This is a genomic window from Mycobacterium sp. E1386 (genome assembly GCF_001672745.1).
Classification (GTDB): domain Bacteria; phylum Actinomycetota; class Actinomycetes; order Mycobacteriales; family Mycobacteriaceae; genus Mycobacterium.
This window is the reverse complement of sequence record NZ_LZKH01000075.1, coordinates 1-56,650: the sequence shown is the minus strand read 5'-3', so window position 1 is coordinate 56,650 and position 56,650 is coordinate 1. Positions and strand designations below refer to the sequence as shown.

53 protein-coding genes and 1 tRNA gene (1 of these 54 cut by a window edge) are annotated in these 56,650 nt (G+C 66.7%); 30 read left to right on the top strand and 24 right to left on the bottom strand.

Features of this window, described 5'->3' with window-relative positions:
- Positions 1-402: part of an alpha-glucan family phosphorylase coding region (glgP, locus tag A5709_RS08030; RefSeq protein ID WP_231986937.1), annotated on the top strand (this coding region is incomplete at its 5' end). Its footprint begins 773 nt before the window's first position; the window shows 402 of its 1,175 annotated nt.
- Between the two features lie 2 nt (positions 403-404).
- On the opposite strand, the gene A5709_RS08025 is transcribed toward glgP, so the two are convergent.
- Both A5709_RS08025 and A5709_RS08020 read right to left on the bottom strand, forming a co-directional pair.
- The gene (locus A5709_RS08025) at positions 405-2,411 is read right to left on the bottom strand and encodes an ATP-dependent DNA helicase (RefSeq protein WP_068119265.1); all 2,007 of its coding nucleotides are present in this window, start codon (positions 2,409-2,411) and stop codon (positions 405-407) included.
- Between the two features lie 14 nt (positions 2,412-2,425).
- Positions 2,426-3,739 carry a nicotinate phosphoribosyltransferase gene (locus tag A5709_RS08020; RefSeq protein ID WP_068119263.1) on the bottom strand — a complete coding sequence of 438 codons (1,314 nt, stop codon included), beginning with the start codon at positions 3,737-3,739 and terminating at the stop codon, positions 2,426-2,428.
- Positions 3,740-3,806: 67 nt separating this feature from the next.
- Between A5709_RS08020 and clpS the strand changes: the two genes are divergently transcribed.
- From clpS to rph, 7 genes are all read left to right on the top strand, one after another.
- Positions 3,807-4,112, top strand: coding sequence for an ATP-dependent Clp protease adapter ClpS (gene clpS / locus A5709_RS08015; RefSeq protein WP_067950984.1), 306 nt, complete (start codon positions 3,807-3,809; stop codon positions 4,110-4,112).
- 24 nt (positions 4,113-4,136) lie between these two features.
- Complete coding sequence (locus A5709_RS08010) at positions 4,137-4,718, top strand: DUF2017 domain-containing protein (RefSeq protein ID WP_067950983.1); 582 nt, start codon at positions 4,137-4,139, stop codon at positions 4,716-4,718.
- Positions 4,715-5,776 carry a P1 family peptidase gene (locus tag A5709_RS08005; protein WP_067950982.1) on the top strand — a complete coding sequence of 354 codons (1,062 nt, stop codon included), beginning with the start codon at positions 4,715-4,717 and terminating at the stop codon, positions 5,774-5,776. Before A5709_RS08010 ends, A5709_RS08005 begins: the two co-directional genes overlap by 4 nt.
- A 36-nt stretch (positions 5,777-5,812) precedes the next feature.
- Positions 5,813-6,487, top strand: coding sequence for a rhomboid family intramembrane serine protease (locus A5709_RS08000; protein ID WP_067950981.1), 675 nt, complete (start codon positions 5,813-5,815; stop codon positions 6,485-6,487).
- On the top strand, positions 6,484-7,311 hold the full coding sequence (gene murI, locus A5709_RS07995) for a glutamate racemase (RefSeq protein ID WP_067950980.1): 828 nt from the start codon (positions 6,484-6,486) through the stop codon (positions 7,309-7,311). Before A5709_RS08000 ends, murI begins: the two co-directional genes overlap by 4 nt.
- Positions 7,312-7,438: 127 nt before the next feature.
- Positions 7,439-8,221: a cyclic nucleotide-degrading phosphodiesterase gene (locus A5709_RS07990; RefSeq protein WP_067950979.1), complete on the top strand. Its 783-nt coding sequence runs from the start codon at positions 7,439-7,441 to the stop codon at positions 8,219-8,221.
- A 34-nt stretch (positions 8,222-8,255) separates the two neighbouring features.
- Complete coding sequence (rph, locus tag A5709_RS07985) at positions 8,256-9,035, top strand: ribonuclease PH (protein ID WP_067950978.1); 780 nt, start codon at positions 8,256-8,258, stop codon at positions 9,033-9,035.
- Between the two features lie 37 nt (positions 9,036-9,072).
- Here the strand turns inward: rph and A5709_RS07980 are convergent, their stop codons facing one another.
- Positions 9,073-10,173 (bottom strand): ferritin-like domain-containing protein, encoded by a 1,101-nt coding sequence (locus tag A5709_RS07980; RefSeq protein WP_068012662.1) that lies wholly within the window; start codon positions 10,171-10,173, stop codon positions 9,073-9,075.
- Positions 10,174-10,382: 209 nt separating this feature from the next.
- On the opposite strand from A5709_RS07980, the gene rdgB reads away from it, so the two are divergent.
- Positions 10,383-10,982 (top strand): RdgB/HAM1 family non-canonical purine NTP pyrophosphatase, encoded by a 600-nt coding sequence (gene rdgB, locus A5709_RS07975; RefSeq protein ID WP_068119261.1) that lies wholly within the window; start codon positions 10,383-10,385, stop codon positions 10,980-10,982.
- A gap of 67 nt (positions 10,983-11,049) precedes the next feature.
- Here the strand turns inward: rdgB and A5709_RS07970 are convergent, their stop codons facing one another.
- Positions 11,050-11,391, bottom strand: coding sequence for a DUF3817 domain-containing protein (locus A5709_RS07970; protein ID WP_068119259.1), 342 nt, complete (start codon positions 11,389-11,391; stop codon positions 11,050-11,052).
- A complete protein-coding gene (locus A5709_RS07965; RefSeq protein WP_068119257.1) occupies positions 11,388-11,768 on the bottom strand; it encodes a hypothetical protein in 381 nt (126 codons plus the stop codon). The genes A5709_RS07970 and A5709_RS07965 overlap by 4 nt, the downstream gene beginning before the upstream one ends.
- Before the next feature lie 97 nt (positions 11,769-11,865).
- On the opposite strand from A5709_RS07965, the gene A5709_RS07960 reads away from it, so the two are divergent.
- Both A5709_RS07960 and A5709_RS07955 read left to right on the top strand, forming a co-directional pair.
- Positions 11,866-11,948, top strand: a tRNA-Leu gene (locus A5709_RS07960).
- Positions 11,949-12,022: 74 nt separating this feature from the next.
- On the top strand, positions 12,023-12,331 hold the full coding sequence (locus tag A5709_RS07955; protein ID WP_067950973.1) for a hypothetical protein: 309 nt from the start codon (positions 12,023-12,025) through the stop codon (positions 12,329-12,331).
- Here the strand turns inward: A5709_RS07955 and A5709_RS07950 are convergent.
- Positions 12,328-12,753 carry a thiol-disulfide oxidoreductase DCC family protein gene (locus tag A5709_RS07950; RefSeq protein ID WP_067950972.1) on the bottom strand — a complete coding sequence of 142 codons (426 nt, stop codon included), beginning with the start codon at positions 12,751-12,753 and terminating at the stop codon, positions 12,328-12,330. The genes A5709_RS07955 and A5709_RS07950 overlap by 4 nt on opposite strands.
- A 156-nt stretch (positions 12,754-12,909) precedes the next feature.
- On the opposite strand from A5709_RS07950, the gene A5709_RS07945 reads away from it, so the two are divergent.
- The 3 genes from A5709_RS07945 to A5709_RS07935 all read left to right on the top strand — a co-directional run bounded on the left by A5709_RS07945 (position 12,910) and on the right by A5709_RS07935 (position 18,395).
- On the top strand, positions 12,910-15,495 hold the full coding sequence (locus tag A5709_RS07945) for an ABC transporter ATP-binding protein/permease (protein ID WP_068119255.1): 2,586 nt from the start codon (positions 12,910-12,912) through the stop codon (positions 15,493-15,495).
- Complete coding sequence (locus A5709_RS07940) at positions 15,492-17,228, top strand: ABC transporter ATP-binding protein (protein WP_068119252.1); 1,737 nt, start codon at positions 15,492-15,494, stop codon at positions 17,226-17,228. The genes A5709_RS07945 and A5709_RS07940 overlap by 4 nt, the downstream gene beginning before the upstream one ends.
- An 87-nt stretch (positions 17,229-17,315) precedes the next feature.
- On the top strand, positions 17,316-18,395 hold the full coding sequence (locus A5709_RS07935; RefSeq protein WP_068119278.1) for a phosphotransferase family protein: 1,080 nt from the start codon (positions 17,316-17,318) through the stop codon (positions 18,393-18,395).
- On the opposite strand, the gene A5709_RS07930 is transcribed toward A5709_RS07935, so the two are convergent.
- The 4 genes from A5709_RS07930 to A5709_RS07915 all read right to left on the bottom strand — a co-directional run bounded on the left by A5709_RS07930 (position 18,381) and on the right by A5709_RS07915 (position 24,306).
- Entirely contained in the window at positions 18,381-21,698 is a 3,318-nt protein-coding gene (locus A5709_RS07930; RefSeq protein ID WP_231986936.1) for a LuxR C-terminal-related transcriptional regulator, read from the bottom strand. The two genes, A5709_RS07935 and A5709_RS07930, sit on opposite strands and share 15 nt — an antisense overlap.
- Before the next feature lie 101 nt (positions 21,699-21,799).
- Positions 21,800-22,228 (bottom strand): pyridoxamine 5'-phosphate oxidase family protein, encoded by a 429-nt coding sequence (locus A5709_RS07925; RefSeq protein WP_068119250.1) that lies wholly within the window; start codon positions 22,226-22,228, stop codon positions 21,800-21,802.
- Between the two features lie 54 nt (positions 22,229-22,282).
- Complete coding sequence (locus tag A5709_RS07920; RefSeq protein WP_068119246.1) at positions 22,283-23,104, bottom strand: mycofactocin-coupled SDR family oxidoreductase; 822 nt, start codon at positions 23,102-23,104, stop codon at positions 22,283-22,285.
- A gap of 29 nt (positions 23,105-23,133) precedes the next feature.
- Positions 23,134-24,306 (bottom strand): acyl-CoA dehydrogenase family protein, encoded by a 1,173-nt coding sequence (locus tag A5709_RS07915; RefSeq protein WP_068119275.1) that lies wholly within the window; start codon positions 24,304-24,306, stop codon positions 23,134-23,136.
- A 61-nt stretch (positions 24,307-24,367) separates the two neighbouring features.
- Between A5709_RS07915 and fabG the strand changes: the two genes are divergently transcribed.
- The 6 genes from fabG to A5709_RS07885 all read left to right on the top strand — a co-directional run bounded on the left by fabG (position 24,368) and on the right by A5709_RS07885 (position 29,922).
- Positions 24,368-25,165, top strand: coding sequence for a 3-oxoacyl-ACP reductase FabG (fabG, locus tag A5709_RS07910; protein ID WP_068119243.1), 798 nt, complete (start codon positions 24,368-24,370; stop codon positions 25,163-25,165).
- On the top strand, positions 25,162-26,388 hold the full coding sequence (locus tag A5709_RS07905) for an acetyl-CoA C-acetyltransferase (RefSeq protein ID WP_067950966.1): 1,227 nt from the start codon (positions 25,162-25,164) through the stop codon (positions 26,386-26,388). The genes fabG and A5709_RS07905 overlap by 4 nt, the downstream gene beginning before the upstream one ends.
- A 65-nt stretch (positions 26,389-26,453) precedes the next feature.
- The gene (locus tag A5709_RS07900) at positions 26,454-27,578 is read left to right on the top strand and encodes a CoA transferase (protein ID WP_231986938.1); all 1,125 of its coding nucleotides are present in this window, start codon (positions 26,454-26,456) and stop codon (positions 27,576-27,578) included.
- Positions 27,579-27,603: 25 nt separating this feature from the next.
- On the top strand, positions 27,604-28,803 hold the full coding sequence (locus A5709_RS07895; protein ID WP_067950964.1) for an acyl-CoA dehydrogenase family protein: 1,200 nt from the start codon (positions 27,604-27,606) through the stop codon (positions 28,801-28,803).
- Entirely contained in the window at positions 28,800-29,492 is a 693-nt protein-coding gene (locus A5709_RS07890; protein ID WP_067950963.1) for a GntR family transcriptional regulator, read from the top strand. Before A5709_RS07895 ends, A5709_RS07890 begins: the two co-directional genes overlap by 4 nt.
- A 67-nt stretch (positions 29,493-29,559) precedes the next feature.
- Complete coding sequence (locus A5709_RS07885) at positions 29,560-29,922, top strand: hypothetical protein (protein WP_067950962.1); 363 nt, start codon at positions 29,560-29,562, stop codon at positions 29,920-29,922.
- Here A5709_RS07885 and A5709_RS07880 read toward each other — a convergent pair.
- From A5709_RS07880 to A5709_RS07855, 6 genes are read right to left on the bottom strand one after another with little or no spacing between them, the layout of a single operon-like run.
- Complete coding sequence (locus A5709_RS07880; protein WP_067950961.1) at positions 29,919-31,445, bottom strand: class I adenylate-forming enzyme family protein; 1,527 nt, start codon at positions 31,443-31,445, stop codon at positions 29,919-29,921. The two genes, A5709_RS07885 and A5709_RS07880, sit on opposite strands and share 4 nt — an antisense overlap.
- Positions 31,438-33,042: a class I adenylate-forming enzyme family protein gene (locus tag A5709_RS07875; RefSeq protein ID WP_068119241.1), complete on the bottom strand. Its 1,605-nt coding sequence runs from the start codon at positions 33,040-33,042 to the stop codon at positions 31,438-31,440. Before A5709_RS07875 ends, A5709_RS07880 begins: the two co-directional genes overlap by 8 nt.
- Positions 33,032-34,513: an AMP-binding protein gene (locus A5709_RS07870; protein ID WP_067950959.1), complete on the bottom strand. Its 1,482-nt coding sequence runs from the start codon at positions 34,511-34,513 to the stop codon at positions 33,032-33,034. The genes A5709_RS07875 and A5709_RS07870 overlap by 11 nt, the downstream gene beginning before the upstream one ends.
- On the bottom strand, positions 34,513-35,310 hold the full coding sequence (locus tag A5709_RS07865; protein ID WP_067950958.1) for an enoyl-CoA hydratase/isomerase family protein: 798 nt from the start codon (positions 35,308-35,310) through the stop codon (positions 34,513-34,515). The genes A5709_RS07870 and A5709_RS07865 overlap by 1 nt, the downstream gene beginning before the upstream one ends.
- On the bottom strand, positions 35,301-36,113 hold the full coding sequence (locus A5709_RS07860) for an enoyl-CoA hydratase/isomerase family protein (RefSeq protein ID WP_068119238.1): 813 nt from the start codon (positions 36,111-36,113) through the stop codon (positions 35,301-35,303). The genes A5709_RS07865 and A5709_RS07860 overlap by 10 nt, the downstream gene beginning before the upstream one ends.
- A 9-nt stretch (positions 36,114-36,122) precedes the next feature.
- Positions 36,123-36,935, bottom strand: a complete 813-nt coding sequence (locus A5709_RS07855) for an enoyl-CoA hydratase/isomerase family protein (RefSeq protein ID WP_068119235.1) — start codon at positions 36,933-36,935, stop codon at positions 36,123-36,125.
- A gap of 131 nt (positions 36,936-37,066) precedes the next feature.
- Between A5709_RS07855 and A5709_RS07850 the strand changes: the two genes are divergently transcribed.
- Positions 37,067-37,774, top strand: a complete 708-nt coding sequence (locus A5709_RS07850) for a hypothetical protein (RefSeq protein ID WP_068119232.1) — start codon at positions 37,067-37,069, stop codon at positions 37,772-37,774.
- Positions 37,771-38,667: an enoyl-CoA hydratase/isomerase family protein gene (locus A5709_RS07845; protein ID WP_068119229.1), complete on the top strand. Its 897-nt coding sequence runs from the start codon at positions 37,771-37,773 to the stop codon at positions 38,665-38,667. The genes A5709_RS07850 and A5709_RS07845 overlap by 4 nt, the downstream gene beginning before the upstream one ends.
- Positions 38,668-38,686: 19 nt before the next feature.
- Here the strand turns inward: A5709_RS07845 and A5709_RS07840 are convergent, their stop codons facing one another.
- On the bottom strand, positions 38,687-39,499 hold the full coding sequence (locus A5709_RS07840) for a TetR/AcrR family transcriptional regulator (protein ID WP_067950953.1): 813 nt from the start codon (positions 39,497-39,499) through the stop codon (positions 38,687-38,689).
- A 222-nt stretch (positions 39,500-39,721) separates the two neighbouring features.
- Between A5709_RS07840 and A5709_RS07835 the strand changes: the two genes are divergently transcribed.
- Positions 39,722-40,519, top strand: a complete 798-nt coding sequence (locus A5709_RS07835) for an SDR family NAD(P)-dependent oxidoreductase (protein ID WP_068119227.1) — start codon at positions 39,722-39,724, stop codon at positions 40,517-40,519.
- A gap of 44 nt (positions 40,520-40,563) precedes the next feature.
- Positions 40,564-41,571 carry a dihydrodipicolinate synthase family protein gene (locus A5709_RS07830; RefSeq protein WP_067951085.1) on the top strand — a complete coding sequence of 336 codons (1,008 nt, stop codon included), beginning with the start codon at positions 40,564-40,566 and terminating at the stop codon, positions 41,569-41,571.
- 90 nt (positions 41,572-41,661) lie between these two features.
- Here A5709_RS07830 and A5709_RS07825 read toward each other — a convergent pair whose 3' ends face one another.
- Entirely contained in the window at positions 41,662-41,901 is a 240-nt protein-coding gene (locus tag A5709_RS07825) for a general stress protein CsbD (RefSeq protein ID WP_068012632.1), read from the bottom strand.
- Positions 41,902-42,186: 285 nt separating this feature from the next.
- Here A5709_RS07825 and A5709_RS07820 point away from each other — a divergent pair, with 285 nt between their 5' ends.
- Genes A5709_RS07820 through A5709_RS07795 form a run of 6 tightly spaced genes read left to right on the top strand, consistent with a single transcriptional unit; the run spans position 42,187 to position 49,021 of the window.
- Entirely contained in the window at positions 42,187-43,029 is an 843-nt protein-coding gene (locus A5709_RS07820) for an enoyl-CoA hydratase (RefSeq protein WP_067950950.1), read from the top strand.
- A 30-nt stretch (positions 43,030-43,059) separates the two neighbouring features.
- On the top strand, positions 43,060-44,262 hold the full coding sequence (locus A5709_RS07815; protein WP_067950949.1) for an amidohydrolase family protein: 1,203 nt from the start codon (positions 43,060-43,062) through the stop codon (positions 44,260-44,262).
- A gap of 11 nt (positions 44,263-44,273) precedes the next feature.
- Positions 44,274-45,941, top strand: coding sequence for an acyl-CoA synthetase (locus A5709_RS07810; protein WP_068119225.1), 1,668 nt, complete (start codon positions 44,274-44,276; stop codon positions 45,939-45,941).
- On the top strand, positions 45,922-46,752 hold the full coding sequence (locus A5709_RS07805) for an amidohydrolase family protein (RefSeq protein ID WP_068119222.1): 831 nt from the start codon (positions 45,922-45,924) through the stop codon (positions 46,750-46,752). The genes A5709_RS07810 and A5709_RS07805 overlap by 20 nt, the downstream gene beginning before the upstream one ends.
- A 2-nt stretch (positions 46,753-46,754) precedes the next feature.
- The gene (locus A5709_RS07800; RefSeq protein ID WP_067950946.1) at positions 46,755-47,813 is read left to right on the top strand and encodes an acyl-CoA dehydrogenase family protein; all 1,059 of its coding nucleotides are present in this window, start codon (positions 46,755-46,757) and stop codon (positions 47,811-47,813) included.
- A gap of 14 nt (positions 47,814-47,827) precedes the next feature.
- Positions 47,828-49,021, top strand: a complete 1,194-nt coding sequence (locus A5709_RS07795) for an acyl-CoA dehydrogenase family protein (protein WP_068119216.1) — start codon at positions 47,828-47,830, stop codon at positions 49,019-49,021.
- 107 nt (positions 49,022-49,128) lie between these two features.
- Here A5709_RS07795 and A5709_RS07790 read toward each other — a convergent pair whose 3' ends face one another.
- From A5709_RS07790 to A5709_RS07765, 6 genes are all read right to left on the bottom strand, one after another.
- Positions 49,129-50,346, bottom strand: a complete 1,218-nt coding sequence (locus tag A5709_RS07790; protein ID WP_068119214.1) for a CaiB/BaiF CoA-transferase family protein — start codon at positions 50,344-50,346, stop codon at positions 49,129-49,131.
- A 21-nt stretch (positions 50,347-50,367) separates the two neighbouring features.
- Complete coding sequence (locus tag A5709_RS07785; protein WP_369806154.1) at positions 50,368-51,564, bottom strand: cytochrome P450; 1,197 nt, start codon at positions 51,562-51,564, stop codon at positions 50,368-50,370.
- A 143-nt stretch (positions 51,565-51,707) separates the two neighbouring features.
- Entirely contained in the window at positions 51,708-52,757 is a 1,050-nt protein-coding gene (locus A5709_RS07780) for a 2-hydroxy-3-oxopropionate reductase (RefSeq protein ID WP_082953603.1), read from the bottom strand.
- Positions 52,652-53,611 (bottom strand): alpha/beta fold hydrolase, encoded by a 960-nt coding sequence (locus tag A5709_RS07775; RefSeq protein ID WP_082973814.1) that lies wholly within the window; start codon positions 53,609-53,611, stop codon positions 52,652-52,654. The genes A5709_RS07780 and A5709_RS07775 overlap by 106 nt, the downstream gene beginning before the upstream one ends.
- Positions 53,612-53,710: 99 nt before the next feature.
- The gene (locus A5709_RS07770; RefSeq protein WP_082973813.1) at positions 53,711-54,574 is read right to left on the bottom strand and encodes an alpha/beta fold hydrolase; all 864 of its coding nucleotides are present in this window, start codon (positions 54,572-54,574) and stop codon (positions 53,711-53,713) included.
- Positions 54,575-54,816: 242 nt separating this feature from the next.
- A complete protein-coding gene (locus tag A5709_RS07765; RefSeq protein ID WP_197520100.1) occupies positions 54,817-55,785 on the bottom strand; it encodes a GlxA family transcriptional regulator in 969 nt (322 codons plus the stop codon).
- Positions 55,786-56,650: the final 865 nt, after the last annotated feature.

Sequence of the window (56,650 nt, the reverse complement as noted above, 5' to 3'; positions counted from 1 at the left end):
GCTGAGTTCGGCGCGGCACGCGAGGTGGCCGACTACCGTCGGCGCGCCGAGGAGGCCTGGCCCAAGATCATCATCACCGATGTGGACAGCACCGGGCTGCCGGATACGCCGGTGCTCGGCTCCAAGCTGACCCTGACCGCCACCGTGGCGTTGGACGGGCTCGCGCCGGACGAAGTCACGGTCCAAGCGGTGGTGGGTAGGGTCGACGGCAGCGACGCGCTGCTGGATCCGGTCACCGTTGAGATGTCGTATACCGGGACCGCCGAGGGCGGCAATCAGGTGTTCTCGACGACGCTGTCGTTACCGCTGGCCGGGGCGGTCGGGTACACCGTTCGCGTGCTGCCCCGCCACCCGATGCTTTCCTCCAGCACCGAGCTGGGTCTGGTCACCCTGGCCCGCTGACATCACGCGGGAAGGCCCTCCGACGCGGTGCGCAGCCGCTCGAGCGCGGCGCGGACCTGCGCCGGATTGGTGGTCTGCCAGAACGGCGGCAGCGAGGCACTCAGGTAGCCGCCGTAGCCGGCGGTGACCATCCGCGAGTCCAGCAACGCGACCACACCGCGGTCGGTGATGCGGCGCAACAGCCGACCCGAGCCTTGCGCCAGCAGCAACGCGGCGTGGCTGGCGGCGACCGCCATGAAGCCATTGCCGCCACGCGCGGCCACCGCTCGCTGGCGGGCGCCCAGCAGCGGGTCGTCCGGCCGCGGAAACGGGATGCGATCGATGAGCACCAGGGACAGGGACGGCCCCGGAACGTCGACGCCCTGCCACAGCGACAGCGTGCCGAACAACGAGGTCCGTTCGTCGGCGCTGAACTGTTCCACCAGCGCGGAGGTGCTGTCGTCACCCTGACACAGCACCGGCGTCGATAACCGTTGGCGCATGGCCTCGGCGGCGGCCCGCGCGGCGCGCATCGATGAGAACAACCCCAGGGTCCGCCCGCCGACCGCGGTGATGAGCTCTTCGATTTCGGTGAGCTGCTCGGCCGACCCGGTGCCGTCCCGGCCAGGAGGCGGCAGGTGGGCGGCGACGTAGAGGATTCCTGCCTTGGCGTGCTCGAACGGTGAGCCGACGTCGACGCCCCGCCAGGGCACCTCGGCATCGGCGCCGGTCAGCCCCCACGCCGCGGCCATCGCGTCGAACGACCCGCCGATTGTCAGGGTCGCCGAGGTCAACACGGTAGTGGAACGGGAGAACACCCGGTCGCGCAGCAGGCCCGCGACCGACAGGGGTGCCACCCGCAACACCGGGCGCAACGCCCCCCTGTTGTCCTCGTGATCCAGCCACACCACCTCGGTGCGATCCGGAATGGCGGGGGCGAACGACGACAGGACCCGTGAGGCGGTATCGGATATCTCGCTCAGGGCGGCTATCGCTTCGGCGCGCGCGGCGGCCGCCTTCGCGTCGCTCGTGGTGTCGATCGCCGAGCGTGCCGCGCCGGCCGCGTCGCGCAGGGCGGTCACGTACGTCGCCAGCTCCTCGTCGAGGCGATCGATGCGGCCCGGCGTGCCCTCGTGGATCGCCGCGGCGAAGTTGGCGGTCGCCGCCTCCAGCCGCTGCGTCAGCTCGGGATTCACCAACCGGGCGATCCGTCGCGCCGCGACGCCGAGGGCGGCCGGCGTCAGCTCCGCGGTCGCCACCGACGTCACCCGGTCGACCAACTCGTGGGCCTCGTCGACAACCAGCAGCGCGTGTTCGGGCAGTACCGCGGATTCGGCGACGGCGTCGATGGCGAGCAGCGCATGGTTGGTGACCACGATGTCGGCGGCGCCGGCCCGGCCGCGCGCCCGTTCGGAGAAGCATTCGGAGCCAAACGGACAACGGGCCACACCCAGGCATTCCCGCGCCGAAACGCTGACCTGGGACCAGGATCGATCGGGCACACCGGGTTTCAGGTCGTCGCGGTCGCCAGACTCGGTCGTCGACGCCCAGGTGGTGAGCCGCTGGACGTCACGCCCCAGGGCGGTGGCCGCGATGGGATCGAAAAGCTCCTCCTGCGGCCGGTCACCGGGGTCTTCCTCGGCCTCGGCGCCGCCATTGTGAATCTTGTTTAGGCACAGATAGTTTCGGCGCCCCTTGAGCAGCGCGAACTGCGGGCGGCGCGGAAGGGCGTCGGCGATCGAATCGATCAGCCTGGGCAAGTCCCGATCGACGAGCTGTCGCTGCAGCGCGATGGTGGCCGTGGACACGACGACGGGCGAGTCGTCGTCGATGGCGCGGACGATTGCGGGCACCAGGTACGCCAGCGACTTTCCGGTGCCGGTACCGGCCTGCACGACGAGATGCTCGCCGGTGGCGAACGCCCGCGCGACGGCGTCGGCCATCTGGAGCTGGCCGCTACGCTCACTGCCGCCGAGCGCGGCCACGGCGACGGCCAGCAACTCGGGCACGGACACTTCGGACGTAGTCAGCCCCTTTTGCTCTGCTACCGGCGGCCGGCGGGGATCAGCGTGGTCGGGATCGCGGGTTCGCCGTGGGAGAGGTTCAGCCCTTCCCAGGGCAGACTGCGCAGCCCGGAAGCTACCAGTTCACGCGCCGCGGCCACATTCGGTTTGGACACCACGTCGCCACCGCGGACCAGGGGGACGGTCAACACCCGGGACGGCTCGGTTACCGGGGGCCGGCGGCCAGCCGGATACACCAGCTCCTCGGTGGCGGTCCCGGATGTGCGCGTCAGGCGCAGCGCCTCCTTGCGGCCGCCGCGGGATTCCTTGTGGCTGCTGCGCTTTTGCACCGGCATTCCGTCGACCTCGACCAGTTTGTAGACCATGTTCGCCGTCGGCGCGCCCGAACCCGTCACGAGCGACGTGCCGACGCCGTAACTGTCCACCGGTTCGGCGCCCAGTGCGGCAATCGAGAATTCGTCGAGGTCGCCGGACACCACGATGCGGGTCCCGGTGGCTCCCAGGCCGTCGAGCTGCTCGCGGACCTGGCGGGCCAGCACGCCCAATTCTCCGGAGTCGATGCGGACCGCGCCGAGCGACTTCCCGGCGGCGGCCACGGCGTTGGCCACGCCGGTCGTCACGTCGTAGGTGTCCACCAGCAGCGTGGTGTCGACACCCAGCGCGTCGACCTGCGCGCGGAAGGCGGCCAGTTCGGTCACTTCGGCGGGCTCTTCGGTCGCGTGCAGCATGGTGAACGCGTGCGCCGACGTGCCCTGCGCGGGAATTCCGTACCGGCGCTGAGCCTCGAGATTGGAGGACGCGGCGAAGCCGGCGATATAGGCCGCACGCGCCGCGGCGACCGCGGCGTGCTCATGCGTTCGCCGCGACCCCATCTCGATCAGCGGACGATCCCTGGCCGCGCTCACCATTCGCGCCGCTGCCGACGCGACCGCCGTGTCGTGATTGAAGATCGACAACGCCAGCGTCTCCAGCACGACACACTCGGCGAACGTGCCGGTCACCGACAACACAGGAGAGCCGGGGAAGTACAGCTCACCTTCGGCGTAGCCGTCGATATCGCCGCGGAACCGGAAATCGCGCAAGTAGCGCAAAGCATCTGGATCCAGGAATTGCGCCAGCAACTGACACGCCTCATCGTCGAAGCTGAACTGCGGCAACGCTTCGAGCAGGCGTCCGGTCCCGCACACCACGCCGTAGCGACGCCCCTCCGGGAGTCGGCGCGCGAACAATTCGAAGGTCGTCGGGCGATCGGCGGTACCATCTCGCAGCGCCGCCGCCAGCATCGTCAACTCGTACTTGTCGGTAAGCAGCCCAGTTACGACCGGGTCGTTCATTCCATAACGGTATCGGCTGGCATCGGGGGCTCGGAAACCTCACCGGTCCCTCGGTATCCTGGGGGCCATGGTTGTTATGTCAGCGCCCACTAAGCCGGGCACTACAGGACAACGCGAGTCCGCTCCGGTAGACGTCACGGCGAGTCCGTGGGTCACGATCGTGTGGGATGACCCGGTCAACCTGATGACCTACGTGACGTATGTGTTCCAGAAGTTGTTCGGCTACAGCGAGCCGCACGCCACCAAGCTGATGCTGCAGGTGCACAACGAAGGCAGGGCGGTGGTGTCGGCCGGCAGCCGGGAGTCCATGGAAGTCGACGTGTCCAAGCTGCATGCCGCCGGGCTGTGGGCGACGCTGCAGCAGGACCGCTGACACTCGGGGCTGCGGCGATTACCTGTGCGCAAATGGAAGCGCGTCGAGACCGCGGACGGTCCCCGTTTTCGGTCCGCCCTGGCGTCGCACGAGGCCGCCCTGCTGAAGAACCTGGCAACCGCCATGCTCGGGTTGCTCGACGAGCGTGAATCATCCTCGCCCGCAGACGAACTCGAGCAGATCACCGGCATAAAGACCGGAAACAGCGATCCGCCGAAGGACCCGACCCTGCGCCGGCTGTTGCCCGACTTTTTCCATCCCGACGACGATGACCCGTCGGCTTCCGACGCCGCCGATAGCCTCAACGCCGCGCTGCGCAGCCTGCACGAGCCCGAGATCATCGGCGCCAAACGTCTTGCGGCGCAGCGGATGTTGGACACCGTTCCGCAAGACGGCGGCCGATTCGATCTGACCGAGGAGGATGCCAACGCCTGGGTGGCGGCGGTCAACGACATTCGGCTGACGCTGGGGGTGATGCTCGAGGTCGGGCCGGAGGGGCCGGAGCGGCTGCCCGCCGACCACCCGCTGGCCGTGCACTTCGACGTGTACCAGTGGTTGACCGTCTTGCAGGAATACCTCGTCCTGGTGCTCATGGGGTCCCGATGAGCATCGACGGCGGCCGGGCGAACGCCATCACCGACGTCGGAGGCATCCGCGTCGGTCACCATCATCGACTCGACCCCGACGCGTCCATGGGCGCCGGATGGGCGCGCGGCGTCACCGTCGTGCTGACGCCGCCCGGGACCGTCGGGGCCGTCGACTGCCGCGGCGGCGCGCCCGGTACCCGGGAGACCGACCTGCTGGATCCCGCCAACACCGTCCGCTACGTCGACGCGGTGTTGCTCGCCGGCGGCAGCGCCTACGGTCTGGCCGCCGCCGACGGCGTGATGCGCTGGCTGGAAGAACGCGAACGCGGCGTGGCGATGGATGGCGGGGTGGTGCCCATCGTGCCCGGCGCCGTGATCTTCGATCTGCCGGTCGGTGGCTGGGATCGCCGCCCGACGGCGGAGTTCGGCTACCTGGCCTGCGAAGCCGCCGCGAGCGGGGGTGCGCCGGCCGTCGGGAACGTCGGCGCCGGCGTCGGGGCGCGGGCCGGGGTATTCAAGGGCGGGGTCGGGACGGCTGCTACGACGCTGCCGTGCGGGGCGACCGTTGGCGCGGTGGTCGTGGTGAACTCGGCCGGCGACGTCGCCGACCGGACCACCGGCCTGCCGTGGATGGCGGACCTGATCGAGGAATTCGCGTTGCGGCCACCGCCGGCGGAGGAGATCGACGCCTTCGCGCAGTTGCCGACCGCGGCGACCCCGCTGGAGACCCCGCTCAACACCGTCATCGGCGTCGTGGCGACCGACGCAGCGCTGAGCGCGGCCGCGTGCCGGCGCGTCGCCGTCGCCGCGCAGGACGGCCTGGCCCGTACGGTCCGGCCGGCGCACACCCCGTACGACGGCGACACCGTGTTCGCGCTGGCCACCGGGGCGGTAGAGGTGCCGCCCCCGCCGGACGCGCCCGCCTCGTTTTCGCCGGAGATGCGGCTGGCGGCGGAGGTCGGTGCCGCGGCGGCCGATTGTCTGGCGCGCGCGGTGCTGGTCGGCGTGTTCGCCGCGGATTCGGTGGCCGGGATACCGACCTATCGCGACGTGTTGCCCGGGGCGTTTGCCCGATGAGAAGTTCTCCTCAGTTCGCGCCGGTAACCTGCAGCTATGGGTAAGACCACCGGGCGCCCCGGCCCACCGGCGACGTCTGCGAAGCGTCCCGCGTGGGTGGTCGGCGCGGCCACGATCCTCACCTTCGTCGCGCTGCTCTACCTCATCGAGCTCATCGACCAGCTGACGCGGCACTCCCTGGACGAGAACGGCATCAGACCGCTGGAGGCCGACGGGCTATGGGGGATCGTCTTCTCCCCGGTCTTGCACGCGAGTTGGCAACATCTAATGGCCAACACGGTGCCGCTGTTGGTGCTGGGATTCCTCATGACGCTCGCCGGCCTGAGCCGGTTCGTCTGGGCCACCGCGATCGTGTGGATCCTCGGCGGCTTCGGTACTTGGCTGATCGGGGACGTGGGCAGCTCATGCGGACCGACCGATCACATCGGGGCTTCCGGCCTGATCTTCGGCTGGCTGGCCTTCCTGCTCGTGTTCGGGATCTTCGTGCGCAGGTTCGCGGACATCGCGATCGGGCTGGTGGTCCTGTTGGCCTACGGCGGAGTGCTGCTGGGCGCCATGCCGGTGCTCGGCAGATGCGGTGGCGTCTCGTGGCAGGGGCACCTGTGCGGTGCGATCGCCGGCGTCGTCGCCGCTTATTGGTTGTCCGCGCCCGAACGCAAAGCCCGGGCGAAGAGAAAAGCCGGCGCCGCCACGCCGCGTCCCAAGACATGACGTCGCCGTTGGCGCCCGTCGGGATCTTCGACTCCGGCGTCGGCGGGCTGACCGTGGCGCGGGCCATCATCGACCAATTGCCCGACGAGGACATCGTCTACGTGGGCGACACGGGCCACGGGCCATACGGTCCGCTCACCATCCCAGAGGTCCGCGCGCACGCCTTGGCCATCGGGGACGACCTTGTCGGGCGCGGGGTGAAGGCGTTGGTGATCGCGTGCAACACCGCGTCCGCGGCTTGCCTGCGGGACGCCCGCGAGCGGTATGACGTACCGGTCGTCGAGGTGATCCTGCCGGCGGTGCGTCGTGCCGTCGCCACGACGCGCAACGGGCGCATCGGTGTCATCGGCACCCGCGCGACCATCAACTCGCACGCGTACCAGGACGCGTTCGCCGCCGCCCGCGACACCGAGATCACCGCCGTGGCCTGCCCGCGCTTCGTCGACTTCGTGGAGCGTGGCGTGACCAGTGGGCGCCAGGTGCTCGGGCTGGCCGAGGGCTACCTCGAGCCGCTGCAACGCGCCCAGGTCGACACCCTGGTGCTTGGGTGCACGCATTACCCACTTCTGTCGGGATTGATCCAGCTGGCGATGGGCGAGCAGGTGACGCTGGTGTCGAGCGCCGAGGAAACCGCCAAGGAGGTACTGCGCGTACTCACCGAGCGCGATTTGCTGCGTCCTCACCCGGACGATCCCGACGCCGCCCCGCCTTCCCGAGTCTTCGAAGCCACCGGCGACCCCGAGGCGTTCACCAAGTTGGCCGCGCGATTCCTCGGTCCTGCCGTCACCGGCGTGCAACCCGTTCACCACGTGCGGATCGACTAGTGAGGATCATGGCGACCCGTCTCGCCCGGCTTCGCCGCGCCGGCGATCGCCATGTGCCGATGGCGAGATTCTCATCACACCAATGCGGCGATGTTTTCGTCACGGTCCTATCGGGCATGGCACAGTAGTGTCCGTGCGAATAACCGTGCTCGGCTGCTCGGGCAGCGTGGTAGGGCCGGATTCGCCCGCGTCGGGATATCTGCTTCGGGCACCGGATACACCGCCGATGGTCATCGACTTCGGCGGCGGCGTGCTGGGCGCGCTCCAGCGCTATGCCGATCCCGCCTCCGTGCACGTGCTCTTGTCCCATCTGCACGCCGACCACTGCCTCGATTTGCCCGGCCTGTTCGTGTGGCGGCGCTACCACCCCTCGCGGCCGGACGGCAAGGCGTTGTTGTACGGGCCCGGCGACACCTGGTCCCGACTGGGCGCGGCGTCATCACCGTACGGCGGTGAAATAGACGACTGCTCAGACATTTTCGACGTTCGGCACTGGGTCGACGGCGAACCGGTCACGCTCGGCTCGCTCACGGTGACGCCGCGGGTGGTCGCCCACCCGACCGAGTCGTACGGCCTGCGGATCACCGATTCGACCGGCGCCTCGTTCGTCTACAGCGGTGACACCGGCGTCTGCGACCAACTCGTCGAGCTGGCGCGGGACGCCGATGTCTTCCTCTGCGAGGCCTCCTGGACCCACTCGCCGGACCGCCCGCCCGCTCTGCATTTGTCGGGCACCGAGGCCGGCCGGATCGCGGCGCAGGCCGGCGTTCGCGAGCTGCTGCTGACCCACATCCCGCCGTGGACGTCCCGCGAGGACGTGATCAGCGAGGCCAAGGCCGAGTTCGACGGCCCCGTGCATGCGGTGGTGTGCGGCGAATCTTTCGATATCCGCCGCTCTGAAAGGGTCTGAGCAAGCCGCGCGTGAGTTGGCTTAGGGTTACCGGGTGACCAGACGAGAAGACGGCCGCCTTGACGACGAGCTTCGCCCCGTAGTCATCACCCGCGGATTCACCGACCACCCGGCGGGGTCGGTACTCATCGAATTCGGCCACACCAAGGTGATGTGCACCGCCAGCGTCACCGATGGGGTGCCGCGCTGGCGCAAGGGGTCGGGGCTGGGATGGCTGACCGCCGAGTACGCGATGCTGCCGTCGGCAACCCATACGCGCTCCGATCGCGAATCCGTGAAGGGACGGCTGTCCGGGCGCACCCAGGAGATCAGCCGGCTGATCGGCCGGTCGCTGCGGGCCTGCATCGATCTTGCGGCGTTGGGGGAGAACACCATTGCCGTCGACTGTGACGTCCTGCAGGCCGACGGCGGCACCCGCACCGCCGCCATCACGGGCGCGTTCGTGGCCCTGGCCGACGCCGTGACCTACCTGGCCGCGGCGGGCAAGCTGTCCGACCCGCGCCCGTTGTCGTGTGCCATCGCGGCGGTCAGCGTCGGGGTGGTCGACGGCAGGATCCGGGTGGACCTGCCCTACGAGGAAGACGCGCGGGCCGAGGTCGACATGAACGTCGTCGCCACCGACACCGGGACACTCGTGGAAGTCCAGGGCACCGGCGAGGGCGCGACGTTCCCGCGTTCGACGCTGGACAAATTGCTCGACGTGGCGCTGGCCGCTTGCGACAAGTTGTTCGCCGCCCAGCGCGAGGCATTGGCGCTGCCGTATCCCGGTGAGCTGCCCGAGGGCTCGGCACCGCCGAAGGCGTTCGGCAGCTGAGCAAGCTTCTACCCGCCAGCGCCAAACCAGACTTGGGTTAGCTTGCGCCCGCCGCGATCACCTCGTCCACCTCGACGGCCCGGGCAGCCATCTCGGCGTGTGCCTTGTCCAGCGCCTCGGCCTGATCCTCGTCGGCCTTCATCAACGCCTCGATGTTGGAGTCGGCCAGGTCGTGGACACCCATCTCCCTGAACGCCTTCTGTACCTTTTCGCCCCACAGCCCGATGTCCTTGACGATCGGCACGATGCGGCTGAACAGGTGCGAGCGGAACTGAATCATCAGCGGAGAGGTGTCGACCCAATCGGCACACTCTTGAACGTCCATGCCGAGGGTCGCGAAAACCTCTTCGCCGCGGAACCGGTCGCGCATCAGATAGCAGGCGTCCACGACGAACTCTTCACGCTCGCCCCGCTCGGACTCGGTCAGCCCGGAGTAATAATCCTTCAGCGAGATTCGGCCGAAGGCGACGTGGCGGGCCTCGTCCTGCATGACGTAGGCCAGCAACTGCTTGGCCAGCGAGTCCGGCGCCGCCATGTCTCGCATCACCCCGAAGGCAGCGAGAGCGAGCCCTTCGATGAGTACCTGCATGCCGAGGTAGGGCATGTCCCATCGCGAATCGCGCAGGGTGTCGTCGAGCAGGGCGGTCAGATGCTTGTTGATCGGGTAGACCAGGTCGGCCTTGTCCTGCAGGAACCGCCCGAATGCCTCGACGTGGCGGGCCTCGTCCATGGTCTGGGTGGCGGCGTAGAACTTCGCGTCCAGGTCCGGGACGACCTCGACGATCTTGGCCGCGCACACCATCGCTCCCTGCTCCCCGTGCAGGAACTGCGAGAGTTGCCAGGCCTGGAAGTGCTGGCGCAACTCGGCGCGACCCGCGTCACCTGCGGCATCCCACATCGGGCTGCCGAACAACGGATGAAATTCGTCGGGCAGCGCGAGTGGGTTCGTCGGGTCGACGTCTTGCGTCCAGTCGATGCGCGACTGGGCGTCCCACTGCTTGTCCTTTCCCTTTTGGTACAGGGAAAGGAGTCGGGCGCGGCCGTCGTCGTACTCCCAGGTGAAGCGCGCGTCGCCGGCGCTGGGAACCTCCCATGAGTAGGGGTCTGGCACCTCGGTGTACTTGTCCCTCGTGGTCATGAGTTGCCGCCTCTCTGCCCGGTATGACCAGTGGTCATATGACACGTATCACAGTGCGCCGCGTGCGGCGGCGCTGTCAACCCTGCTGAAGTGAGTCGGTTTGATCGGCTGGATGAGCCGCAGATGAGCTCCGCGTAGCACTCCGGCTAGTTTGTTGCCGTATGCATAGGTCGCTGTGCGGAGGTAATGGCCATGTTCCGGATTGACCGGTGACCAAGCTTCTGGTCGCCAGCCGCAACCGGAAGAAACTGGCCGAATTACGCCGGGTGCTCGACGCGGCCGGCCTGACCGGCTTGAGGCTGGTCTCTTTGCATGATGTGCCGCCCTTCGATGAGGCGCCCGAAACGGGCGCGACCTTTGAGGACAACGCGTTGGCCAAGGCGCGGGATGCATTCGCCGCGACGGGCCTGGCTGCGGTCGCCGACGATTCCGGCCTGGAGGTGGCCGCTTTGAACGGAATGCCCGGCGTGCTGTCGGCGCGCTGGTCGGGTGATCACGGCGACGACGCCGCCAACACCGCGCTGCTGTTGGCGCAGTTGCGCGACGTGCCCGACGAACGGCGCGGCGCGGCGTTCGTGTCGGCCTGCGCCCTGGCGGGACCGTCCGGCGAGGTCGTCGTCCGCGGGGAGTGGCCCGGCAGCATCGCTCGGGAACCGCGGGGGGACGGCGGCTTCGGGTACGACCCGGTCTTCATTCCCGCGGGTTCCGACCGCACCGCGGCCGAGCTCAGCCCCGAGGAGAAGGACGCGGTCTCCCATCGCGGCCGCGCCCTCGCGTTGCTAGTGCCGGCGCTGCGCGACCTGCCCTAGTACCTGCCCAGTGTGAAGCCAGCCGCACACTCGGCCTCGAGTGTGAAGCCAGCCGCGCACTCGAGCCCTACACGCCGAAACGGGCCTTCACGTCCCTGGTCTGGACTTGCTCGACGATGATGCCCAGGAGCGGGATGGTGCCGGCGAGGAGGACACCGATCGTCTTGGGAATCGGCCAGCGGACCTTGACCGCCAGATTGAACGCGGTCAGGACATAGATGAAGTACACCCAGCCGTGGACCACCTCGATCCAGCGGATCTCGTGGTGCAAGACGAGATGCGAGACGATCTCGTAGCACAGCGCGATCAGCCAGAGACCCGTCGCCCACGCCATGATCCGGTAGCCGAGCAACGCGGTGCGGATCTTCTCCATGGGGAATGCCGACGCGGGTCTTTCCGGTGTGGTCATGCGGTGGTCCTGTTCTGTTTTTCGGTGTCTTGTTTGGCAAGTTCGGCCAGGTACGCGTTGTACTCCGTCAGCGCGGGGTCATCGGACGGCGGTTGCATCGGCTTGGGGCGCTCGGGCAGCAAGCCGGCGGGTATCTCGGTGTCGGCAACGTCCTGCCGAGGCTCCGGCGGCATGTCTTCGTAGCGGACGTATTTGCGATACGCGTACACGCAGAACCAGGCGAACAGCGGCCACTGCAGTGCGTAGCCGAGGTTCTGGAAGCTGCCCGAGACGGACTGGAACCTGGTCCACTGCCACCAGCCCAGCGCCAGGCAACCGCACGCCGCGACGATCACCAAGGCGATCAGCGCGGGCCTGCGACGATGGGTGGTGGACACCCCTCGAAGGTACCGCTCACGGTTTGGGTCCGACGAATTCGTCGCGGCGTGCGACCGCCGTGTCCGTTCGCGACCTGAGCGGTACGATCGGCACGCTGCGGGCGTGGCGAAATGGCATACGCGCCGGCTTTAGGTGCCGGTGCTCGAAAGAGCGTGAGGGTTCGAGTCCCTCCGCCCGCACCCTTATTTCGCGATCGCGAAGCATCAAACCCTCCGTGCGGGGTACATGGACTGCACGGATACGAGGAGACGCCATGGCTACCGGAGACCAACAACGCGATGAAGCCGTCACCGCACGAGACATAGAGCGCGCCGAACGCAGAGCCGCGGCCGCTCGCGAACGCGCTGCACACGCCGGGCTCTCGGCGGCCCGTAGCTTCGAGGAATCGGCCCGCAAACACGAACAAGTTGCGCGGGTGCAAGACAGCGCCGTCGAACAAGGCGTGTCGCACGTAGGCGTGCACCGCGAGTCGGCGGCTCACCATCGTGAATTCGCCGCCGAAGACCGCAAATTGGCCGAGCTGAAGCGCAAAGAGTCCGAGGCCGACCTGGCTATCGACTAGGCGTCCAGAAAGCGCGCGCGAACCTCCGGCGGCGGCAGCGGACACGTGTCGTACTTGCCGAAGATGCGGTAGCGGACGTCTGCGACCCTGTCGTAGAGCCAGTCACGTAGGGGGGTGGGGACGACGCGGGCAACCTCGAGCAGCTTCCACGGCCCGCCAAGGTAATCCACGACCCGCAACGCGGCTGCGGACCGCACTGCGACGCGTTCTCCCGGCTGGTCGGGCTCGTCAACGAACACCACGGAGTCCACGTCTTTGATGGACGGGTGCCGGGCAAACACTGCTTGGGCGAAGTCGCTGTCCAGCGCCGCAAAGCGCAGGGTGCCATGGTGATCGAACCGAAGTATCGTGCGTACCGCCGCGTTGCATACGCCGCAGACCCCGTCGTACAGCAACACGGGCGGCACCGTTTCGCTGCTCACGCTTTCCAGGCTACTGGCCCAACAGCCACACGGGCCACGAGTTGACCTTTGGTAAGGCAACCCTTAGTTTGTGCGGTAACTTATCGAGTGGAGGGTCCGCCGGGCCCCGTTCGGTGAAGTCGTCGCGGAGTTGAGCGCCGCAGGAAAGGACCGCTGATGGCGCGCGGGTTCTCCGGTGTGATGTTGCGAAGCTTCGGTGCACGTGACCACGCCGCAACGGTGATCGAAACCGTCCAGATTGCGCCGCATTTCGTGCGGGTGCGCATGACGTCACCGACGTTGTTCGAAGACGTGGACGCCGAGCCCGCCGCGTGGCTGCGCTTCTGGTTTCCAGACCCGGACGGATCCAGCACCGAGTTCCAGCGCGCCTACACGATTTCCGAGGCGGACGTTTCCGGTGGCCGTTTCGCGGTCGACATCGTGCTGCACGAGCCCGCCGGACCCGCGTCGAAGTGGGCGCGCACAGTGCAGCCCGGCGCCACGATCGCCGTCATGGCGTTGATGGGCTCGTCGCGATTCGACGTGCCGGACGAACAACCGGCCGGCTATCTGCTGATCGGCGACTCGGCGTCGATCCCGGGCATGAACGGAATCATCGGGGTCGTCCCCGACGACGTCCCGATCGAGATGTATCTCGAGCAGCACGACGACAACGACGTCCTGATCCCGATCACCCAGCACCCTCGCCTGCAAGTGCACTGGGTGGTCCGACGCGACGAGAAATCACTTGCCGCGGCGATTGATAACCGGGACTGGTCCAACTGGTACGCGTGGGCCACGCCTGAAGCGACGGTGCTCAAGCATGTGCGGACGCGGCTGCGCGACGAATTCGGCTTCCCCAAGTCGGTAATACATGCCCAGGCGTACTGGAGTGCCGGGCGTGCGATGGGAACCCGCCGCGGCGACGAGCCGGAGCCGACGAATAGCGTTGTCCCCGAGGATGTTCCCCGACGGAACCCGCCCGACAACGCGCCCGCCTCCGCGGCCCGCGGAAGTTGGCGCGCCCAGGGTGGCGGCCGGTTGCTCGCGCCGCTGCGCTTGGCGCTGATCCTCTCCGGTGTGTTGCAGGCCGTCATCACGGTGGTGCAGCTGGCGCCGTTCGTGCTGTTGGTCGAGCTGTCCCGGCTGCTGGTCGCCGGGGCGCCCGCGTCGCGACTCTGGGACGTCGGGATTGCCGCGGTCGCGCTGCTGGGAACGGGAACCGTGCTCGGTGCCGGCCTGACGCTGTGGCTGCACGTCGTCGACGCGCGGTTCGCCGCCGACCTGCGTTCGCGGTTGTTGCGCAAGCTATCTCGGTTACCGCTGGGCTGGTTTACCGCGCGCGGATCGGGCTCGATCAAACAGCTGTTGCAGGACGACACGCTATCGCTGCACTATCTGGTCACCCACGCCGTCCCCGACGCGGTCGCGGCGATCATCGCACCAGTCGCGGTGCTGGTCTACCTGTTCGTCGTTGATTGGCGCGTAGCGCTCGTGCTATTCCTGCCCGTCCTGGTGTACCTGGTGTTGACGTCATCGCTCACCATTCAGTCGGGCCCGCGCATCCCCCAATCACAGCGCTGGGCCGAGAAGATGAGCGGCGAGGCCGGCGCCTACCTGGAAGGCCAGCCGGTGATCCGCGTCTTCGGCGGCGCGGCCGCGTCCAGCTTCCGCCGCCGCTTGGACGAGTACGTCGAATTCCTGGTCTCCTGGCAGCGCCCGCTGGCCGGCAAGAAAACGCTGATGGACCTGGTCACCCGCCCATCGACATTCCTGTGGCTGATCGCACTCACGGGCACACTGCTCACCGTCACCGGGCGGATGGATCCGGTGAACCTCTTGCCATTCCTGTTGCTGGGCACCACCTTCGGTGCGCGACTGCTCGGGATTGCTTACGGGGTCGGCGGTATCAGCGCCGGCATGATCGCCGCCCGGCGCCTGCAGAACACGCTCGACGAGCCCGAGCTCGACGTGCGAGAGCAGGAGCAGTCCGGAGATTCCTCGGCGACAGTGGTGTTCGACGACGTCAGTTTCGGCTATCGGCCGGATGTTCTAGTGATCCGGGGCGTTTCGCTGACGCTGCGGCCTGGCACGGTCACCGCCCTCGTGGGTCCGTCCGGGTCCGGCAAGTCGACGCTGGCTGCCCTGCTGGCCCGCTTTCACGATGTCGGCCAGGGCGCGATACGCATTGGCGGACAGGACATCCGGGCGATGACGGCCGACGAACTCTACGCAAAGGTAGGGTTCGTCCTGCAGGAGACGCAGCTGGTGCACGGCACCATCGCGGAGAACGTCGCGCTCGCGGTCCCCGATGCCACCGCGGCGCAGATCCAGGAGGCGGCGCGTCAAGCGCAGATTCACGACCGGGTCATGCGATTGCCTGACGGCTACGACACAGTACTCGGCGCGGGAACCGCCCTTTCCGGCGGCGAACGACAGCGCCTGAGCATCGCCCGGGCACTCCTGGCGGATACCCCGGTGCTGATCCTCGACGAGGCCACCGCATTCGCCGACCCGGAGTCGGAATACCTTGTGCAGCAGGCGCTTAACCGGTTGACCCAGGATCGCACCGTTCTGGTGATCGCCCATCGATTGCACACCATCACGGGAGCCGACCAGATCGTCGTGCTCGACCACGGCCGGATCGCCGAACGCGGCACCCACGAGGAGCTTCTTGCCGCCGACGGTCGGTATCGACGGCTGTGGGAGCGTGGCCGTCGAGACCCGGTCGCGGCCAGCGCGGCTCAGGAGGGGGCGCGATGATCCGCACGTGGTTGCGCCTGGTGCCCGCGGATCGCCGAGCCAGCGTCATCGTCTACGCCGCGCTCGCCGTGCTCTCCGTGGTGGTGCGGGCGGTGGCCACCGTCCTGCTGGTGCCCCTGGTGGGCGCCCTGTTCGCCGACGCGCCGCACCGCGCGCTGACGTGGCTGGGCTGGCTCTCCGCCGCCACCGTGATCGGATGGGTGATCGACACCGCGACCGCGCGCATCGGCTTCGGGCTCGGCTTTGCCGTGCTCGACCACAGCCAGCACGACGTAGCGGACCGGTTGCCCGGCGTGCGGCTGGACTGGTTCACCGCCGAGCACACCGCGACGGCACGGCAGGCCATCGCCGCCACCGGGCCAGAACTGGTCGGCCTCGTCGTCAACCTGCTTACCCCGCTGATCACCGCCATCCTGCTGCCCGCGGCCATCGGGCTGGCCTTACTGCCCATCTCATGGCAGCTCGGCGTGGCCGCGCTGGGCGGCGTGCCCCTGCTGCTGGGGGCGCTGTGGGTGTCGGCGCGGTTGACGCGGCGTGCTGACGCCGCCGCCGACGAAGCCAATGGTGCCCTCACCGAACGGATCATCGAGTTCGCCCGCACCCAGCAGGCGTTGCGGGCCGCGCGGCGGGTTGAGCCCGCGCGGAGCCTGGTCGGCGACGCGCTGGCCGCACAGCACGGCGCGACCATGCGGCTGCTGTCCATGCAGATCCCGGGCCAGCTGCTGTTCAGCCTTGCCAGCCAGCTCTCCCTGATCCTGCTGGCGGGGGCGACCGCGGCGCTGACAGTAAACCGGACGGTCACGATCCCGGAGGCCATCGCGCTGATCGTCGTGATCGTTCGGTATCTCGAGCCGTTCACCACGATCAGCGAGCTGGCACCGGCGTTGGAGAGCACCCGCGCCACGCTCGAGCGCATTCGTTCCGTGCTCACGGCGCCCTTGGTGAGCTCCGGAGCCGCCGCGTTGACCGTCGCCGCGGCACCCCGCATCGAATTCGACGACGTCACCTTCCGGTATGACGGAGCAACCGTGCCAGTGCTGGACGGAGTGAGCTTCACCTTGGCGCCGGGGAGCACCACGGCGATCGTCGGACCGTCCGGATCGGGCAAGAGCACCATCCTGGCGCTGATCGCGGGGCTGCATGAACCGACCGGCGGCCGGGTGCTGATCGACGGCGTCGACGCGGCGACTCTGGACGTCGAAGCCCGCCGGGCGGTGAGCAGCGTGGTATTCCAACATCCGTATCTGTTCCACGGCTCGATCCGCGACAATGTGCTCGCCGGGGATCCCGGCGCCGACGATGGCCACTTCAACCGGGCTGTAGCCCTCGCCCGCGTAGACGAACTCATCGGACGCCTGCCCGACGGCGCCGACACGATCGTCGGCGAGGCCGGTTCCGCGCTGTCCGGTGGTGAACGCCAACGGGTCAGCATCGCGCGCGCACTGCTCAAGCCGGCGCCGATACTGCTGGTCGACGAGGCGACCAGCGCCCTGGACACCGAGAACGAGGCCGCCGTGGTCGACGCGCTCACCCTCGATCCCCGCTCACGCACCCAAGTGATCGTCGCGCACCGGTTGGCCAGCATCAGTCACGCCGACCGCGTCCTGTTCCTCGATGACGGCCGAGTGATCGAGGACGGAGCGGTCGACGAAATGCTCGCGGCGGGTGGGCGTTTCAACGAGTTCTGGCGCCAGCAGCATGAGGCCGCCGACTGGCGGATTCTCGCCGACTAGCTCACCGTAGTTCACCGCAGCACTTGCGGTATGCCTTACAGTTTGTCAGGCGGACGGAGCTGTCCGGGTACAGGAGGCGTGCTGTTCATGAGTGCTGTGGTGTCGATCCCCCGGTATCCCGGCGACGTGACCCCGCAATGGCTGTCGGCCGCGCTGAGTGGGCGTGGCGCCCCTGTCGAGGTCGCCGACGTCGACGTGGTCGCGATCGGCACCGGGCAGACCGGCGCCACCTACCGGGTTTGCGCCCGGTACGCGACGGACCCCGGTGACCTGCCGCAGACCTTCGTCATCAAGCTGCCGGCCCAGGACGACACCGTGCGCGACCGGGTCGTCATCGGATATCGCAGCGAATGCGCGTTCTACTCATCCGTGGCGGACCGGGTGCAGGTGCCGACGCCCCAGTGCTTTTACTCCGAGATCACCGAGGACGCAATGGATTTCGTGTTGCTGCTCGCCGACCAGGCGCCTGCGGTGCAGGGCGATCAGCTCGCCGGGTGCGGGGAGACCGAAGCGCGTCTTGCGGTTACCGCTCTGGCCGGGCTGCACGCGCCCAGCTGGTGTGATCCCGCCTGGCTCGACTTCCCGGGCATCGCGTTCGCCAGGCCGGACGAGGCCGGCGCCGGCGGCATGGGCGAAGTCGCGAAGATGAGCGCCGATATCACGCTGGGCAAGTTGGGCGCCCGGATGAGCGCCGAGGACCGCGAGACCTTCAGTACGGCAATGAGTCTCGTCACGCCGTGGCTGCTCTCCGAGTACGATCGGTTCGCCCTGCTGCACGGCGACTATCGCCTGGACAACCTGCTCTTCGATCCGGACCGGACCCGGGTCAGCGTGGTGGACTGGCAGACGCTCGGCGTCGGTTTGCCGGCCAGGGATCTCGCCTACTTCACCGCGACCAGCCTCAATTCGCAACTGCGCGCGAGCATCGAAGAGGGGCTCGTCGCCGACTATCACCGCGCCTTGGTGGCGTGCGGTGTCACCGGCTACGACCGCGAGACGTGTTGGCGTGATTACCGGCTCGGGGTGTTGCAGGCACCGCTGATCTCCGCACTGGGATTCGCGTTCGCGGCCGCCACCGAACGTGGCGACGACATGGTGCTGGCCATGCTCGGCCGCGGCTGCCAGGCGATCCGTGAGCTCGGAACGCTGGAGCTAATCGAGCACTGATCGGCGCGTTGCTTTGTGCGCCAGCTGCATCCGCGACGTGATCCCTAGCTTCGCGTACACATGGGTCAGGTGGGTCTGCACCGTGCGCGGGGAGATGAACAGCCGGTCGCCGATGTCCTTGTTGCCCAATCCCTCGCTGACGAGCCGGACGACGTCGCGTTCGGTCGGGGTGAGCGAGTCCCAGCCGCTGGGCGGACGTTTGCGTTCGCCGCGGCCGCGCCGCGCGTATGCGATCGCCTCGTCGGTGGACAGGGCGGCGCCCGCTTCCCACGCAGTGCTGAATTCCTCGTCGCTCAGGGCTTTACGAGTCGTTTCCACCGATGTCTCGTAGTCGGCGTCATACACGCGGAAGCGGACGATGCCGGTGCGCTTGCGGATCGAGTCGGCGGCCCCGAAGAGCCGTGCCGCTTCCATGTGGTTCCCGGCGAGGTGAGCCAGATGGGCAAGGCACTCCAAGAGGGCCGGAACGAACAGGTGCGCTCGCTGTTCGGCCGCACGGGCCAATGCGTCGTGGGCATCGCGTTCGGCCTGACCGGGCTCGTCTTCCGCTAACGCCACACGTGACCGGAGGACCAGGGCCTGCACTGCGAACCAGCCTCGCGCGCCGGCAACGCCTTCGTCGGCCAAGCGACGCGCGGACGTGAGATCCCCTCGCGCCAGCGCAACCTCGCCAGAGGGGTTGGCGTTAATGGTCGTTACCGGCCAGTCGCCGAACCGCTCGCGAGCCGCCTCGCTGGCCTCAACGGCGGCGTTCACATCGTCGCTGGCAAGCGCCGCAAACGCCATCGACGCGTACACCACGCCTTCCATGTACCGGCCGATCTCGGCCGCGCCTTCGAGCGCCTCTATGGCGAGAGTGCGACCTCCGTCTGCCTCTCCGTGGTGGGCTAAGACGTAACACAAGCGGTCGCGTGCGCACACCTGCCAGATCAGAGCGTGAGCCGCGTCCGCTTCTATCATCAATTCGCGAAGTTGCTCCGCCGCGCCGGAGACGTCCCCGAACACCAACTGCGCTCCGGCCAGACACCAACGGCATCCCCGTGAGTAGCCGTGGTCGAAGACGTCGTCCGCGAGGTCGCGGCCCTCCGTCGCGGCGGCGACCGCGGCCTCCGCGTCTCCCGAGCCGATTATCGCGGTGAGCGCCTTGCTGTAGAGGAGCTGGCCCAGCCTCCACGGGTCGCCCTGTTCTCGGGCCAGGCTTTCCGCTTCGGATAGATAAGGTTGGGCCAGTTCGGAATTCCAGGCGGCAAGCCGCCCGCAAGTCGTGAGAGTGCGCGCCAACAGCGCTGGGTCGTCCACCCCACGCGCGATGGCCAGTGCGCGCTGGGCGCGCGCGAAGCTATCGGGGTCGCGCATGTTGTCCAGGAACGCCTTGTCCGCCAGGGCTCGCGCCAGCGCGCGTGGCGTCACCTCGGTGCCCGCCTCGGCGTCGGCCAGGGCGAGATCGAGCCAGTCGGACCCCTCCTTGAGGCGGCCCCGGGTGAGCCAATACGGCTGCAGTGAAGTAACCAGTTCCAATGCCCGATCGGTGTCGCATTTCTCGCGGCTCCACCCGAAGGCGGCCCGCAGATTGTCGATGTCGGCCTCGGCCCGGTCGAGCAAAACCTCCCGGCTTGTCTCGCCCGGAGCGTCGAGTTCGGCCGCCATCGCGGTGAAATGGTCACGGTGGCGATCCCGGACATCGACGGCCTCCGCCGACTCGCCGAGCTTCTCCTGCGCATACTGGCGGATCGTTTCGAGCAGTCGGTATCGCGTTGGACCGCCGGTGGATTCGGCGATCACCAGCGATTTATCGACAAGCAGTGCCAGCACATCCATCACCTGGTGTGAGGCCAGGTCGTTGTCGCACACCACATTTACGCAGGCTTCGAGGCCGAACCCGCCCATGAATACGCCGAGCCTGCGGAACAGAATTCGCTCCGGCGCGGTCAACAGCGCGTGCGACCAGTCCACCGATGCGCGCAACGTCTGCTGGCGGCGCAACGCAGTTCGCGATCCGCCGGTCAGCAATCGGAACCGGTCTTGCAGTCCGGCGAGAATCTCCGCGGGTGACAGCGCGCGAATCCGGGCCGCCGCCAGCTCGATCGCCAGCGGCATGCCGTCCAGGCGGCGGCAGATCTCGTCAATCGCGCGAGCATCGTCGTCATCGTTGGCCCGGAAGCTCGGTTGCGCATGGCCGGCACGGTCGTTGAACAGTCGTACGGCTTCGTCCTCCAGCGACAAAGACGGGACTCGCCAAGTCACCTCGCCGTTCATGCCGATCGGCTCGCGACTCGTCGTCAGCATCGTCAATCGTGGGCAGGCCGCCAGCAGGGCCTCGGCCAGCGCCGCGCAGGCATCCAGCAGATGCTCGCAGTTGTCCAGCACCATCAACATCTCTCGGTCCCCGATGAACTGCAGCAGGTTCTTCTCCGGGGCACGCCCCGGCTGGTCCGGCAGACCCAAGGCGCGGGCGGTGGCAATGGGCACCAGGTCGGGGTCGGTGAGGGGAGCCAGGTCCACATAGCAGATTCCATCGGTATAAGCGCCGCCGGCGGTGGCCGCAACCCGCACGGCCAGCCGGGTCTTGCCGACCCCGCCGGCGCCGGTCAGCGTCACCAGCCTGTCGCGCGCGAGAATGTCTCGCACCGCGGCGATTTCCGCGTCGCGACCGACGAAACTGGTCAACTCGGCTGGAAGATGTTGGGTGGCAAGGGTTTCCCGCTTGCGAAGCGGAGGAAATTCGTTGCAGAGGTCGCGATGGCACAGTTGCACCACCCGCTCGGGACGGGGGAGGTCCCGTAGCGCATGGGTGCCGAGATCGCTCAACCACACGTCATCGGGAAGCGCGTCGGCCACCAAATCGCTGGTGGTGCCCGACAGCACGGTCTGGCCGCCATGCGCGAGCTCGCGAAGTCGTGCCGTCCGATTGATCGCGGGGCCGACGTAGTTGTTCTCGTCTCGCAGCTGCACCTCGCCCGTGTGCAACCCGATGCGCAGCCGCAGCGGCGCCAGGGGCGCACGTTGTATCGCGAGCGCGCATGCCACGGCGTCCGACGCACGGGAGAACGCGATGACGAAGCTGTCACCCTCGCCCTGTTCGACTGGGCGGACGCCGTGATGAATGTTCACCAACTCGGCCAGCGTTTGGTCGAGGTTGGCGATCGCGGCCATCATCTCCGAGGGCTGAGAGTCCCACAATTGCGTCGACCCTTGGACGTCGGCCAGCAGCAGGGTGACGATGCCGGTCGGCAAGGGCTCGTTCATGGCCGCGTCGCTCCAGTCCAAGGGCGGCGTTTCCGCCCGTGGATCGATTTCGCTCATGTTAGCCAGCATGCGTAATCGCATGCGGCAAAACATCGGCGCATGCGCGTAGATTTCCGCCGGAAGCGCTATCGGCTACGGGCGGCGATCACCCTGAGACCTCAGAGGTCGCCGGTGAAATCCGCGCTGAGCCAACGGTCGGGGCGAATGGTGAACAGCACCTCTTCCACGCCCTCCATGCTTTTGACGAAGGCGCGGCCGCCCTCTTCGCCGAGGTAACGAATGGCGGTGGCCAACGCTACATCGGCCGGGACCGGCTTGGTGGTGTCGACGACTGTGCCCTCGACCACCACATACTGGTAGGGCGGCTCCTCGCGCTGAACCACCAGCGTCACCTTGCCCGCTCGCTCGATGAGCCGCGCCTTGCGGCTGGATGCCCCGGTCATGATCCGGACGTCGCCACCTGGGGTGTAGGCATACCAGATCGGGACGCTGGCCGGCGGCCGGCCGTCGGCGGCGTCGACGGACAACACGGCCACGTGCTTGCCGGCCAAAAACTCCTGACGTTCGCTCTCGGTGAAGGCTCTCATGTGCCCTGCAAGCGCCGATGCCGGCGAATATATTCCCCGGGGGTCGGCGACTGGTCAGTACTGCGTCGAGCCCTGATCGACGGGGATGCGCGCGGCGGTGACCTTGCGGGACTCGTCGCTGGCCAGCCAGCACACCGTGTCGGCGATCTCCTCCGGCTCGGCGACCCAGTCGGGCAGGAATGGGGTGAGGACGTTGGACAGCTGCGGGTTGGTCTCCATGGCCTTGCCCACCGCCGCGACCATGTCACCCGTTCCCATCGGAGTGTTCACCGGCCCGGGATGAACGCTGTTCACGCGGATCGAATGCTTGCCCAGCTCCGCGGCGAAAGCCCGCGCCATCCCGGTGACGGCGTGCTTGCTTGCGGTGTAGTGAATCATGAACGGCTGCATCTTCATGCCGGCCGCGGAACTGATCAGAATGATGGAGCCGCCGCGACCGCCCTCGATGATTTTGTCGGCGCCCGCCATCACGGTGTTCCAGGTCCCGGTCACGTTGATGTCCATGACGTCGCGGAAGTTTTCCGGCGTGATGTCGTTCCAGGCCTGCGGAGCCGCGACCCCGGCGTTGGCGACAATGATATCGAGCCGCCCGAGGGCGTCGACGCCGGCGTCGACGGCCTTGCGAAGCCCCTCGAAGTCGCGGGTATCCACCACCGAGGCGATGATCCGGCGGCCCGTTTCCTCAACCAGGCGAACCGTCTCGCTCAGATCGTCGGGAGTCGCCGGGTCGTAGGGGACGCAGGACGGCAGCTTGCCGGCGATGTCGACGGCGATGATGTCGGCGCCCTCACGTGCCAGACGAACGGCGTGTGCTCGGCCCTGGCCGCGCGCCGCTCCGGTGATGAATGCCACTCTGCCCACGAGTTTCCCGCTCATTGTTTGCTCCCCTAGTGGTCCGGCCGCTCTTATCGCTGAGCCGCCTTGACGAGGTTCGATCCGATGATCAAACGCTGAATCTCGCTGGTGCCCTCGTACAGCCGAAGCAGGCGCACGTCGCGGTAGATGCGTTCGACGGCGACGCCGCGCATATAACCGCTACCGCCGTGGATTTGGACCGCGAGATCCGCCACGTTGCCGGCCATTTCGGTGCAGAAGAGTTTGGCCGCCGACGGGGCGATCCTGCGATCCTGCCCCGCGACCCACTGCCAAGCGGCATCGCGCACCAGCGCCCGGCCGGCCATCACCGCGGTCTGCTGATCGGCGAGCATCGCCTGTACCAACTGGAAGTTTCCGATCGGCGTTCCGCCCTGGGTCGCGGTGGCGGCGTAGGAGACCGATTCGTCGAGCGCGCGTTGAGCGGCGCCCACCGCCAGGGCGGCGATGTGCACCCGTCCCCGGGCCAGCGAGGTCATCGCCGCTCGATATCCGATGTCTTCGCTGCCGCCGATCAGCGCGTCGGGGCCGACGCGGACGTCGTCGAAGCTGACGTCGGCCGTCCAGGCACCTTCCTGACCCATCTTGGCGTCCTTGGCCCCCACCTCGACGCCCGCGGCGTCAGCGGGCACCAGGAAGACGGCGATTCCCGGGCCCTGGTCGTCGGCCGGTCGGGTGCGCGCGAATACGACGAAGAGATCGGCGACGGGCGCGTTCGTGATGAAGCGCTTCTGTCCGGAGATCACCCAATCGCCGTCGTTGCGAACCGCTTTGGTGCGCAGGCCGGCCGGGTTTGATCCGGCGCCGGGTTCGGTCAGCGCGAAGGAGGCGACGACGTCGCCTGTCGCAATCGATTCCAACCAGCGGGATTTCTGTTCATCGGTGCCGAAGCCGACCAGAACCTGTCCGGCGATGCCGTTGTTGGTGCCGAACATCGAGCGCAGTGCCAGGGACGTGTAGCCCAACTCCATCGCCAGCTCGACGTCTTGCATGAGGTTGAGGCCCAGGCCGCCCCACTCCTGCGGAATCGCGTAGCCGAACAGACCCATCTTCTTGGCCTCGTCGCGGAGGTCGTCCGGAACGCGATCCTGCTCGAGGATTTCCTGCTCGCGGGGGACGACGGCGCTGCGAACGAATTGCCTTGTCTGAGCCAGGATCTCTCGGAAATCGTCGTCCGAGACCTCGGCGGATTCGGCGGTGGCCATCGACTCCACGCTCCTCTCCTGGCTGGGGCACCCCGGTTCAGGGAGGGATCCTATATCAAATATGATATTCGCTCTGAGGGTGTCCGATGGCGAAGGCAACAGTGAAGGATGTGAACACGTGTCGTTGTTGGCAGGTCAGGCCGCGGTAATCACGGGCGGAGCGCAAGGACTGGGGCTTGCCATTGCGGAGCGCTTCGTCGCCGAGGGCGCCCGGGTCGTGCTCGGCGACGTCAATCTCGAGGAAACCCAGGTCGTTGCCAAGCAATTGGGCGGTGATGACGTCGCGGTCGCGGTCCGGTGCGACGTCACGCATGCCTCCGACGTCGAGAGCCTGATCCAAACCGCGGTTGAGCGCTTCGGCACGCTCGACATCATGGTCAACAACGCCGGCATCACCCGCGATGCGACGATGCGCAAGATGACCGAAGAGCAGTTCGATCAGGTGATCGCCGTGCATTTGAAGGGCACCTGGAACGGCACCCGGTTGGCGGCGGCGGTCATGCGAGAGAACAAGCGGGGCGTGATCATCAACATGTCCTCGATCTCGGGCAAGGTCGGCATGATCGGGCAGACCAATTATTCGGCGGCCAAGGCGGGCATCGTCGGCATGACCAAAGCCGCGGCCAAAGAGCTGGCTTACCTGGGTGTCCGGGTCAACGCAATCGCCCCCGGTTTGATCCGCTCCGCCATGACAGAGGCTATGCCGCAGCGCATTTGGGATTCAAAGGTTGCCGAGGTACCGATGGGCCGGGCCGGTGAGCCCAGCGAGGTCGCCAGCGTTGCGCTGTTCCTGGCGTCCGACCTTTCGTCGTACATGACCGGCACCGTCATGGAAATCACGGGTGGCCGACACCTATGAGCGACCTCCGCGAAGCCGTTATCTGTGAACCCGTCAGGACGCCGATCGGGCGCTACGGCGGAATGTTCAAAGCGCTGACCGCCGTCGACCTCGGCGTCGCCGCGCTGAAAGGATTACTGGAGCGGACCGGGCTGGCGCCGGAGGCGGTGCAAGACGTCATCCTGGGCCATTGCTATCCCAGCAGCGAGGCGCCTGCGATCGGGCGCGTCGTCGCGCTGGACTCGGGGCTGCCGGTGACGGTTCCCGGCATGCAGGTGGACCGGCGTTGCGGCTCGGGTCTGCAGGCGGTCATCCAGGCGTGCCTGCAAGTGGCTAGCGGCAACAACGATCTCGTCATCGCCGGCGGCTGCGAAAGCATGAGCAACGTCGCGTTCTACTCCACAGACATGCGCTGGGGCGGCGCCCGCGGCGGCGTCCGGGTGCATGACGGGCTGGCCCGTGGGCGCACCACCGCCGGTGGCCGGCACTATCCGGTGCCCGGCGGGATGCTGGAAACTGCCGAGAATCTGCGCCGCCAGTACGACATCTCCCGCCAGGAGCAGGACGAGTTGGCGGTGCGGTCGCATCAGCGCGCGGTGGCCGCACAGAAGGACGGCATCCTCTCCGAGGAGATCATTCCCGTTGCGGTGCCCAGCCGCCACGGCGAGGAACTGATCGACACCGACGAACATCCGCGCGCCGACACGTCGGTCGAGTCGCTGAGCAAGCTGAAACCCGTGCTGCTGAGCCAGGATTCGGAGGCCACCGTCACCGCCGGCAATGCCAGCGGGCAGAACGACGCGGCGTCGATGTGCGTGGTGACCACGCCCGAGAAGGCCGCTGAGCACGGTCTGAAGCCGCTGGTGCGCCTGGTGTCCTGGGCGGTGGCGGGGGTCGCGCCCAACATCATGGGGATCGGGCCGGTGCCGGCAACCGAGGTGGCGCTGGCCAAGGCCGGACTGCGGCTGTCCGACATCGACCTCATCGAACTCAACGAAGCATTCGCCGCGCAAGCGCTCGCTGTCATGCGGGAATGGAATTTCGGTGCCGCCGACCACGAGCGCACCAACGTGCACGGTTCCGGCATTTCCCTGGGCCACCCGGTCGGTGCGACGGGAGGGCGAATGCTGGCCAGCCTGGCGCGCGAGCTCGACCGCCGCCGGGCGCGCTACGGGCTGGAGACCATGTGCATCGGCGGCGGCCAGGGACTGGCCGCGGTTTTCGAGCGGGTCGCCCCGACGTGACCGGGCCCCTGAGCGGTCTCACCGTCGTGGAGGTGTCCAGCTTTGTCGCCGCCCCGCTGTGCGGCATGACGCTGGGTCAGCTCGGCGCGGAGGTGATCCGCATCGACCCGATCGGCGGTGCGTCCGACGTTCACCGGTGGCCGCTGGCGGCGGACGGCACATCGATCTACTGGACCGGGCTGAACAAGGGAAAGCGCTCGGCCACCATCGATTTGCGGTCTCCCGACGGGCAAGAGCTGGTCCAGCGTCTCATCGTCGAGGGGGACGGCGTGGTCGTGACCAACGCCGCCGGCCTGTCCTGGCTCAACCACGACGTATTGACGAACAGACGGCCCGATGTCATCCACGTACAGCTGCTCGGACGTGGTGATGGTTCCACCGGAGTGGATTACACCGTCAACGCCGGCATCGGATTCCCGCTCGTCACCGGGCCTGCCGATCACGCCGGCCCGATCAACCACGTGCTGCCGGCGTGGGACGTGTGCTGCGGCCTGTACGCCGCGCTGGCTGTCGTCACCGCCGTCCGCCGCCGCGACGAAAGCGGTGCGGGCGCGCGGATCAGCGTGGCGCTCGAGGACGTCGCGCTGGCCACCGCCGGAAACCTGGGTCTGCTGACCGAGCCCCAAGTCACCGGCACGCAACGACAGCGCCTCGGCAACGCCATTTACGGGCAGTACGGACAGGACTTCACCAGCCGCGACGGCGCCCGGTTCATGGTTGTCACCCTGACCCGCCGGCACTTTCGCGACCTCGTCGACGTGACGGGCACCGGCAACGCGGTAGCGGCGCTCGCTGAGGCGCTGGGGGTCGACTTCGGCTCCGAGGGTGACCGCTACCGATACCGCGACGTGCTGTCCGGCCTCCTGGGCACCTGGTTCGCCGACCACACCGCCGAGGAGATCACCGACGCGCTGTCGGGCACCACGGTGCTCTACGAGCGGTACCGCACCTTCGCGGAGGTCGCGGCGAGCCCGAAAGTGACTGCCAACCCAATGTTTTCCCTCTTGCATCAGGACGGCCTGGGCGACTACTTTGCCCCAGGAATGCCGGTCGCGTTCGACTCCGCCCACCCCGCCGGCACGCCCGCCCCGGCCTTGGGCCAAGACACCGCCGACGTCCTTCAGCGCCGTTTGGGATTGACGAGCACTGACATCGAACGCCTGACAAAGGCCAGGACAATCGCTTGCTGAGCAAGCCGATACGGAAAGACAGCGCATGACCAAACTCGCCCAGACCCTCGGGTTGACCGAATTCCAGACCGAAATCATCGCCACCGTAAGGCAATTCGTAGACAAGGAAGTCATCCCCAACGCCGCGGAACTCGACCGTGGGGACACCTACCCCCAGGACATTGTCGACCGGATGCGCGACATGGGCCTGTTCGGGCTGATGATTCCGGACGAGTACGGCGGCTTAGGGGAGTCGCTGCTGACGTACGCGCTGTGCGTAGAAGAGCTGGCCCGCGGTTGGATGAGCGTGTCCGGAGTGCTCAACACGCACTTCATCGTGGCATACATGCTGCGCCAGCACGGCACTGATGCGCAGAAGCAACGGTTCCTGCCGCGCATGGCGACCGGCGAGACGCGGGGATCCTTCTCGATGTCGGAGCCGGAGCTGGGCTCCGATGTCGCCGCGATCCGGACACGGGCGGTACGCAATCCGGACGGTGACTACACCATCAACGGCCAAAAGATGTGGCTGACCAATGGCGGGAGCTCGACGCTGATCGCGGTGCTGGTTCGCACCGACGAAGGGGCCGACAAGCCGCACCGGAACCTGACCACATTCTTGGTCGAGAAGCCAACGGGTTTCGGTGAAGTCGTGCCCGGCCTGGTCATACCGGGCAAGCTCGACAAGCTGGGGTACAAGGGGATCGACACCACCGAACTCATCTTCGACGGCTACCAGGCGAGCGCCGACGACGTTCTGGGCGGTAGCCCCGGACGGGGCTTCTTCCAGATGATGGACGGCATCGAAGTCGGCAGGGTGAACGTGTCTGCCCGAGCGTGCGGTGTCGGCATCCGCGCCTTCGAGCTCGCGGTCCGCTACGCCCAGCAGCGCCACACCTTCGGCAAGCCCATCGCCGAGCACCAGGCCATCGCATTCCAGCTGGCCGAGATGGCCACCAAGATCGAAGCGGCACATCTGATGATGGTCAATGCGGCCCGACTGAAAGACTCGGGGGAGCGCAACGATGTGGCGGCCGGGATGGCCAAATACCTGTGCAGCGAGTATTGCACCGAGGTGACCCAGCAGAGTTTCCGGATCCACGGCGGCTACGGCTATTCCAAGGAATACGAGATCGAGCGGCTGATGCGTGACGCTCCGTTCCTGCTGATCGGCGAAGGAACCAGCGAAATCCAGAAGAACATCATCAGCAAGCGACTGCTCGCCGAATACCAGGCCGAGCGATGACGATCCCGGGTTTCGCTGCGCGACCGCAACTTTCGGATGATGTCGCACGTTTCATCCGTCGACGGATCTTCGATGGCACCTACGTCGCGGGGTCCTACGTCCGCCTGGATCAACTGGCCGCCGAGTTGGGAATCAGCGTCACACCGGTGCGGGAGGCGCTCTTCGCCCTGCGCGCCGAAGGCCTGATCGACCAACAGCCCCGACGGGGTTTCATGGTGCTGCCGGTGACGGGTCGCGACGTCACCGACGTCGCGAACTTGCAGGCTCACGTCGGAGGTGAACTCGCGGCGCGGGCCGCGATCAACATCACCGACGACCAACTGCGCGAACTCAAACAGATTCAGGCGGAACTCGAAGACGCCTACGCCGGCGATGACGACGAGCGGACGGTGCGTCTCAATCACCAATTCCACCGCGCCATCAATGTTGCCGCGGACTCGCCGAAGCTCGCCCAGTTGATGTCGCAGATCACCCGCTACGCACCGGAATCGGTGTTTCCGGCCATCGAAGGTTGGCCCGAACAGTCGATGAGGGACCATCGGCGCATTCTGTCCGCACTGAAAAAACGTGACGACCAGCTTGCCCGCGCGGCGATGTCACAACATCTGGCCGCCGGCGCGGTCCCGCTGATCGATCACCTCACCGCGCGCGGGGTGGTCATGGACGTGAGCCGTCCGGCCTCGGGCTAACTGTTGTTTCCCGGATGCGCTTCGGCATATTCTGCCTGGGAGGGGGCAACGACATAAGCGAGGAAAAGTGCCCCGAACGATCCGCACGTCGGCCATCTTCGGTGTAGCCGTGGTCGCGATAGCTCTCGCACCCCCGGCCGTCGGCGACCCACTGGACCCGATCCCCGGCAACGGCGTGTTTGTCGTGGGCCCCGACATCGCACCGGGCCTTTACCACACGGGTGGCTCGGGTTCGGCCTTCGGCGTCTGGATCAACAACGTGCCAACCCAGGACTCGATGTGCTCGTGGTTCACCTACAGCACGCCCGATGCGAACAAGGACCACGTACTTCAGACGAATACCTCGATCGGCCCTATGTACGCCAATATCAACACGTCGGTCAAGGCCTTCGAGTCGCAGAACTGTCAACCCTGGACCCGGGTTTCCTAACGCTGATTCGCGTCGGTCAACATCTCTCGCAGCCTCCCGGTGTCGACTTTGCCTGTGCCGCCGCGCGGGATGTCGTCGTCGGATTCCAGCAGTAGCCAGACCGTCGGTACCTTGAAGGCGCTCAGCAGCTTTCGCGCGTCCCGAGTCAGTCGGTCAGCGGTTGCCGAGCCGTCGCACACCACAACCGCGCCCACCCGTTCGCCCGCCGTTCCGGGCACACTGGTGACATAGGCGCTATGGACCCCGTCGATGGTCCGCAGCGCGCGTTCCACCTCGCTGGGATAGACGGTGGCGCCGCTGACCTTGAACATGTCGTCGGAACGTCCGCGGTAGAACAGGAATCCCTCGCCGTCGAGGTGGCCCAGGTCGCCGGTCGGGTAGAACCCGTCGACGGTGAACAGTTCTTCTCGGCTGCGACCGCAGATGCCGCGCAGCGTATGAGGTCCGCGAATCTGGATCATGCCGACGGCGCCTTCCGGCACGGGCTCGCCGCTGTCGGGATCCACGATGCGAACCTCCATGCCGCCGAACGGCTTTCCGCAGCTGCCCCAAGCAGTCTCGGGCATATCGGTGTCGGCGGGATAGCCGCAGTATGGACCGAATGCCTCGGTCATGCCGAACAACGTGGCCCGAGCGCCGGGCCGGGCCCGCTGCTCGGGCGGGAGCAGTGCCTGCAGGCTTCCCGGCCGCAGGGCCGACAGATCGGCGCCGACCGTCGCGGCGTGCCTGGCCAACGCCTCCGCTTGGTCCGGCCAGCCGCGAAACAGCGTCACTTGCTCGGCTTCCAGCAGGCGCAGCGTGGTCTCCGGACGCGGGATCTCCTCCGTCACCAGGGTGGCACCGGCCAACAGCGTGGACAGGATTCCGCTGCCGAAGCCGCCCACCCAGAAGAACGGCATGGGCAGGTAGAGCCGGGTGTCGGCGGTGATGCAGCGCGCGGCCAGGCCCGACCGTACGGCCCCCAGTGCACTGCCGTGAGAGTGGAGGACGCCCTTGGGGGCCCCACTGCTGCCGGAGGTGAACATGATGACCAAAGGGTCGGCGGCCGTGACCGTCTCAGTCATGGCATCGACGATCCGGCGCACCGGCTCGCCGGCGGTGGCGTCGGCGAGCCGGTCGGTCGTCCAGACCTGACGCAAGGCAGGAAGTTCGGGTCGCAGCTGCTCGAGCTCATCGAGATAGTGATGACCGCGGAATTCGTCGACGCTGACCAGGAATTGCACGGCCGCGACACGCAGCTGCGCGGCGAGCTCACCGGCCTGCAGCAGGGTGCTCAGCGGTACCAGCACGGCACCGATGCGGGTCAGCGCGGCAGCCACCTGCACCCAACGAGTGCAATTGGGCATGATCAGGCCCACCCGGGCGCCCTTGCCCACACCGGCTTCGACGAACACCGCGGCCAATTCGCGTGTGGTGAGTTCGAGTTCGCGATAACTGATCCGCGACGTAGGGTCGATGACCATCGGTGTGTCGCCGTCGTGCTCGGAGCGGAGCCGCACGAGTCCGTCGATGGTGTCAGGCATCGAAGAGCGCTCTCAGTCCGCGGGTGTCCACCTTGCCGCTGGAGAGCAACGGCAGTTGGGAGCGCGATACGGCGATAAACCGCCGCGGAATTTTGTACGCCGACAATTCCGCCTTGAGCCCATCGCGCAGCGCCGCCTCATCCAACGCGGCGCCGTCCGGGACCACCACGACCGCCGCGACCAGCTCTCCGCGTTGGACATCGGGGACACCCACGACGTGGGCCGTCAACCCGCCGGTGACCCTGCCGATGGCCCGCTCCACCTCGTCCGCCGATACGTTGGCGCCGGCCGTTTTGATCATCGTGCTGATCCGGCCGAGGTAGCAGAAGAATCCGTCGGCGTCGGTACGAACCAAATCCCCGGTGTGGAACCAGCCGTCGGCGTCGAAGCACTCCTCGCGACTGCGTCGGTAGTAGCCCTGCATCACGTACGGTCCGCGGATGCACAGTTCCCCGACCTCGCCGACGCCGACCCGAAGTCCGGTTTCGGTGTCGATGATGCTGGTGTCGAAGCCGGGTGCCGGCTTGCCAAACGATCCGCGCCGGCTCTCGGGTTGATCGGTTTCGTCGTCGCTGATCAACACGATGCTGCCGGCTTCGGTCATGCCCAGCATGTTGTGCCGTAGTTCCGGGTCGCCCGGTCGGACGTCGTCCGCCATGATGGGGTACAGGTTGCCGCGCCGCAGCGATGACAAATCCCGTCGCGGGAAGCTTGGATGATCGGCCAGGTGTGCGATGCCGGCGCTGAAACCATTGGTCATGCTGGGTTTTTCGGCTTCGAGCAAGTCGAGCGTCTCGCCGGGATCGGCGGCGTTGGAGCACACCAGCGTCGACCCGGCGACCAACGTCGCGAGCAACCCGAACGCGAAGCCGCCGATCCAGAAGAAGGGCGAATTGCAGAACAGCTTGTCCTCGGCCGTCAAACCGCGGATCCTGTTGAGGTTCCGCTGGTGTCCGAGCAACGCCGCGTGCGTATGCACGACCCCCTTGGGGGCACTGCTCGACCCCGACGTGTACACGATGGCCAGGGGATCGCAACCGTGGACGTCGTCTTGCGTTGCCGCGAGCAGCTCGGGGGCCACCGTCCCGGCCAGCCGATAGAACCGCTCGATGTCGCGGATACGGCCCGCCGCCCCCGGCCGGTAGCCGATGCCGACCTCCCTCAGTTGGGGCGCGGCGGGGGAGAACAGGCGACGGCCGGGTTCGAACTCAGGGTCCGACAGCACCTCTTTGAGCCGCTGGACGTAGTCGTGGCTACGGAAAGCCGCTGCACCCAGGAGGATTTCGACGTCGCTGTCGCGCAGCTGCTCGCGCATCTCGCGGACGGTGACGAATGTCGAGAAGGGCACCACCACGGCACCGATCCGCGCCGCCGCCAGCATCGCGACGACGAACTCGGGCCCGTTGGGGTAGAGCAGGCCCACATGGGAGCCCTTGCCGGCCCCGACGGCGATCAGCCCGCGGGCGAGCTCTGCCGAGCGAACCTCGGCCTTCCGGTAACTGATGCGGTCGCGGTCGCAGACAAGTAGCGGATGGTCACCACGCGAGCGGGCCTGGTGGGTCAGGACCTCGGCGACGGTCGCGGTGTCACCGCGCATGGTCGCTGTGGGCGGCTGCGCTGAAGAATCTCTGGACCGCACCCAGATCGGCTTTTCCCGACGCTGTTCGCGGGATGGCTTCGACGATCGCGATTTCGGTGGGAATCTCATAGCGCGCCAGCTGGGTTCGCAGATAGTCCACCAGTGCGTCGGATTCGACGGAGGCGGGCTCGCGCGGTTCCACCATGGCGACCGGCGTTGCGCCGAGGCGCGGGTCGGGCCGCCCGACGACCGCCGCCGCGGCCACCGCGGGGTGGCTCTCCAGGGCCGTGCGCACGTCGTCGGGCATGACCTTGAACCCGCCGCGGATGATCGCCTGGTCGGCCCGGCCGACGATCCAGACGAAGCCGTCCGCGTCGATGCGCGCCATGTCCGTGGTCCGCATCCACTGGGCGGACGGCCCCAGTTGTCCCGGCTTGACTTCGAGCAGACCGATCCGGTCATGGCCGAGCGGCGTGCCGTCGTCGGAGACCACCCGGAGTTGCGCGCCTGGGTTGGCGCGGCCGACGCTACCCCGCTTGGTGGGCCAATATCGCTGGTAATCAGGTAGGGTCCAGCCGGCCACGCCGCCGCCGAACTCGGTTGCGGCGTAGGAGGTTAACACTGGGATTCCATACTTCTCGGTGAAGGCATCGGCGTCGTCGGCCGCCAGTGGGGCCGTGCCGCAGGTGACGGCGCGGATGCTCTCCAGGTCCGCCCTCGGCACGTCGGAGTGCAGCACCGTCCGCAGGGCGGCGGGTACCAGCGAGACCGTGCGCGGCCGATGCCTGCGCACGGCCTCGGCCCACGCGTTCAGCTCGAATCGCTCGAGCAGCGCGAACGGCCTGGCCTCGGCGATGCATTGCAACACGCGGAACACGCCGCCGATGTGCACCAGCGGCGAGTTGACGATCGCTACGCCGCGCCGCAGCTCGGTGGGCGCGGGGGGGCGGTCGGCCTCAGCGCCCATCACGCTGCGCGCCAGCATGTCGTAGCCGAGGTCGATTCGTTTGGGCGGACCCGTCGTACCGCTGGTCAACATGCGCACCGCCACGCCGGGCCGGAGGCCGTTCCCTCGCGCCGGCGGAACTGTCAGGCAGGCTTCCTCGGGATCGTCTAATCGGCCCGAGATCTCCACCGTGCTCGTGTCGGTCGTCGGGCGCACGAGTGCCGTCAGGTCGTCGTGTTCCCCGATGATCAGCGGCAGCCGCAGCGCGGCGATGTCGGCTTGTGTGCGCTGGTCACCGCGCGACGGGTTGATGACGACGACGGTGCCGCCGCCGAGCAGCACCCCGAGAAAGGCCGCCACCTGACCGGGGCGGTTGCGCAGCAGCATCCCCACCTCGCCACCGGCGGTATGCGCGGCGATGGCCTCTGCCATGGCGCGGACCCTGAACCACGAAATCCATTGGCCGTCAAACTCGATCGCGTGCGCGTCCGGGTCCAGGTTGAGGACGTCGGCGATGCGCTGACTGAGCGGGTGCGGAGCCATCAGCGGGTTTTCGGCGTGCGGGTGGCGCCGTCGCCGGCGTTCCGCTGGGCGGCTAGCTCCGCCGCGCCGAGCGGGTTACCGAGCCGGGTGTAGATCAGGCCCTGCTCCATTGCCGCGCGATACGGCTTGTCGAGCGACTCCCAAATCGCCTTCACCGTGCCCTGGGTCGCGGTCGGCGGCTTCGCAGCGATGGTCGTGGCGATCTCGTGCGCGCGGTCCCAGAGTTGCTCGGTGGGGACCACTTCCGACACCAGCCCGATCCGGAGCGCGGTGTCCGCGCTGACCCGCTCGTCGTTGCCCATCAGCGCGATGCGCAACGTCTCGCCGAGGCCGATGCGCCTCATCAGGCCGATCGGCTCCAATGCGCAGACCAGTCCGGCGGAAACGTGCGAGTCGAAGAAGGTGGCGTCCTGCGAGCAGATGACCACGTCGGATTCGTTGATGAAGTAGAACGCGCCCGCGGTGCACAGGCCCTGGACGGCGCAGACGACCGGCTTCCACATCTTCTGCCACTTGGGGCTCAGCGCCTCGCCGGGATCCTCGTGGTTCCAGACGTTTTCGGGCTGACCGTAGGGCGTTTTGATATCCAACCCGGCGCTGAACGCGCGGTCGCCGGCGGCCCGCAGCACCACCGCGTTGACCGACTCGTCGAGTTTGACCATGCGCCAGGCGCGGGTCATCTCCTCGCACATGGTGCGGTTGAACGCGTTCAGCTGCGCCGGCCGGTTCAGCGTGATCGTCGCGACCCGATCGGTGGCGTCCACCTCGAGCAGGATGGTCTCGAACGTCATCGACATTGCCAATCGGGCTTGCGCTTCTCCGCGAAAGCCTTGGGTCCCTCGGCCGCGTCCTCGGTGCGCAGCACGCGTTCGCGGAACGTCTCGGCCATGATCTCGGCTTCGTGCAGCGGAACGTTGAGGCCCTTGACGATGGCCAACCGGGTGCCCCGAACCGCCAGCGGCGCATTGGAGTTGACGATCTCGGCGATCTCGTGCGCCCGGTCGAGAAGCCGGTCGTGCTCGACGATCTCGCTGATCAAACCGAGTTCGTAAGCGCGCTGTGCGCTCATCCGCTCGTGCTTGCCCATCAACGCCATCCGCAGGGCGATCGAGCGGGGCAGCACCCGCGACAGCCGCACCATCTCGCGTCCGGCCACCAGCCCGATGCTCACATGCGGATCGAAGAAAGTTGCTTGGTCCGAGGCGATCACGATGTCCGATGTGGTGACCCAGTCCATGCCGGCACCACAGCACAGCCCGTTGACCGCGGCGAGCACGGGCTTGGCGGCCGTGCGAAACGGCGGGGTGCCCTCCTGCGGTGCCTCCCATTGGTCGTAGGTCGACAGATACGGGCGTTCGTAGATCACCTTGCCGTCTTCGGGAATGGCCTTGACGTCGGCGCCCGTGCAGAACGCGCGACCCGTGCCGGTCACGATGGTCAGCCACACCTTGTCGTCGTTCTCGGCCTCGTCGTAGGCGGCCCGCAGCTCGGTGATCATGTGCGGGCTGAGGGCGTTGAGGGCATCCGGCCGGTTCAGTGTGATAGTGGCGGTATGCCCGTCGACGTCGTAGTTGATGGTGTCGAACGAGTCAGTAGGCATCCTGCTCCCTCATCGGCCCTGAAATTTCGGTGCCCTTCGCTGCCGGAAAGCTTCCAGACCTTCCTTGAAATCCGCTGTCCGGCAAGATAGTTCGAGATTGAACAGCTCCTGTGTCATGGCTTGGCTCAGCGTGGCATGTTGGCCGAAGCTCAGGGCCTGCTTGGTCAAGCCGATCGCCGCGGTCGGGCCGAAAGCCAGCCGCTCGAGCAATTCCTCTGCGGCGCCGTCGAGCTCGGCGGGAGCTACCGCTTGGTGGATCAATCCCCAGTCGGCCGCGTCCTTCGCGCCGACCTTCTCGCCGAGCAACAACATTCGCCTGGCCCGGGCCAGGCCGACCAGCCGGGGCAGCAGCCAGGTGGCGCCCGAGTCGGGACTGAAGCCCCGGTCCACGAAGGGCTCCCAGAACACCGCGTCGGTGGCGGCGACGGTGAAGTCGGCTGCCAGCGCGAGATTGCAGCCAAATCCCGCGGCCCATCCCCGCACGCTACAGAGCACTGGCAGCTGGATGCTCGCCACCAGCTCGATCAGGCGGTGTGCGGCATGGGGGATCCGCCGCACAAGATCGCCGGTGCGAGGGCGCTGCCGGCCGTTGGTGGCTATCCAATCCACTCCGGCGCAGAAGTCGTCGCCACCCCTGATGAGAACCGCGCGCAACGAATCGTCGGCGGCGGCATCGGTCAATGTTCCGATCATGGAACCAATCATTGCTTGGCTCAACGAGTTACGCCGGGATGGACGATCCAGCGTGAGCCGCAACACGGCGCCGTCCCGGTGCACCGTCACCGCACCGTCGGCACCGGCCGTGTCGGCCTCCTGACTCACCGTCGAATCCGGCCTTTCTGCCGATACGGTTACCCATACAGTAGGCAATACGATTGATACGCTGTATAAGTTAGCAGGGTACGCTGCCGCCGGAAATAGCCGGGCCGGAACCCGAGCGAAAAGAGACAAGCATGGCCTTGCAGGGAGGGCGAGCGGAGGGGCGGGCCGCACCAGAGGCGCCGGGCGCCGGCGATGCCACATTCGGCGAGCGGCCCCTGGCCCAGACGGTGGCTGCCGCCGGCGCCATGCGGCGCCTGAGTTCGCTGTTGTTGGCACTCGAGCATCCGCATCCGACGGTCGACACCATGGTGGAGAAGTTCGCGCAGTGGGAGCGTGAGCTGTCCGCCGTTGCGCCGGAGGACAACGCGCCGCGGATCGGTGACATCCCCGACGATCCCCGGCGCGTCTATCTCAACCACGCCACCGACATCGGCGCCTACAACCCGTGCTTTCCCGAGTATCTGTTCGATCACCTCGATGCCGACAAGGCGACCGGGCGGGTGAACTTCCCCCTGGTTTACGAGGGCCCGCCGGGATTGGTGCACGGCGGTTTCCTGGCCGTCTTCTTTGACTGCGTCATCCAGCACCACAACTGCGTCACGGGCCTGTCCGGCAAGACGCGGTCGCTGGCGGTCGCGTTTCGCCGTCCGACGCCCGTGCTGACCGAGCTGCGGTTCGACATCGCTCGCTCGCAGAGCGAGCGCGGCGTCGTATCGACAGCGCGGCTGCTGCTCGACGACGAGGTGCTCTGCACCGGCGAGGTGAGCACATTGGCGTCCCCACCGGAAAAGCTGGCCGGGTTCCAATTCGGCAGGCGGCGAAAGGAGTCCGACACATGACTGCCTCGAGCGCCCAGGACGATCGGGTGCTGTTCGAGGTCGACCGCGACCGGCGTATCGCGACGATCACGCTCAACAATCCCGCGCAACACAACTCCTACGACGCCGCCATGCGCGAGGCCGTCGCCCGCTATCTGGACCGGGTGGCCGACGACGACGACCTCACGGTGGTGCTGTTGCGCGGGGCTGGTGGCGTCTTCTCCACCGGGGCCGACATGAACAACGCGTACGGCTGGTACGGCAAGCAGAGCCAACCGGGCGACGACCCGTCGCCCAAACGCCGCCCCAGCCAGCGCCGACGACTCGCCGTGGACCGCAAGTCTTTTGGCTTCTACCACAACTTCATGGGCTTTCCCAAGGTGACAGTGGGAGAGATCGCCGGGTATGCACTCGGCGGCGGGTTCGAGATGGCACTGATGACCGACATCTCCGTGATAGCGCGTGACACGAAGATCGGCATGCCGGCGACCCGCTTCCTCGGCCCCGCGCTCGGCAGCCTGCACATGTTCTTCCACCGGCTGGGGCCAGTACTGGCCCGGCGTCTACTGCTCACCGGTGACGTCATCGAGGCCGGCGAGCTCGAGCACCTTGGAATTTTCACCGACACCTGCGACTCAGCCGCCGTCGGGGCGCGTGCGCGGTACTGGGCCGAGAAGGCGGCAAAGATGCCCGCCGACGGAGTGGTGATCGCCAAGGAGGCGTTCCGTCTCGTCGAACAGAGCCAGGCGTACCAGGGTGAGGAAGTCGCCAGCTACCTCTTCCACGCCTTCGGCACCAACCTGCAATTCGGGCCGGACGAGTTCAACTTCGTCAAAGCCCGCGCCCAGCACGGCACGAAGGAAGCATTCCGGCTCCGCGATGAATACTTTGAGGTGCCCAAACCCGAAGCCTAATAACCCGATTCGTGGTTAGCTAGCGCCCGGCGGGGGCCTTGGTACGTGCCCGCGGCCCAGACGACTTGGCCGCCTTGCGTTGCCGTGACGGCGTCGGCTTGCCGGCCTTCGATCCCTTGCCCTCCTCGATCAACCGGCTGGCGTGATCGAGGATGCAACCGAGCCCGTACTCGAAATTGGTTTCGTCGGGTGCGCCGATGCGGTGACCGATCCGGCTTACTTGCGCGAGCAGGGGGGTTTTCTCGGGATCGATGGCCACGGCGTCCTCGATGGCACGCGCACCCTCGTCGGTGGATTGGTTCTTTTCGTACAGCCGCTGCAGCACCACCGAGCCGCGGACATGGACGGAGACGGCCGAGTAGGTGTCGAAGGCATCTTCGGGCGACAGGCCGGCCTCGACCAAATTGGCGATCGCCCTTTCCATCTCCTCGGCGCCCAACCGCGCCGCCTTCGGGCTGAGCGCGGCACGAATCAGAATCAGGTCGCACAGAATTGGGTTGCCCATGAACGTCTTACGCATCAGGCGCGCATGGTTGCGCAACGTCTCGCGCCAGTCGCTGGCCTCGACGTAGGGGGTGGCGAACACATACTTGCTCAAGGCGCGGTCGGTCATCGCGTTGAGCAGGTCGTCCTTCTTGCGGAAGTACCAGTAGATACTGGTCACCCCGACGCCCAGATGTTTGCCGAGCAGCGGCATGCTCAAGTTGTCGATCGATACTTGCTCCGCGAGTTCGAATGCGCCACTGATAATGTCATCGGGATTGATGGATCCGCGTTCGCGCCGTTGCCGCCTATCGGCAGTAGCTTGCTTTGCCACTACGGGCACCTCCATCACGATGTATCCTGTGCATACGGTCGGAGAGCTGTGCGAGCTCACCTGCGCATACGCTGGCGTTTCTGCCGCTCGACGAGGACCGTCAACTCGGCTTCTCTGCAATTTTTCATCTGCTACTGTAATACCTATCGTAGGCTTTTTGGTAACGAAGGCTGGACGGGCGAAGATGACCGGGCACAGGCCATTGATCGAGTCCCCCGATGAGCCACGGGAATTGCCATGGATTTAGGTCTGGCGCATGCCGCAACGGTGGTGGTCGGCGGCAGCCGCGGGATGGGTTTGGCGGCGGCACGATGCCTCGCCGACGAGGGTGCCCGGGTGGCGGTGGTCGGCCGCAGCCGTGATGCACTCGACTCCGCGGTCGCGGATCTGACCGCACGCGGAAGCGCGGATGCCGTCGGTCTCGTCGCGGACATCGGTGACGCGGGGCAGGTCGACGAAACATTCGCCGACCTCGCGCGGCGATGGGGCGGCGAACTCAATGTTCTTGTCAATACGGTCGGGCCGGGCGCGGCGGGCACTTTCGACGATTTGACCGACGAGCAGTGGCGCCAAGCCGTCGAAGACGGCGTGATGGGCATGGTGCGCTGCGTCCGCGCGGCACTTCCGCTGCTGCGTAAGGCGCAATGGGCGCGGATAGTCAACTTCTCGGCGCACTCGACCCAGCGGCAGAGCGTCATGCTGCCCGCCTACACGGCGGCCAAGGCGACGCTGACAAGCGTCTCCAAGAATCTGTCGTTGCTGTTGGCCAAGGACGAGATCTTGGTCAACGTGGTGTCGCCAGGCACCATCGCGTCCGAGTCGCTGGTCGGCTGGGCGCAGTCGGTAGGAGTCGACGGCGGCGACCCCTACGCGCTAATGGACGCCATTGCCAAGCACTTTGGCCATCCCGCGCACATGCCCCGGGCGGGACTACCGGAGGAGATCGGGCCGGTGGTCGCCTTCCTCGCGTCGCGGCGCAACTCGTACATGACCGGGGCGAACATCAACGTCGACGGTGGTTCGGACTTCACCTAACCGCCGGGATGGAAGAAAGTTCGGCTGATGGGAAGGAGTCGACGGTGGCGACGGCAAGTGAGGCGCGCGCCTGGGCGCGCGGGGCCTTGCGGGGAATCGGCGACTCGCTGTACACCCCGTTCTGCGGCCCGGATGGTGACGACATCGACTGGGAGGCCTACCGGACGCTGGTCCGGTATTGCGTCGGCGACCTTGGGCACCCGATGTTGTGGTGCACCAGTGGGCTCGCCGAATTCTGGTCGCTGACCCTCGACGAGCGAAAACGCTTGCTGGAGGTGGCGATCGAGGAAGCTCGCGCCGTCAACCCCGATGTCGTGGTGCAAGCCTGCACGGCGGCGATGGCGGCGAAGGACTGTCTGGACTTGACGCTGCACGCCCAAGAGGCCGGTGCCGACATCGCCTACATCCAGACGCCGATGATGGAGGCGCACGGGGGCGAGGGGGTGTTGCGATTCTTCAAGTACATCGCTGCCCGCACCGACATCGCCCTGGGCATGTTCAACTCACCGTCGTCCGGGTACGTGCTAACCGCAGTCGAGAGCGCACGGATCTACGACGAGGTGCCCGCGGTGTGCGCCACGAAGGAGGGCGCCTTCCGGCCGGCGAGTAGCCGCATGTTGCACCAGCTGGCGCCCGGCCTGGTGCTCTGGGAATGCGACAAGACGGTCTATCGCGCGGGGTGGCTGCGCGACGGGATCGTCTGTCCGGCCCAGCTGGGCACCGCGGGCTACCTGTTCGAGACTCCGCAGCGGCGATTGTTCTCCCATTATTGGGATTTGGTGCAAAGCGACAAGCTGATCGAGGCGATGGATTTCGGTCGTGAGTCGGGACTGGACCAGTTCGACCTCGACGTCGGATCCTGGTGGACCTGTTATCCGGGGCGGGCCGATTACTTCACTCATTGGGCTGGCGCGTTCAAGTACGCCGCCTCGCTGCTCGGATTGCCGATAGGCGAGTATCCGCATTCCCGGCCACCGCAAGCGGAATTGCCGCCGGAGGCCAAGTCACAGATCGAGGAGGCGTATCGCCGCCTCGGGCTCGTCGGAGCGTAGCGGCTCGGCAAAAGGCCTGTGCCAGAAGTCGACTGACGCGCAAGGACCCGGCCACCAGCCGGTGACCGGGCCCTTGCCACCCCTCGTACCTTACTGCTGTTCGGCCTTTTGGCGCGCCTCCGCCGTCTTGGCCTTGGCCCGGGCCTTCTCGGCCGCGGCTTCCTTCTTGGCCGCGTTGCGCTGGGCGTCGGCCTTGTCCTGCTGGGCCTGGCCCTCGTTCACTAGATCGTTGCGGCCGATGATCGTGCCGATGATCTCCTTGGCCTTGCCGAAGACCGCCTCGACGATGCCCTGGACCGCCTCGACCGGGCCACTCTTGATGTCAACCATTGCGTTTCCCCTCCCTGGTATCGGGTATCTTTCTTCGCTTTCCCAAATCGGTGGTCGAAGAAAACCTGGTGTGGGCGTGGTGCTCGCCACACTGGGCGATACGGGCCGATCGGCGGCCCATATTCCGCGGCTAAGGAGCGCGCTTCAGTAGACAGATATCCGCTGTTCGGCCGGGGTCCGCAGGGGCATGGCGGCGGTTGTGGAAAACGGTACCGATAGGTATACAGTATGCGTACAAAATATCGCGCAATCCGGTATGCGAACGACGAGGAGGTACCGGGGGAGATGTCCGGCAGCGACGGCGCTTCCGAGGACGCAGTGCTCTACGAGGCCACCGGCAGCGGCGTCGCGATTCTGACCTTCAACCGACCGGACCGTCTCAACGCCTGGGGTCCAGACATCGCCGCCGGCTTCTACTCCGCGATCGACCGCGCCGAACAGGACCCGGCCATCCGGGTGATCGTGCTGACCGGGCGGGGCAGGGGTTTCTGCGCCGGCGCGTATCTGGGCACGCCGAGTTCCGCGCCCACCTATGGCGACACGATGGAGAGGGCGAGTCAAACCAGCCTCGCCGACTTGGTCGGCGAACGCCCACCGCATTTCGTGACCACGCTGCGCAAGCCCGTCATCGCGGCCATCAACGGCGCCTGCGTCGGCATCGGCCTGACCCACGCGCTCATGTGTGACGTAAGGTTCGCGGCCGCCGGCGCGAAGTTCGCCGCGGTCTTCGCCCGGCGCGGGCTTATCGCGGAGTTCGGCATCTCCTGGATCCTGCCGCGCCTCACCACGTGGGGCGTCGCCCTGGATCTGCTTTTGAGCGGGCGCACCTTCCTCGCCGAAGAGGCGGCCGAGCTCGGCCTCGTCAAGGAAGTGGTCGCGCCCGAAGATCTGATGAAGCGCGCGTTGGAATACGCCGAGGACATCGCCCGCAATTGTTCGCCGGCGTCCATGGAAGTGATCAAGAGGCAGGTCTACGGTGACGCCACTCGCGATGTCGTGGACGCCACCTCACGCGCCGAAATCCTGTTGCGCGAAGCGATGCCGCGGCCGGACGTCATCGAAGGCATCACCAGCTTCCTCGAGAAGCGGCCCCCGCAGTTCCCCTCGCTCGACTCGACCGACGCTTAGCGCTCGCCGGTACCGCCGGAAAGGAAGATCATGGCCAATTTGGGTTACAAGGCGATTGACGTCGACAACCACTACTACGAGCCCCTGGACGCCTTCACCCGGCACCTCGACAGGGCGTTCAAGAGCCGCGGCGTCCAGATGGTCAGTCAGGGCAAGCGCACCTTGGCCGTGATCGGGGGTCGGGTCAACCATTTCGTTCCCAATCCCACCTTCGACCCGATCATCGTGCCCGGCTGCCTGGATCTCTTGTTCCGCGGGGAGATTCCCGAAGGCGTCGATCCGGCGTCACTGATGAAGGTCGAGCGCCTCGCCGACCACCCGGAGTACCAGAACCGCGACGCGCGGGTGGCGGTGATGGACACACAGGACGTCGAAACGGTGTTCATGCTGCCGACTTTCGCATGCGGGGTCGAGGAGGCGCTCAAACACGACATCGAGGCGACGATGGCGTCGGTGCACGCGTTCAACCTATGGCTCGACGAGGACTGGGGCTTCGACCGGCCCGACCACCGCATCATTGCCGCGCCGATCGTCTCGCTGGCCGACCCGGCAAAGGCGCTCGAAGAGGTGGAGTTCGTGCTGGGACGCGGCGCCAAGCTGGTGCTGGTGCGCCCTGCGCCGGTGCCCGGTTTGGTCAAACCGCGCTCGTTGGGTCATCCCAGCCATGACCCAGTCTGGGCCCGGCTGGCCGAGGCCGGAGTCCCGGTCGGATTCCACCTCAGCGACAGCGGCTATCTGCACATCGCGGCGGCGTGGGGCGGTAAGGCGACGTTCGAGGGGTTTGGCGCGAAGGACCCGCTGGATAACGTGCTCCTCGACGACCGCGCCATCCACGACACGATGGCATCGATGATCGTGCACGGCGTGTTCACCCGTCATCCCAAATTGAAAGCGGTCAGCATCGAGAACGGCTCATACTTCGTCCATCGGCTGATCAAGCGGCTGAAGAAGGCGGCCAACACCCAGCCCCGCGAGTTTCCCGAGGATCCGGTGGAGCAGTTGCGCAACAACGTGTGGATCGCCCCCTACTACGAGGACGACCTGGTGGAGCTTGCCGATGTCATCGGCATCGACAAGATCTTGTTCGGTTCCGACTGGCCGCACGGCGAGGGTCTCGAGACGCCGGTGTCGTTCGCCGAGGAGCTCAACGGCTTCAGCGAAGATGATGTCCGTAAAGTGATGCGCGACAACGCCCTCGACTTGCTCGGCGTCCCCGTCGCGTCGGCCGTCTAGCCGCCCGCACGATGAGTGAATGGACCGTGGGCGCCGTTCTCGACGCCATTGCCGACGTGGTGCCCGACCGCCTGATGACGGTGTGCGGAGACCGCAAAAGCACCTTTGCCGAATCCGCGCGCCGCACCAACCGGTTGGCGAACTACCTCGAGGGCAAGGGATTCGGTGTCTACGCCCCGCGCGATGAGTTGCAGCGCTGGGAGTGCGGCCAGGATCGGATCGCGCTCATCATGTACAACGACCTCTACCCCGACATGGTGATCGGATGCCTCAAGGCGCGCACCGTCCCGGTCAACGTCAATCACCACTACTCGCCGCGGGAAATCCGCGACCTGCTCGACTATGTGCGCCCTCGAGGCATCATCTACCACCGCTCGCTCGGCGCGCGGTTCGCCGACGTCCTGCCCCCGACCGGCACGGAGTTGCTGATATCCATCGACGACGGCAGTACCGTTCCCCAACTGCCGAAGGCGATCTCGTTCGACGATGTGCTGGCGGCCGCCGGCCCCGATCGCGAGGACGCGGGCTCACCGGATGACCTCATCATGATGTGTACCGGCGGAACGACGGGACGCCCCAAGGGTGTGTTGTGGCGACAGAGCGACATGTACGTGTCGTCGATGGTGGGCGCCGACCATGCCAGCGTCACCGAGATTCACGACAAAGTCGCCGGGGGCGGGCAACCCTGGTTCGCCGTCTCTCCGCTCATGCACGCCGCCGGAATGTGGACCGCCTTCGCCGCGCTCTGCGCCGGCCTGCCGGTGGTGCTCTACGACGACCGCAACAAGCTGGACGTACGGTCGGTGTGGGAAACCGCCGAACGCGAGAAGGTGGGCATGATGACCATGGTGGGCGACGCCTACGCCGGGCCGCTGATCGCCGAGCTGCGCGCGCGCTCTTACGACCTGTCCTCGCTGAACGCGATCGGCACCGGAGGGGCCGCGACCAACGCGAAACACAAACGCGCACTGATGGAATGCCTGCCGCACATCACCATCATCGAGGGCTACGGATCCTCCGAGAGCGGCAACATGGCATTCGGACACAGCCGTGAAGGGAACGCCAGCGAGACCTTCCAGCCCAGGGAGGGGGCGACCGTGGTGTCGGCCGACCGGAGTCGGTTCCTACGGCCCGGTGAGCAGGAGGTCGGCTGGGCCGCCCGAACGGGCCGGATTCCGCTCGGGTATTTCGGCGATGCCGAGGCCACGCAGCGGACCTTTCCGGAGATCGAGGGACAGCGGGTGGTGATCCCCGGCGACCGGGCATCTCTCGAACCCGATGGCACCATTCGCCTACTCGGCCGCGATTCGCTGGTCGTGAACACCGGCGGCGAAAAGGTCTTCGTCGAAGAAGTCGAGGAAGTGCTGCGAGCACAGCCGGGCGTCGTCGATGCCCTGGTCGTAGGGCGCCCGAGCGAGCGGTGGGGAGAAGAGGTCGTCGCGCTCGTCGCAACGCACGCCGACGCCTGCCTCACTCAGGACGCGCTCTACGGCGCATGCACGACGCAGCTGGCGCATTTCAAGGCGCCCAAGGCCTACATCTTCGTCGAGCAGATCGAACGCCTCGGGAACGGCAAGCCCAATTACCGCTGGGCCAGAGAGCAAGCCACTCAACACGTTCCGGCGATCGCGCTGGTCCCGTCCGACCCCGAAAGAAGTCATGAACACCAAAGCGATTGACTGCCTGGTGAACGTCCACTTCGGGGAAGCCGAATCTCAGCCGACGTGGATGCTCAAGGTCAGGGACGATTACTTCAAGGGCCCCGAGTCGATGTTTGCCCCGGTCGACCTCTCCGAATTACTTTCCGAGATGGACGAACAGGGCGTGCAGAAGGCGATCCTGATGGACTCGCTTGCCAACCCGTCCACGACTGCGCGCAAATTCGTCGAAGCCAGGCCGGACCGGTTCGCGCTGGCCATGGGCGGGGCCAACTTGCTGCGGCCGGTGCGGTCGCTGCGCGAACTGACCGCCATCTCGGGCGAGTTGCCGGTGGCGTATGCCGTAGTCGGGCCGAGCTTTTGGGGCGACGGCCAGTACCCGCCCAGCGACGCCGTCTATTACCCGCTCTACGCCAAGTGCGCGGAACTGGACCTTCCGCTCTGCATCAACACCGGTATCCCGGGACCGCCGATACCCGGGGAGGTTCAGCACCCGATGCACCTGGACCGCGTGTGCGTGCGATTCCCCGAACTGCGGCTGTGCATGATTCACGGCGCCGACCCGTGGTGGGACGTGGCCATCCGGTTGCTGTTGAAGTACGCCAACCTGCGCCTTATGACGTCGGCGTGGTCGCCCAAGCGGCTGCCAGAGAGCCTGCTGCACTACATGCGCACCCGTGGGCCCAACAAAGTGATCTACGCCTCGGACTGGCCGGTGTTGCCTATGCGCCGGGTCATACCCGAGGCCCGTGCCCTTGACCTGCCCGCCGAGGTGTTGGACAACTACCTATACAACAACGCGCGAGACTTCTTCTTCGGGAAGGACGAGTAACGATGGACCGCTTCGAACTCCGCCGACTGGACTACAGCCTGTCCGACGACCATGTGGCCCTGCAAGAGGCCTACAAGCAGTTCTTCAAGACCCACTGCTCGATCGAAACCGTACGGGCCGCAGAGCCATCCGGCTTCGACAAAAGCCTCTGGGAAAGGTTGTGCGGGATGGGCGCGACCACGATGGCACTGCCGGAGTCGTGCGGCGGCGACGGCGCCACCTTGGTCGATCTCACGTTGGTGGCCGAAGAACTCGGCCGGTCCCTGGCACCCGTTCCATGGATCGACCATGTGTGCACCGCTCGCCTGCTGGGGCGCCTCGGCGCGCTGGGTGAGGGGGTCGCCGGAGTGGCCGAGGGGGAACAGCTGGCCGCGCTTGACCCGCGCCTTGACGCCGGACGCGGTCCGCGGTTGATTCCCTCTGGGTCGATCGCCGACCACATCATCGTCCGCGACGGCGACGAAGTCGTGCGGCTGACCTTCTCGACCCGCCCCGAGAAGGTCGACAACATCGGCCGGCTGCCGATGGCGTGGGTAGACCCAACCGCGGCCGACACCCGTACGGTCGTCGCCGAAGGACGCGAAGCGGTGGCGGCGTACCGGCTGGCGCTGGACGAATGGCGGTTGCTGGTCGCTGCGGCGCTCGTCGGGCTGGTGGAGGAGACCATGACGATCGCGGCCGAGTTCGCCAAGACCCGCTACACGCTGGGCGTGCCCATCTCCACCCTGCAAGCGATCTCCCATCCCCTCGCGAACATGGCTATCACCGTCCAGGGTGGGCGGAACCTGGCTCGACGCGCCGCCTGGTTTCTGGACAATGAACCCGACGAGCGGCCCGAATTGGCGCCCTCTGCTTTCGTTTTCATGGCCGAGGAGGCCGCCAAGGCGGCGACCATGGCGGTTCACATCCAGGGCGGACTCGGGGTTTCGTCCGAAGCCGCGGCGACGGCGTATCTGGTGCGCGCCCGGGGATGGCCACTGGCCGGTGGTGATCCTGGTGTCACGGCGCAACGGGTCGCCGAGATAGTGACCGCCCGCGAGGGCGCGGCGCAGCCGGCCTAGGAAGGGGCGACATCATGGATTTCTCCCGCGTCGAACTGTCGGACGACGACAAGGCATTCCGCGACGAAGCACGCAGTTTCCTGGATACCCATATGACCGAGGAGATCAGGCGACGGGACCGCGAGACGGGCGACAATTTCGACGAGGGTCTGCACCTGAAGTTCGGCGCGGCAGGCTATTTGGAGGCCGAGTGGAAACCGGAATCCGAAGGTGGTTTCACCCGGGTGCGGCGGCGCATATGGGAGCTGGAGAAGCGGCGTGCACACGTGCCCTGGGTGACCTGGGGGACGACGGCGATGGTGGCCCGTTCGGTGGCCAAGTTCGGGTCACCGCAAGTACGCGACGAGGTATTACCGAAAGTCTTCAGCGGCGAGGTCCGGTTGTGCCTGGGCTACACCGAGCCCGAAGGTGGCTCCGACATCGCCACTTGTAAGACCCGCGCCGTGCGCGACGGCGACGGGTGGATCATCAACGGCTCCAAGATGTTCACCACCGGCGCCCATAACTGTCAGTACGTCTTCCTGATCACCAACACCGCCCCGGACGAGCCGAAGCACAAGAGCCTGACCATGTTCCTGGTGCCGCTGGATTCGCCGGGCATCGAAATCCAGGGCATCCGCACGGTGGACGGTGATCGGACCAACATCGTCTACTACAGCGATGTGCGGGTAGACGACAAGTATCGGCTGGGCGAGGTGAACGGTGGCTGGACCGTTCTGCGCGAGCCGCTCAACGTCGAGCACGGCGCCGTCGCCGCCGCCCCCGACGGACTGCAGGACACCTCAATCATGATGCACCAGGCCGGTTTCCTGTCGCAGGCGGTGGACAAGGCCGCGGCGAGTGTGACGCGGCCCGACGGCGACGGGCACCGGCTCATCGACGACAAATCGGTGGCATACCGGCTGGGCCGCTGCGTCGCCCGACTGGAGACGGCGTTGGCCACGCCGAGCATCTTCGGCCGGGTCGCCATCGCGCAAACAATGCGTGACATCTCCCCGGAACTGATGGACATCCTCGGGACCGCCTCCGCGCTGCCATACGGAACCGAAGCGGCCGCCGACGACGGCAGCGCCGAGTACGCCTACCGATTCGCCCCGCTGGTGGGAATCTATGGCGGCACGCTGGAGGTGTTCCGCAACATGATCGCCCAGTACATGCTCGGTCTGGGCAAGCCGGCTTACGCGCCGCCGGTCAAAAAGGCTGGTTGATAACGCGCCGAACGTGCACTCAGGGCGAGAAATCAGCCAATTCTTCGCCCTGAGTGCACGTTCGGCGAAGTCTCAGGTCGTCACCCAAAGCATCGTCGCCGGCGCGATCACGCAATGGCTCCCGCGTCCTTCAGTTCCTCGATGCGGTCCCAGTCCATGCCCAGTTCCATCAGCACGATCTCGGTGTGTTCGGAAGCCTGAGGGGCCCGCGTGGTGACCAGCGGCTCGTGGTTGAACTGCACGGGGCCGCGCACGACGCGGAAAGGCTTCCCGCCGCTGGCGAGCTCGACCTCGCTGATCATGTCGTTGGCACGGGCCTGCTCGTCATCGACCAGGTCGAGGAGGCTCTGGAACGGCGCCCATTGGCCCTTCATCGTCTTCAGGTGCTGCCGCCAGTAGTCGAAAGGCTTGGCGGCGAAGGCCTTTGCGATCAGCTCGGCGGCCGCGTTGGCATTCTGTATCAGCGGAAGCACATCCGAAAAGCGGGGATCGTCCGCAGTCTCGGGGATGCCGAGATGCTCGAACGTGTCGCGGATCAGACCGGTCGGGCTGATGATGCACAGGTTGATGGTGCCGCCGTCGGAAGTTTCGTAGTTGCCCATGAACGGGTTCACCGACATCGCGGTGGCGGAGCCCGGCATGGGAGTGCGCATCACCTGTCCGGTCTCCATCCCCTGCGTCACGCTCGCTCCCGCCGCCCACCAGGCCGTGCTCAACAACGACACGTCGAGCTCGAGGGCCTCGCCGGTGCGCTCGCGATGCAGCAACGCGGCCGAGATGCCGCCGGCGATGAACATGCCACCGATGGAGTCGCCGAACGCTGGAATGCCTTGCCCAAGCGCGCCACCCAGCTCCTCGGGCGTCAGCGCGTACCCGATGCCGCTGCGCGTCCAGAACGCCGTCCCGTCGTAACCGCCCGTGTCACGCTCGGCGCCCTTGTCCCCATACGCCGAACCGCGCGCATAGACGATGTCCGGGTTCACCGCGCGGATGTGCTCCACGTCGAACTTGTGCCGCTGGCGCTGCGCCGGCATGTAATTGGTGAGGAACACATCGGCGGTCTTGGCCAGTTCGTAGATCACTTCCTGACCGCCCGGCTTCGAGACGTCGATCCCTACGCTGCGCTTGCCCCGGTTGGGGTGCTCCATCAGCGGGTGCCGCTCCGGGTCGAGTTGGATGCCACCCATGTTGATGAAGCCGCGCTGGGTATCGCCGCGCAGAGGGTGTTCGACCTTGATAACGTCTGCGCCCCAATCCGCCAGGATGGCGCCCGCGGCGGGGACGAAGGTGAATTGCGCAAGTTCGAGGACCCGGAAGCCCGACATGACTTTTACCATTTTCGGACCCTACTTCGCCTTGAACGCCACGGGAAGCGCCGTCGGCGAACGGAAGGGCTGGCCGTGGATGTGTGGGTCGTCGTCGGTGAGCAGCCTGAGGTTGGTCAGCCGGTCCAGCAGGCATTCGACCGCGACGCGGGTCTCCAGCCGCGCCAGGTGCAGCCCCAGGCACGTGTGTTCACCGGCGGCGAAGGAGATGTGCGGGTGGTGCTCGCGAAAAATGTCGAACTCTTCCGAACGATCCCAGCGCCGTTCGTCGCGGTTCGCTGACCCGACGCACACGCCCACCACCGCACGTGCCGGAATCTCGACACCTTCCAGCTCGGTGTCCTCGGTGGTGAACCGCTGCACGGTGGTGAGCGGTGTCTCGTAACGCAGCCCTTCCTCGATCGCCCGCGGCAGCAGCTCCAAATTGTCCTGCACCGCGGCGAACTGGTCCGGATGGGTGAGCAACAGGTACAGCAGGTTGCCCGATGACCGGTACGTGGTCTCCAACCCGGCCGGCAGCAGCAGCCGCAGGAAGGAGTAAATGGCTTCGTCGCTTAGCTTTTCGCCGTCGATCTCCGCGGTGACCAGGTCGCCGATGATGTCCTCGGTGGGCTGGGATTTGCGCTCTTCGATCTGCTCGACGAAGTAATCCTTGAGCGCCGCCGACGCCTCGAACGCGCGCTCGTAGTCGACGTGGTAGCTGATCAATTGCACGGCGCGCTTGCGGAACATCGGCAAGTCGTCGGCCGGCAGCCCCAGCAGTTGGGCGATGACGCGGGTGGGGAATTCGAAGGTGAAGTTCCGGACCAGGTCCGCTTCACCGCTGGCGATGAACTCGTCGATCAGCGCGTTGCAGATCGGCCGCACAATGGTGTCCTCCCAGCGGGCCAGCGCCTTGGACTTGAAAGCCGCGGACACCAGGTTGCGATGGTCGCGATGCTTCTTTCCCTCCATCGCCAGGATGGTCGGCCCCATGAAGAGGCCGATCGTCTTGTCGTAGGGTGCGGAGCTGAACACCCGGCCGTCCCGGAACACCGTGTTCACCGCATCGAAGGACACCGCGGAGTACTCGCGCTTGGGCATGAGCGACTCGGGCGTCTTGGCATAGTCCATCACGGTCCCGCGGAACACCCCGGATTCGCGGCGCTTTCGCGCGAAGAACGGGTAGGGGTCACGCAGGCTGACCGTCTCGTCAGCGCTGCGAACGTCGGTCGTCACGTAGTACTCCAGCATCTCCAGCAGGAACGGGGCACGCCATTGCGTAAGATCGTACTGTAATTCTTACAGTAGACAATATGGGCAAGGCCCGGTGTGGCCCGGGCGAGTGGCGGCGACTGCCGAGATGCCCGGGGATTGCGAACTCAGGCGCTATCCCTTACCTCGCGACCGGAGAGCCGCTCAACTCCCCGCAGGAGTGCGGAGTGGTCGAGGCTTCCGTCGCCGTTGGCCCGGGCGGCGGCCAGGAGTTGCGCAACGAGGGAACCGACAGGGCTGATGGCGCCGACGCTGCGGGCTGCTTCGGCGAAGATGCCGAGGTCTTTGTGGTGCAGGTCGAGGCGGAAGCCGGGCGCGAAAGACCGGCTCAGCATGTTGTGGGCTTTCTGATCAAGTACCGCTGATCCGGCGAGGCCCGCGCTGAGGACGCTGATCGCCGCGTAAGTGTCCACTTCATGCGCTTCGAGGAAGACGAGCGCCTCGGCGAGAAGTTGGATGTTGCCCGCGACGATGAGCTGGTTGGCGGCTTTCAACGTCTGCCCTGAGCCGCAGGGTCCAACGAGTGCGGCGTGGGCGCTGACCGCTTGCAGCACTGGTTGCGCCGCCGCGAAGTCCTCAGGGCTGCCGCCCACCATGACCGAGAGTTCGGCGTTGATGGCGCCAACCTGGCCGCCCGAAACGGGGGCGTCGATCATCCGGAGGCCGCGCTGGCGCGCCCGGCTGGACAGCGTGCGTGTGACGTCGGGCCGGATGCTGGAGAAGTCGATGATCAGCGCACCCGGTTGGGCCGTCTCGAAAACTCCACCGTCGGCGGTTAGCACGGCTTCGACGTCGGGGGAGTCGGGCAGCATGAAGGCGACGATGTCGGCGTGCTGGACCGCGTCGGCGATGGAGTCGGCGGCAACACCGCCGGCGGCGACGAGGTCGGAAACTCGGTGACGCGATCGGTTGTATCCGGTCACCTGATGACCCGCGCGGACGAGGTTGACCGCCATGGGACTGCCCATGATTCCGAGACCGATGAAGGCGACCGCACTCACTACGACCTCGCTTTTCTTTGATTCAACCGATTCGGAGCGGCAGAACCGCGTCAGGTGGGAAAGAAGCTCGATAGCGCGGCGGCGGTCTCGTCGGGCAGCGTTTCGGGGATGAAGTGCCCCGATGGCAGCGTCGTCGTGGTGACAGTTGCAGCACATTGGGCTTGCCAGAGGGCGTGAGCGTCGAACAGGCGATGCACTGCTCCGTTCTCGGCGGTCAGAACCTGTGTGTCGCAGGCGATCCGATGTCCGCGATCGCGACTGTGTTGATCGTGTTCGAGGTCGATGCCGGCGCTGGCCCGGTAGTCCTCGGCGGTGCTGTGCAGCGTCTCGGGAGTGCAGAAAGCGCGTTCGTACTCGGCAATCACCTCGCGTTCAAGGTAGTCGTCGTTCCCGCCTGATAGTTGTCGTAGCACGATGGCCAGGTAAGCGGCCGGGTTGCCTCCGATGAGAAGTTCGGGCAGTGGGGCGGCCTGAATGAGCAGGAACCAGTGAAAGTAGGCGGTCGCGAACTCTTGGTTGGTGGCCATATACATGTCGAGGGTGGGGGCTATGTCGATCAGAGACAGCTTCCTGACTCGGTGTGGGTGATCCAGCGCCAGGCGGGCCGCAACGCGCGCCCCGCGGTCGTGCCCACAGAGGTAGAACGAGTCTCGTCCGAGCTGATCCACGACCGCGACGAGGTCGTTGGCCATGGTCCGCTTGCTGTAATTGCTGTGATCGGGTAACCCGATCGGTTTGGCGGAGGCCCCGTAGCCGCGGAGGTCGGGTATGACCAGGAAGTAGCGGTCCCGCAGCCGGCCGGCGATGTGGCGCCACATCAGGTGGGTCTCGGGGTAGCCGTGCACGAGCAGTAGTGCGGGTCCGCCAGGGTTGCCGCCCCACCGGGCGTAGATGGCCGTTCCGTCGATATCGAAGGTACCGGCGTCGAATCCGGGGAACCAGCGCGAGTCCGCTTGTGCGACAGTCTGTTTTGGGTTTGGGCGGTCGCCGGGTTGGGCGTTGTCGATCATGTTCAGTGCGGCTCGGCGGGTGCACCCGACGATCTCATGACAATGGCCCTTTCGTGAGTGATGCGAGGTGCGAAACCGGAACTCCGGTGTGGCCGATGGTCACCGGCTGATGTGTTCCAGGAGGTGCTTGGACCACATGTCAGGCGACTCCAGTGGGCTGAAATGGCCGCAGTTGTCAAGGTACTCGAGGGTGAAGTCTTCGTAGAAGTCATCCAGGGTGTCGCTCCATGCCTGTGGGAACAGGGGGTCCTGGTCCGGCCACAAGATGGTGATGGGCTTGGCGAACCTGTCTTCCCGTGCCGGCGTCGTCTCGTTTGCGTAGAAGGTGATCGGATTGCCCTCAGGGTTGCGGAACCACAGGACGCCGGCCAGGAATGCCCCTGGTGCGCAGTGGTTCTCGGTTAGGTGGTCAAGGAGGTCGTCGACAACGCCCGATCCGGGCGCCGACCAGTTCACCAGGTTTTCCTTGAGTGCAGCGCGGACGGCGTCGGGCTTGCCGTCAATGATTTCTTCGACGAGTTCCGACTTGTAGAAGATGGCGTGCACGAACGCGTTCACCGCGTCCTCTTCGAGAATCCGCCGCCCGACGCCCAGGGTGGGCGGTGCGACTACCAGCGATCGCACCAGATCGGGCCGGGTCGATGCGACCGTCTGGGCGGTGAAGCTGCCGATGTCGTATCCGCCCAGCACGGCATTGCTGATACCCAATTCTTCGAGCAGTGCAATGACGCTGCCCACCTGGCGACTGAGTGCGTAGGCCGTTGGATCGCTCAGGTGTTTGTCCGACTTGCCGTAACCGCGCAAGTCGATCACGGTGACATCGGCGTGCTCCACCAGTTGCGGCATGACCCTGGAGTACTCCCGGTGGTCGCCGGGGTTGCCGTGAATCAGGACGACCGGGACACCTTGCCCGGAGCGCTCGTAGTAGAGCTTGAAACCGTCGTGTTCGCTCGAGTAGGGCACGGAACCAATCCTTCCTGTCGGCGCACCAGCGCCTCGCGATCCGCGACGGTGCTACTCCGAAAAGGGTTTACCCGGAGCCGGTTCGGGGCTCTTCGTAGTGATCGTAGAAGCTGGCCCGAGGTCAGATCGCCGGCTGGCTGGAATCGATCGCCTTCTGACTCATTTTGCCCGGCGGGACGCTCGTCAGCCGCCGGAAGGAACGCGGTCCGCGGTGCCTGATCGCAGTCGCAGCGAGACGCCACCTAGTTGGTCAGCCCGCATTGTCGGTCAGTACCGGCACGTGCGTCGACGGTCCGGAAAGCTTGCCGGTACGCCTGGGGGCTGACGCCGACGATGCGCCGGAATGCGGGACGGAGCGACACCGCGGTGGCCAGACCTACCTGTCGCGCAATGGCGTCGACGGTCAGCTCGGTGCGCTCCAAAAGATTCTGGGCGCGCAGGATCCGTTGGTGCAGTAGCCATTGCAGCGGCGAGACCCCTGTTTGGACCCGGAAGCGGCGGTCGAAGGTCCGGCGGCTCAGGCCGGCTCGTACGGCGAGCGCGTCAATGTCCACGTGCTGCAGATGAGCGATGGCGTACTCCATCACCCTTCCCAGTTCGACGTCCTCGGAGCGGACGGGGACGTGGTGATCGACAAACTGTGCTTGGCTGCCGCATCGTGCGGGCGACAGGACGAGATGACGGGCTATCGCCGTGGCCGCGGAGGCGCCCCAGTGGCGTCGCACGACATGAAGGCAGGCATCCAGACCAGCTGCCGTCCCGGCGCTGGTGACAATGTCGCCGTCGTCGATGAAGAGGACCGAGGGGTCAACGTGAACCGATGGATACCGCGCTGCCAGCGTGGGTGCGTGGAACCAGTGCGCGGCGGCCCGCCGGCCGTCGAGCAGACCGGTGGCTGCGAGGACGAACGCGCCCATACACAGGCTCACGAGCAAGGCTCCATCGGCGTGTGCTGTGCGGACTGCTTCCAGTGACGCAGGGGGTGGGGCGTCATGAGGACTGCGCCAGCCGGGTAAGACCACAATCCCGGCGCGGTCTAGGGCCTCGAGCCCATGCGGTGGATCGAATCCAACTCCGTCGCTGGTGCGCATCCGGCCGGTTTCGCCGGCAACCGGCAGCACGGTGAATGTGGGAGCCCCGGCAGGGTTCATGCCGAACACGCTCATCGGCACCGATGTCTCGAACATCGACGCCCCGTTGAACATCAGCACCGCGACGGTGCGCAGGCTTCGGCCTCTGCCCAAGCGGCGAGCACCGGTGGACTGAATGCCGCTCCCATCGCGCGCGATCGCGACGCTGTCCTCACGCCGACTCGGGAGTTGATGCGTTGCCGGCGTCGCGAATAGTGGCGGTGACTTCGGATGCGCAGAGGTCAGCGCAGCCGGATGTCGACTGCGATCGCCCGGCCGCGGCGGGCCCGAGGGCGGGGAACTCCGCTCGATTCGGTCTAGAGTGAGATCCATGAGGTGATTCCGGTCACTTTGGCTGTGCCGCAATGTGTTTGAGTGTGATCGATTCGATCGGTCCGCCAGCAAGTGGTGAGTGGTGGCATATCCCGATGCTCAGCCGGGGCGGCGCAGCGCCGGGAGCCGGCGCCGGGGAGCGCGGGTGCCCAGGTGCCGATCTCGACGCGGTCGGTGGGTGCGCCGATCCGGGGGCGGCAGGTCGATCGCGCGAGAGCTTCCCGTCCTCGAATAGTCGCCAACAACTTTGCCTTTGCCCGTCGAGCAGCACGCGATTTCCGGCGTGTGCCCAGCCCTTTCGAGTTACGTCTCACCCTGGTCCCCGTGGTTCCTCCCCAGGCCCACCGGTCATGTCATCGCGGCCCGGCAGCGCAGAGGTTCTGATGGCTTATGTTTGCGCGCGAAAGCGTGTCCGTGTGTGCCGGGGCTGCACGACGTTGTGCCTCTGCTGCAGGCGGCCGGGGCGGACGTTGCCGAAGGGTGATGGCGCCGAACCCGGGGCAGCAGTGGTGCGCCGCGCAGAGCGCTCCAAGTCACGCCGCCCGGAGGGGCGAGGCCGTTGCCGCGCAGACCGACGTCGCAGCTGGCGTGGTGCAGCTGTGCCCCGCGGGAC

What these genes read in the sequence shown, in the direction of transcription:
- A5709_RS07895 (WP_067950964.1), top strand. Translation starts at nt 27,604, where the DNA reads ATGACCAAACTCGCCCAGACCCTCGGGTTGACCGAATTCCAGACCGAA.
- A5709_RS07800 (WP_067950946.1), top strand. Translation starts at nt 46,755, where the DNA reads ATGGACCGCTTCGAACTCCGCCGACTGGACTACAGCCTGTCCGACGAC.
- murI (WP_067950980.1), top strand. Translation starts at nt 6,484, where the DNA reads ATGACGTCGCCGTTGGCGCCCGTCGGGATCTTCGACTCCGGCGTCGGC.
- A5709_RS07945 (WP_068119255.1), top strand. Translation starts at nt 12,910, where the DNA reads ATGGCGCGCGGGTTCTCCGGTGTGATGTTGCGAAGCTTCGGTGCACGT.
- A5709_RS07930 (WP_231986936.1), bottom strand. Translation starts at nt 21,698, where the DNA reads ATGAGCGAAATCGATCCACGGGCGGAAACGCCGCCCTTGGACTGGAGC.
- A5709_RS07790 (WP_068119214.1), bottom strand. Translation starts at nt 50,346, where the DNA reads ATGTCGGGCTTCCGGGTCCTCGAACTTGCGCAATTCACCTTCGTCCCC.
- A5709_RS07835 (WP_068119227.1), top strand. Translation starts at nt 39,722, where the DNA reads ATGGATTTAGGTCTGGCGCATGCCGCAACGGTGGTGGTCGGCGGCAGC.
- A5709_RS08020 (WP_068119263.1), bottom strand. Translation starts at nt 3,739, where the DNA reads ATGAACGACCCGGTCGTAACTGGGCTGCTTACCGACAAGTACGAGTTG.
- A5709_RS07970 (WP_068119259.1), bottom strand. Translation starts at nt 11,391, where the DNA reads ATGACCACACCGGAAAGACCCGCGTCGGCATTCCCCATGGAGAAGATC.
- A5709_RS07780 (WP_082953603.1), bottom strand. Translation starts at nt 52,757, where the DNA reads ATGTGCTGCAACTGTCACCACGACGACGCTGCCATCGGGGCACTTCAT.
- A5709_RS07875 (WP_068119241.1), bottom strand. Translation starts at nt 33,042, where the DNA reads ATGCGCGGTGACACCGCGACCGTCGCCGAGGTCCTGACCCACCAGGCC.
- A5709_RS07890 (WP_067950963.1), top strand. Translation starts at nt 28,800, where the DNA reads ATGACGATCCCGGGTTTCGCTGCGCGACCGCAACTTTCGGATGATGTC.
- A5709_RS08000 (WP_067950981.1), top strand. Translation starts at nt 5,813, where the DNA reads ATGGGTAAGACCACCGGGCGCCCCGGCCCACCGGCGACGTCTGCGAAG.
- A5709_RS07920 (WP_068119246.1), bottom strand. Translation starts at nt 23,104, where the DNA reads ATGAGCGGGAAACTCGTGGGCAGAGTGGCATTCATCACCGGAGCGGCG.
- A5709_RS07805 (WP_068119222.1), top strand. Translation starts at nt 45,922, where the DNA reads ATGAACACCAAAGCGATTGACTGCCTGGTGAACGTCCACTTCGGGGAA.
- A5709_RS07820 (WP_067950950.1), top strand. Translation starts at nt 42,187, where the DNA reads ATGTCCGGCAGCGACGGCGCTTCCGAGGACGCAGTGCTCTACGAGGCC.
- A5709_RS07880 (WP_067950961.1), bottom strand. Translation starts at nt 31,445, where the DNA reads ATGCCTGACACCATCGACGGACTCGTGCGGCTCCGCTCCGAGCACGAC.
- A5709_RS07825 (WP_068012632.1), bottom strand. Translation starts at nt 41,901, where the DNA reads ATGGTTGACATCAAGAGTGGCCCGGTCGAGGCGGTCCAGGGCATCGTC.
- A5709_RS07980 (WP_068012662.1), bottom strand. Translation starts at nt 10,173, where the DNA reads ATGACCACGAGGGACAAGTACACCGAGGTGCCAGACCCCTACTCATGG.
- A5709_RS07925 (WP_068119250.1), bottom strand. Translation starts at nt 22,228, where the DNA reads ATGAGAGCCTTCACCGAGAGCGAACGTCAGGAGTTTTTGGCCGGCAAG.
- fabG (WP_068119243.1), top strand. Translation starts at nt 24,368, where the DNA reads ATGATATTCGCTCTGAGGGTGTCCGATGGCGAAGGCAACAGTGAAGGA.
- A5709_RS07815 (WP_067950949.1), top strand. Translation starts at nt 43,060, where the DNA reads ATGGCCAATTTGGGTTACAAGGCGATTGACGTCGACAACCACTACTAC.
- A5709_RS07865 (WP_067950958.1), bottom strand. Translation starts at nt 35,310, where the DNA reads ATGTCGATGACGTTCGAGACCATCCTGCTCGAGGTGGACGCCACCGAT.
- A5709_RS07905 (WP_067950966.1), top strand. Translation starts at nt 25,162, where the DNA reads ATGAGCGACCTCCGCGAAGCCGTTATCTGTGAACCCGTCAGGACGCCG.
- A5709_RS07795 (WP_068119216.1), top strand. Translation starts at nt 47,828, where the DNA reads ATGGATTTCTCCCGCGTCGAACTGTCGGACGACGACAAGGCATTCCGC.
- A5709_RS07845 (WP_068119229.1), top strand. Translation starts at nt 37,771, where the DNA reads ATGACTGCCTCGAGCGCCCAGGACGATCGGGTGCTGTTCGAGGTCGAC.
- clpS (WP_067950984.1), top strand. Translation starts at nt 3,807, where the DNA reads ATGGTTGTTATGTCAGCGCCCACTAAGCCGGGCACTACAGGACAACGC.
- A5709_RS07935 (WP_068119278.1), top strand. Translation starts at nt 17,316, where the DNA reads ATGAGTGCTGTGGTGTCGATCCCCCGGTATCCCGGCGACGTGACCCCG.
- A5709_RS07900 (WP_231986938.1), top strand. Translation starts at nt 26,454, where the DNA reads ATGACGCTGGGTCAGCTCGGCGCGGAGGTGATCCGCATCGACCCGATC.
- A5709_RS07810 (WP_068119225.1), top strand. Translation starts at nt 44,274, where the DNA reads ATGAGTGAATGGACCGTGGGCGCCGTTCTCGACGCCATTGCCGACGTG.
- A5709_RS07840 (WP_067950953.1), bottom strand. Translation starts at nt 39,499, where the DNA reads ATGGAGGTGCCCGTAGTGGCAAAGCAAGCTACTGCCGATAGGCGGCAA.
- A5709_RS07940 (WP_068119252.1), top strand. Translation starts at nt 15,492, where the DNA reads ATGATCCGCACGTGGTTGCGCCTGGTGCCCGCGGATCGCCGAGCCAGC.
- A5709_RS07955 (WP_067950973.1), top strand. Translation starts at nt 12,023, where the DNA reads ATGGCTACCGGAGACCAACAACGCGATGAAGCCGTCACCGCACGAGAC.
- A5709_RS08005 (WP_067950982.1), top strand. Translation starts at nt 4,715, where the DNA reads ATGAGCATCGACGGCGGCCGGGCGAACGCCATCACCGACGTCGGAGGC.
- A5709_RS07870 (WP_067950959.1), bottom strand. Translation starts at nt 34,513, where the DNA reads ATGGCTCCGCACCCGCTCAGTCAGCGCATCGCCGACGTCCTCAACCTG.
- A5709_RS07860 (WP_068119238.1), bottom strand. Translation starts at nt 36,113, where the DNA reads ATGCCTACTGACTCGTTCGACACCATCAACTACGACGTCGACGGGCAT.
- A5709_RS07775 (WP_082973814.1), bottom strand. Translation starts at nt 53,611, where the DNA reads ATGATCGACAACGCCCAACCCGGCGACCGCCCAAACCCAAAACAGACT.
- A5709_RS07915 (WP_068119275.1), bottom strand. Translation starts at nt 24,306, where the DNA reads ATGGCCACCGCCGAATCCGCCGAGGTCTCGGACGACGATTTCCGAGAG.
- A5709_RS07850 (WP_068119232.1), top strand. Translation starts at nt 37,067, where the DNA reads ATGGCCTTGCAGGGAGGGCGAGCGGAGGGGCGGGCCGCACCAGAGGCG.